The sequence below is a fragment of the Paenibacillus glycanilyticus NBRC 16618 genome (assembly GCF_004000805.1).
In the GTDB taxonomy this organism is placed as follows: Bacteria; Bacillota; Bacilli; order Paenibacillales; family Paenibacillaceae; genus Pristimantibacillus; species Pristimantibacillus glycanilyticus.
On the sequence record NZ_BILY01000008.1, the window covers coordinates 1 to 57,671 of the forward strand.

The following is a 57,671-nucleotide window of genomic DNA, read 5'->3' on the forward strand; positions in this document are numbered from 1 at the left end:
TGTTGGCGTTGGTGTTGGTGTTGGTGTTGGTGTTGGTGTTGGTGTTGGTGTTGGCGTTGGCGTTGGTGTTGGTGTTGGTGTTGGCGTTGGTGTCGGCGAGCTGGACGCTGTTACTGTGATCTCGTCGATGTTAATGTTCGCGGAGTCCCCGGCATCGTATTTGTAGGTTATCGTATTATTGCCTGCATTTAGCGTAAGCGTCTCTACCTTGGTTCCCCAAGTATCCCAATTCGCCAGATTTGGCAGCGTTGTTTGACGAATCTTTGTGCCATTGACGTAAATGCTGACGGTTCTCGAAGCTCCGTTGGCATTGGCGTATTTCAAAGCGACGTCATAACTACCGGCGGAAGCTACGTTTGCGGTAAAAGCAGCCGATGCCCCTTGCGTCCAGTATCCGTCAACGAAGCCGGTACCGGAGAAGCCCGTATGATCGGTATTTACCTTGGCCCCGCCCGACAAAACGGCGGATTCCGCTTGATATGTACCGGGTGCTGCCGGAGTGCTCGCTCCATAAATTTCGAACTCGGATAACTGGGCTGCCGGCCATCCGGTATTTGCCGTAACATTCAGACGGACGTAACGGGTGCTTGCCGCGGCAAAGTTGATCGTAACCGTGTTGTTCTGAACGGCCGGATCAAACGCGTAATTGGCGGAAGCAACAATGTTCGAAAACGTCGAGCCGTCCGCGCTTCCTTGGACTGCCAGGGTTTGCGTCCGCGCTCCCCAGCCAGCGGGCAGCTTCAGTACAATCTGATCGATGCTTGCAACGGCACCTAGATCAACCTGAATCCATTGCGGGAACGCGTTATTCGCGCTTTCCCAATAAGTAGCCTGATTACTGTCTTTCACGTTGCTTGGCGTGTACGTTTGCGATTGTCCGCTTGCCGTAATGGTCTTGCCAAGGGTTAGATTCGTTCCTCCCGCAGCGGATACGGGTTCTCCAATGGATGCTAACAGGCTTGTGATCAGCAGCGTAGCAATTAACAGCCACGCGATATGCTTGTTGCGCATTCTATTCCTCCTCGAATGATAACTCTGATTGGCCTTTCAATTGGAAGCGATTACAAGTTGTCCCTTAACGGTCCTCCTTTCATTGGCATATCACTAATTATAGGAAGGATAAGGCTATTGGAATAAGATGCAAATCTACGGAAAATGTATGTAATTCCAAGATAATCAAGCCGGATGTTCGGGAATGCGGAGCAACAAAAAAAGCAGTGCATCCATTCGGGACACACTGCTCTGCTTATCACAATGATTAAGCTAATACGATTTGATCGTGTCTAACGCTTACGTGCCAACGGCCGCCTACCAGCATCCCTCCGGAAAAGACTGCTTCGCGGGGAGGTACAGCCGCGATAGCATGCCGGGCATTTAAGGCATTAACCAAAGAAAAGCTTGCGCGGTCTCCAACCTTCGGAAGAAGCGAATCCGATGAGATAAGAGGATAGGTTTGCAGTAGCTGATCGTCCGTAATCCAGCCGAATTTTTCAGCCAGCCTTGAGCCGCGCGCAAGCAAATCTCCGTTGCCGAACGGACTCCACGCATCCAGAATATTGTCCGAACCGACATGAACCCGAACCCCTTCCTGAAGCAGCTGATCTACCCGCGGCATAGGACGGTCGATAGGAACGCTGGTCATAATCGCAACTTGGCTTGCGCTAAGCTTTTGCGCCAGCTCTCGGGATTCGGCTTCACTGACCTGCCCGAGACAATAGGCGTGGCTGACAGCCGTACGACCGCTTTGGCTTGCCTCCAAGGTCAAGTCAGCGAATCGGCTAATCGTATAGGTTCCCAGATGCCCGGGGTCATGCAGATGCAGATCTACGCCGGCATTAAACTCCGTGCCGAGCTCGAACATCGCTTCCAGGCTCGCGTCAACCTGTCCGTCCAGCCCGGCCGGATCAACTCCTCCTACGTAATCCGCTCCTGCCCGAAGCGCTTCTTTCATAATCGATATGGATTGGGACCGCAGCAGGCCCTGTTGCGGAAAAGCTACAATCTCGATAGCCATCCGCCCTCTAAAATGCTCTCTGACCTCCAGGAGATCCTCCAAATGAGAAAGTCCAAGCTTGGGATCAACATCCACATGCGTCCGAATCGCCGTTGTCCCATTCATCAGCAGAAGCTGCAGCAGCCGGTGCGCTCTTTCCGCAGCACGCGTTGGCAGTGCTTCCAGCATGCGAGTTTCGAACTCTAGCTGCCCGGGTAACGTAACAAAAGGCTGCAGCGGCTTCCACGGCTCTCCGAGAAAATGTTTGTCCAGATGGATATGCATATCGGACAAGGCCGGCAGGTAGAGCAGCCCGTCAGCATCCCAGACTCGCGCGAAGTCCGCTGCGGACGGCATCGTTTTACCGCTGGCTTCAATCTCTGCCACGCAGCCTGTCGTCAGGTCCAGAGTCAAGTCATACAACCGGTCTTCGATCTTTACGTTTCGCACTATCGTTTTATTCGCTTCCATCACTGATCACCTTCATCCCTCTCTGGTTGGCTAATGGGCTCCCAAATAAGCTTCAACCATCCGCTCATCCCGGAGCAGCTCGTCGGAATCCCCGTGCATCGCGACCGAGCCTTTATCGATCACGTATCCTCTGCTTGCTAGATTAAGAGCTTTGTGAGCCATCTGCTCGACAAGCAGAATCGATGTCCCTTCCTTCGATAAACCGTAGATCGCTTCAAAAATTTCGTTTACGATAATCGGAGCAAGACCAAGCGAAGGCTCGTCGAGCAGCAGCAGCTTGGGCCTGCTGATCATCGCTCTCGCCAGAACCAGCATCTGCTGCTCCCCGCCGCTTAAGGTGTAAGCAAGCTGCGTCCGCCGCTCATACAGCTTCGGGAACCGGTCAAATAATGGCTCCAGCTCCTTGTTGAACTGCTCCTTTCGGACTGAGCCAATCCGTCGCTTTAAGCCCATCCGCATATTTTCTAGCACCGATAACGTACCGAACACTTCCCTCCCCTCCGGGACAAGCGACACCCCAAGGTTTGCGGTCCGGTTGGCCGGCATCGCGGTAATGTCCTTCCCCTCCAGCAGCACCTTGCCGGAATGCGGCTTCACAAGCCCTAAAATGGTTTGCATAAGCGTTGTCTTGCCGGCGCCGTTCGAGCCGATAATGGCTACAATCTCGCCTTTCTCCACCTCGATATCCACGCCCTTTAACGCTTCAACCGGACCATACCTGACGGATAAGCCATTAACGCTCAGCATCCGCAGCAACCTCCTCTTTGCCTAAATACGCCTGTATGACCCGCGGATCGCTCAGCAGCTGGGCAGGGTTACCCGTCCCAATGACTTTGCCGAAATCCAGAACAGTGACGGTATCGGATACGCGCTGAACAAAATCCATATGATGCTCGATCAGCACGATCGTGAGGCCATAACCGACAAGCCTCTGAAGAAGCTCCTCCAGCTGCTTGATTTCGGCTGCCGTCATGCCGGCCGCCGGCTCGTCGAGCAGCAATACGCTTGGCTCCGTCGCAAGCGCCCTTGCAATCTCCACCATTCGCTGATGACCGTAAGGCAATTGGCTGGCGGACATATGCCGGTTCCCGTCGTAACCAATCAGATCAAGCAACCGATGCGCCTTCTCCTGCAATTCCGCTTCCCTGCGGCGTTGTCCCGGTGTTCGAAGGAAAGCCGCTCCAAGCCCTGTCCTCGCCTTTACGGTCATTCCGGTCATGACATTTTCAAGAACGGTCAGTTCTTTAAACAGCCTGGAATGCTGGAAGGTTCGGGCAATACCTAATCCGGATACCGACGACAGCGAACCGGAGAGAGAAGCTCCATGCAGCTCCATTGCCCCTTGTTCCGGCGTATACAAGCCGGAGATTACATTAAGGAGAGTCGTTTTCCCGGCACCGTTGGGTCCAACAAGGGAATGAATCGTGCCGGCTTTAATCTCAACCGAAACTTCTTTTAAGGCCTGTAGACCGCCGAACGACTTATTAATGCCCTCTAGGCGAAGTGCGGCAGCAGGAAATCCGCCCTTTTTCCTATCGTTCGCGAACAGTAAGCCATGATCAGCCTTACCGCCGCTGCGATCCGCTTCCTGTGAACGCAGCTTTAAGCCAAACCGCGCTTCCAGCCAATCATTCATCGTTCCCATAATCCCTTTCGGGAGAAAATAAAGAACCGCGAACATGATCGTCCCGTACAGCGCCATACGCAGCTTCTCCATCTCCAGCACTTCAGGCAGGAAGACCAGTATAACTGCGCCGATGATGGGCCCAAGCAATCGTCCGGAGCCGCCTAAGATTACGATAAGCACAAGCTGAACCGAGGCCTGGAAATGATACGTATCCGGACTGATAAAGCTGTTCGTATGGGCATACAGCGTACCGGCAAGACCCGCTAGAACGGCGCTGACCGCAAATCCGACGTATTGCGGCTTAAACTTTCGAATACCCAAGGAAGCAGCGGCTATCTCGTTTTCCTTCGTGGCGATCATGGATCTCCCCCAAGCCGATCGCCGTATATTGTAGGCAAGGACAAGAGCCCCAATAGCAACCGCCGCTACGAGCAGATACATGCTCTGCAGATCAAAGGCATAACCGCCAAGCTTTGGCTTAGGAATGCCCGATATGCCAAGCGGCCCGCCGGTAACCCCATCCCACCTGATCAACGCTTCATGCACAACTACCCCGAAGGCGATCGTAATCATGGAGAGATACACGCCGCCCGCTTTAATCGTAGGAATGGCTATCAGGCTGCCGATAATCAGAGAAACCGCAATGCCGGCAAGCGCGGACAGCCAGAAGTTCAATCCGTAATGCGTGCTGGCATATGCCGAGGTATACGCTCCCGCAGCCATCAATCCGGCATGGCCGATGGAGACAATCCCGCAATAGCCGACCAGAATATTCATGCCTACACATGCAATCACATAAATGCCGATTGTAAAAAGCAAGTTCAGCATATAGGCATCAGCCGTCCATGAAGCGGAAGCAATCGCCGCTGCGGCAAGCAGTCCGCCCCATAGAGCTGACCTGCGGAAGATTATATTTTTCCAGGTATCATTCATTTCCGCTTCCCCCTAAGCAAGTCTAACCCTATACCTTGACGACTGTTTTCCTGACGTTAAACAGCCCCATCGGCTTCCAATACAACACGAGAATAACAATGCCGTACACGAACATCTCCCGGAATGCGGTCGAGATATATTGACCGATAAACACCTCGGCGACGCCAAGCAGCAGCCCCGTGCCTACGATTCCCTTGGGATTATTAACGCCGGCCAGAATGGCCACGGAGATGGCTTTTAGACCTAGCGGCAAGCCTACATCGACGGATACGGCATAGTTCGTAGACATTAAAGCCCCGCCAATCCCCGCGAGCAATCCGCTTAATACGTAAGCAACGGCCACGACACGCCCGCTGCTAATGCCCATCATCTCAACGGCTGTCCGGTTATCCGCCGTTGCGCGCAGCCACAAGCCCCAATGCGATTTTTGATAAAACAGGATTAACAACGCGAGCAGCACGCCAACGATAGGGAAGAAAATAAATTCCTTCCAATAGATGCCGGCATCCATAATGCGAAGCATTCCGCTGCCTGCCGGAGAAGGGACAACCCCTTCATCCGGACCATTGAAATAGAGGGCAACGTCTTGGATAATAATGCCGACCGCGATTGTGCTGAGTACCCATTCAATCGAATTCGCACCCTTATCGAACTTGCGTATGGCCAGCCTCTCGATCACGAGATTGAGCAATGCTACCAGCAGGATTGAAGCAGCAAACGCGAGAGGAAACGGCAGCCCCGCATGCTCGGAGAAACCAAACAGCAGGACTCCTCCTACCATGACGAGCTGCCCTTGCGACATATTGAGAGTACCGTTTACGACATAGGTTAAGCTGTAGCCGAGAGCGATAACGGCATAGAGGCAGCCGACCGCAAGACCACTGATGATTAATTGCAAGATAAGCGACATGCTGATCCCTCTTTTCCGCTCTGTTACTGTTTGTCGGATACGACAAGCTTGCCGTCCTTCCACACGGACATCAAATACGAATGAACGTCAATTGCATCATGGTTGTCTTTCGTGAACGCCTGATCCCAATCCTTGATAACCCCGCTGTATTGACCAAGATTGGTTTCCAGCGTGTTTTTGACCGCCTCGCGGTCTTTCTTCAGATTGCCCGTCAGCTCCGTGCGTTCAATGGCCTGGAACAGCATCATCGCGCCGTCATAGCCTTGCGCCGCGGAAGCAAACGTCGTTGGAATATGGCCGAATTTCGCCGTAAAATCCTTCAGGAATGCCGCCGCAGGCTCCCGGGTCTGATCAACGTTAAAGTTGGCTGTCTGAATCGCGTAAGTTCCTTCCGCCAGCTGCTGGCCTACCTCCTGCACGCCTTTGTTGGCCATGCCGTTCTCGCCAACGATCGGAACCTTCCAGCCGAGCTTATCCATCGCTTGAAGCACATAGCCATTGCCGGCTCCTTGCCCGAACAGGTAGATCACTTCGGCTCCCGCTTCCTTCGCGTGATTGACCTGCGCGGTCATATCTTTATCCTTGGCATTGTCGAACGACTCCACGGCTACCGGCTTCAATCCCTTTTCCTCAAGCGCTTTTGTCATCGCCGCAGCGGCGCCTTTGCCGTAACCGCCATTCTCATGAAGAATCGCGATTTTGTCGGTAGCAAAATATTTATTAATGAATTGCAAAGCGTATTGCGCGGTAATGTTCGCGTTCATCCGTACGCCAAAGGTCCAAGGCATGCCGCTTTCTACCGATGCGGGAACATTGGAGGTGGCTACGACAAACGGAAATTTCTCCTCCATAATAATGGGGGATTGCGCCAGCATAACGGTGCTGTAGAAGCCCCCAACTGCTCCAAGCACGCCTTCCTTCTGCCCAAAATCCCTAATAATGCTGATGCCTCGCGTAGGATTCTGCTCGGTGTCGCGAACGACCAGCTCAACGGTTCGGCCATGCAAGCCGCCTTTGGCGTTAATCTGATCAACGGCGATTTGAACCCCCTGGTACAAATTAATCGAGTTCATGGCGTTATCGCCCGTCGCTTCCGTAGACATGCCGATCAGAATCGGTTTATCGCTTTTGTTGCCATCGCCCGAAGCCGCTTTGTTGCCGCCGCAGCCCGCGAGCACCAGTACCATAACCGCCATCCATGCCGCACACCATACTTTCAGGCTATAACGTTTACTCATCTATGTTCCTCTCCTCTATCTTTCATAAAATGGACAATCTCTCTCGATTCTTGTATCCGCGACCTTAACGCCTCTTTTCCATACCGTCCTGGTCTCGGACTTATGCAGCAGTACGTCTCTTTCCGTCCTCTCCCGGAACAACACCATGTCAGCCGGCGCCCCTTCCCGAATCCCGTAGCCCTCGAGGGCTAACACCCGGCTCGCACCTTCCGTAAGCATCCCTAGCAAGCGGCTCGCATCCCTTTCGCCTCCCAAATAAGCGGTAACCGCAAGCAGCCATGCCGTTTCAAGGGGATCCGCTTTGCCGAACGGAGTGAAGGGATTCTGCACGTTGTTCATGCCAATGGCTACATTAACCCCTTTTTCCTGAAGCAGCTTGACGGGCGTCAAACCTCTGCGCGGCTTCTCCTCATCACCCCGTCCATTAATATAAAGGTCGGTTGCCGGCAACGTGATGATATGAATGCCCGCTTCGCTCAGCAGCTCTGCTGCCGCTTCCGCCTCCACTCTCGCAAGAGAACCAAGAGAGGTGACATGCCCGGCGCTGACGCGGCCTTGAAGCCCGTATTGCATGGTCCGCTTGGCAATCTGAACGATCGCGAGATCCTCGGGCTTGTCGGAGAAATCCGCATGGAAATCCAGCGGCTTGTTATACTTGCCCGCGAGCTCAAACACAAACTTCAAATGTTCGTCCAAGTCCGGATCCTGATACGTAATTCCGCCCACAACGTCACAGCCAAGCCGAATAGCTTCTTCCATCAGCTCCGCGGTTCCCGGACTTTTGAATATTCCCTCTTGAGGGAATGCGACCACTTGCAAATCCAGCAGATGCCGTACGGATTGCTTCAGCTCGAGCGCCGATTCAATGGCCGACAATCCTAGAATGGGATCAACCTCCGCATGACAACGCATATGGGTTACGCCATTGCGTACGGCTTCCTTAATCACTTGCAGGGACCGCTCTCTCATATCGCTTCTCGTAAAAATCATTTTCATGTCGGCCGTCATCCTTATCGCTTCCTGAAGCGATTCGGCTTCCTTTTCCATCCGGGTCAACAGATACGCTTTTTCCAGATGGATATGCGGTTCTACCAAACCTGGCAGTAGTACGCCGCCTTCCCCATTTACAACGGCATTCGCCGTCCATTCCTTTGCAGCCCCGCTGTTCTCCACATAAACGACTTTGCCGTCTGCTACTCCTACATCCTTCAATGGATGATGACCCATTACTCTGACATTCGATATGATTTGTTCAAGCATTGCAGCCCCCTCCATGTCATGTTTCTTGACTTCATTTAAGCTAAATTCAGAATAGCCGTTCCTATACGGAAAGTCATTGGCTGCATCAACTAAAAAATTATAAGAAAATTGGATGAATGATCCAAATATTGATTTACACCCGCCCAATTACATGTTACATTTCATGACACAAAACTCTTTTTGAAAAGGAAGGGATCCCATTGCTGCTAAGCGAGCTGCTTGCCAACGACATTTACAAGTATGCACGAGTTATTGCCGGGTTTAACGGACTTACCCGCAAGGTTCAAACCGTCAATATTATGGATGCCCCCGATATTATCCGGTTTCTGCGCCCTGGCGAGCTTTTATTGACCAACGGTTTTTTCATGAAGCAGACACCCGGCATGTTTATGGAGCTGATGCGGGATATGCAGCGTATGGAATGCTCGGGCATGGCTGTCAAGACGGAACGCTTCAAGCTCCATGTCCCCGAGGAAGCGCTTCTCGAAGCCGAGCGGCTGCAGTTCCCGATTATCGAAATCTCGGCAGTAGAGCTGTCTTTAGGCGAGATTTTGCAAAGATCCACAAGTCTGATCATGAATAACAAGAATGAAGAGCTGCAATATGCCTTGCATATCCATAAGCAGTTCTCCGAAATGATCATGAAAGGCAAAGGCATTACAGGTATTGTTGATGCTTTGACCAAGCTGCTTTCCTCTCCCATTCTGCTTCTTAACGGAAAACTGCAGCCCATTGCGGAATCCAGGCTCGGTTACGCATCTCTTATGCCTGACTTGGCAGCGGCAGCGGATGCCATTCTCGATGGAGCAGCCATACCGTCGTCCCCAACTTCCTTCTGTCTCCTTGACGTTTCGCTTCGCAATCGCTGCAACGTGCTGCTGTATCCGGTTCACACCTACCGCCACGAAGGTTATTTACTCTCCTTCCATTCCGGAGAGAAAATGTCCAATTTGTACGGTTTAACCTTGGAACAAGCTTCCAATGTCATCGGCATGGAGCTGACAAAAGCACAAGCGGTGAAGGAACGCTCGCGCCGTTACAAAAACGAATTTTTCTCCGATCTGATTGACGGCTACATCACCTCCGAGCAGGAAGCTATTCATCGAGGAAAGAAATACGGAATAAAAGCAAACGGAGCTTGGGTCATGCTTGCGGCTCGCCGGGATGGGGCAGGTTGGGGAAACGGTCAGAGGGATAGTCAAACAGAGCGGCAGGATGAACGGAACGTATCCGAGCGTGATGAGCATTACGAGAGGATTAAGCGGCATTTTTCCGCTATCGGGCAGTCCTTTGTGATGTTTACAAAAAACGATTCATTTGGACTTCTGCTGCATCTTTCCGATTCAGGCTGGGATGAATCCTTCTTCCTCCAGCAACTGGCCCGCCTGTCCGACCGACTATACGAGGAGATCGGATTAAGCTTGTCCATAGGTATCGGCAAGCCTGCAACAAATGCGCTTGGAATCAAGCACTCCTATGAGGAAGCTATCAAGGCTCTCCAATACGGCTACCGCTTGAAGCGAACCAAGTTCGTGCAATCCTACCAGTCGAAGGATATCGGTTATTTGTTCCACATGCTGCCGCATGACGAACTGAAGCAATTTTACGAGGAGACTTTTTACGGTATCAGACATACGGAAGAGCAGGAGCGGAAAGAGCTGCTTCGGACGCTTAGCGCCTTCTACGACACGCAATGCCAGCTGATGGAGACCTCAAAGCTGCTATTCGTGCACCGCAATACCGTCGTGTACCGGCTGGATAAATGCGAGAAGCTGCTTGGGGTTAAGCTGAAGGATCCCATTGAAAGCTTAAGGCTGAGAATTGCTCTTTCCATAGAACCGCTTCTGAGTGGAGACGGCTCCGTTTCTTTGTCGAGGTAACAAAAAAAGCCAAAAAAAAATAAAGAGGGACGCATGTTGATCATGCGTCCCTCTCCTGTGGCAGAGCCCTAGTTAACCGTAATGCCATCCACCGTTATCGTTGCTTTATCCGCATACCAGACTCTATACTCGAGATTCTGGTTCAGCGTCTTGTTGAAGGACAACGTGAAATCCTGGTATTGATTCGCCGATGCGAACTGCTGCCGCGTAATCTTCGCTTGTTTCACGACGGTTTTTGTTGCCGCATCCCAAACATCGATAACAGCCACTACGTCTTTGTCGGTCGTGTTGTTATCGATTTTCATTCGATAAGCAATCGTATGCTTCCCCATTGGAACATTCGTATCATTCGGACCGTTCAGCATATATCCCGTTCCATCGAGCGATGGCGTAGCTTGCCAGCCATCTCCGCTGGCACGTCCGACTTCATGCCCGACCACAGCACCTTCTGCTTCATACTTGCCGATTCTTTTTGATACCGTCACCTTATCAATACTGATTGTCGCTTTATCCTTGTAATAAGCCTTGAATTCCAGGCTGCTTCCGGACGGATTGTTAAAGGAAAGGTTGAAGTCCTGATACGCATTGTTAGCTTTGAACTGATTGCGGGACACATCAACCGAAGCAAGGGTATGCCCGGTTGCGTTATCGCGAACTTCAAGCGTAACGACGTTATCGTTGGTGCCCGCGTTGGAATCGATCTTCATTTTGAAGGTCGCCGTATTGCTGCCTGCAGGAATGGTATTGTCGGCATTGCCGGACAGCATGTAGCCTGCATCATCCGCGCTTACGCTAGCCGACCAGTCGCTGCCGCTCGCTGATCCTGTTTCATGCGAGAAGGCGGTTTCCGCTTCGTATTGCTTAACGACCGCAGACGGATCGATAGGCAGCTGGTTGTTTTCGCGCATTAATTGGAAATAAGTATCCGGTCTGACAAAAACGATATTGCTATTGCTGCTAAAGTTATTTACCGCATTGACGATCATCTGGTAATTAACATCCCACGGATTGGATTGGATGCTGACAAAACGAGGTGCCGTTCCATCCCAGCCGGCAATCGCGTGATTAATCTCGGAAATAATCGTTGCTTCGGAGTAACAATAAGTCGCGCTTAGCCCCTGCGTTGGCAGCGAGTTACCGTAGATCGTAATCGGACTGCCGGCGTTTTGACCCGTTAAGCCTAACAAGGACGGCGCGTATTGGGCAAAGCTTTCCCCTACGTTTGGATTAATGCCGCCGGTAATGGTATTCCAGATTGTAGCTACCTTTAATCCCGCGCGATTCATGTAATCGTTCGATAAAGCAACAAATTTATTCAGATAGGTTTGATTCGCCCATGCATTCGGATAAGTATAGCCGAACCCGGACGGCCCTGCTATAAGCGCGTCATTTGGCGTAGCGGAATCATACAAATAATTCAACACGCCAGGCATCGCATCGAGCATAGCCGGCGATACCGTCCACCCAAGCGGTACGGCTCCGCGGTTAGGCGAATCCCAAATTTTCTTGAAGCGGTGTTCCATATACTGCAGGTTATCGCCGTCGCTCAAAATGAGCGAGACATAAATTTTGTTCTGAAGAGGCGGTTTATTCGGCACCGGCTTCACGTTAACCGTTCTTGAAGTACCGCCAAATACTGTCAGGTTGGAAGACCAGTCGCTGGCAATCGTTGAAATGCCATACTCGGAAGCGGCTTGAACGCCAATCGCTTCATCCGGCCACCAGCCCATGTACACCCCGCTGCCGGCAGGCATATCGGAGAAGAAGCTTTGCAGGAGGGTCTTCTCTGCCGGGACGGAAGGATTCAGCCAGATGACTGCCGCGCCGGTTGCCGTTGCATAATCGCGCAGCGCGCCTTTAATTCCGGGACTTAATCCGATAATGAGATTATGGGACAACGAGGACCAATAATGATCGTGCAAATATTGATAGACTTCAAGCTTTGTGCTGAAATCCCCGCGCAAATCATCTAGGATCGGCAGATTGTACGGCGCGGAAGTCAGCTTGCCGACCAAGCTTGGCGGCGCAACAATGGCTCCGGATTGCGCAGCGATTGTCGTAGCCAGGTTTAACGTATCGGGCAAGGCATCGTCATAAACGACGATTCCGTTAATCTCGCTGGCATATTTGGTAATTAAGGACCAGTTGTCCGCTACATCCGTATGTCCCAATCCCAAATCATTCAACCATTTATCTTTTCCGTCTTCGTTTCTCACGTTGTCATCATACGTATAGATTCTCGGCTGCGTTTTATTGACAAGCCCCTTGAGAGTTGTAAACAAGACCGTTTCATCCGATTTTCCTTGCTGTATGGAGCCTACGGCATCTACTTTGGTGTAAGCCCGGCCGTACCAATACACCCTGAATTCCAACTCATGTCCGGTGGTCGGGTTATTGTAGTTGAGCGTAAACCGCTCGTAAGTGCCTACCTTCGTCCATTGCTTCCGGGTAATGTCGCGGCTTGCCAATACCTGACCCGTCGTATTGTCTCTGACATCAACCGTAACAATGAGATCATCATTAGCCGTATTGTTATCAATAATCATATCGTAATAAGCCTGGTTATCTCCTGCCGGAATATCCTTAGCGTACGGTCCGTAAACCATATGCTTATTTGGAGCATCGATGGAGGTTTGCGCCAGCCAGCCATTGCTTTCCGGACGACCGGTGCCATGGCCGATTCCGTTCCCTTCCGCCTCGTATCTATACTCCGTTACCAAATTCATAACGTCGAGCGTAGAAGCCGGCGCCGAGAAAGACGGCAGGATCTGTTCGGAAGGCCAGCTTAATCCGGCTGCCTCCGCTTTGGGAAGCCCCACGAATGGAGAAGATGCAGCCATTATAACGGTTGCAAGCAAGACTGCACCAAATTTCTTATTCCATTTCATCTTTAGTCTCCTTTTTCCTCTTAAAATGATTGGGTTTAACTTTTATGCAAACCAGTTGCGATTTCTTCCCTCCTACCACCTGCCTTCACCCTGACGTGAGATGTACTGACCTAAAAACGCAAATAAGCACCCCACAATCATGCCAAATGTGCCTGAATATGTAAGCGCTTATCTCGTTGAAGATTATATCACCCATATTATATATATTCAATATATCTTATTGCGTAATTCTTTCACAACCTTTAGACATGGTTTATATTGAGAGACAAGACTAATTTCGATTTTAAGCAATCGCAATTGAAGGGGGTACAAGCTTGAAGCAGGCATCAACCATTATGGTGCAAGGCACGGCATCAGACGTAGGAAAAAGCGTGCTGACTACGGCATTATGCCGCATCTTCGTGCAAGACGGATGGAAAACAGCGCCTTTCAAATCGCAAAACATGGCGCTTAACTCCTATGTAACGCTTGACGGCAAGGAGATTGGCAGAGCGCAAGGCGTTCAAGCGGAAGCTTGCGGCATCGCGGCGACAACCGATATGAATCCGATCCTAATCAAGCCTACCGGAGAGATGAAGGCGCAGATCGTCGTACACGGCAAGCCGCTGGAAGAAATGAGCGCCTGGCGATACCGCGAGGAGTATATTCCTTTGGCCGAAGGTATTGTTAGAGACGCATTGGACCACCTACGCGGGGAACATGATATTATCGTGCTGGAAGGCGCGGGAAGCCCCGCCGAGATTAATCTGAAGGACCGGGATATCGTCAATATGCGCATGGCCAAATGGGCCGATGCCCCTGTCGTGCTGGTTGCGGATATTGATCGTGGCGGCGTCTTCGCTTCCATTGTCGGAACGATGGAGCTCTTGGAAGAAGACGAGCGAAGCCGGGTAAAAGGATTTATTATCAATAAATTTCGAGGCGACATCAGCCTGCTGCAATCCGGCTTGAATTGGCTCGAAGAACGTACGGGAATTCCCGTGTTAGGGGTTATCCCCTATATGCCAAGGCTCGATATTGAAGCGGAGGATTCGGTTGTGCTGGAGAAGCGGACGGAGCAAACCGGGACTGGAGACTTGGATGTCTCGGTCATTCGGCTGCCCCGCATTTCGAATTTCACCGACTTTGATCCGCTGGAGGCAGAGCCGGATGTCCTGGTCCGTTATGTTGAGAGCCTAGATCAATTAGGGCAACCTGACGTTATCCTTATTCCGGGCTCGAAGAACACGATGGAAGACCTTCTCTTTCTGAAGAAAACCGGACTCGCGGAAGCCATCGCCAATCATGCCGCAAGCGGATGTTACATTGGCGGGATATGCGGAGGCTATCAGATGCTTGGACAAAAGCTGTACGATCCGCATCAAGTCGAATCCTCAATCGGCGAATCGAAAGGATTAGGGTTTCTACCGCTCTCTACAACCTTTTATACCCATAAACGAACGGAACGAGTCAGCGGCAATGTTTCCTGCGGGCATTCCGCTTGGACTGACATGCAAGGTCTTGCCATTGAAGGTTACGAGATTCATATGGGGCAGACCACTCCCCTCGCGCCGGTTCTTCCCCTTTTGTCCATTAACGGACAGGATGAGGGCAGCATTTCGGAGGAAGGCCGAATTTTCGGCACGTATGTACACGGCATTTTTCATAACGACGCCTTCCGTCGGCAATATCTGAATAAAGTACGCGCACGAAAAAACCTAGCTCCAATCGAAGAGATACTCCCCTTCCGCAGCAAACAGCTTGAAGCCTTTGACCGGCTGGCCGGGCATGTCCGCGCTCATTTGGATATGGAGAAGGTTTATAGCATTTTGCACAAGCAGTAACCATAAGAAAAGCCTCAGCGCAATCCGTGCAGCGGATGTGCGTTTGAGGCTTTTGACTTCCGTACGATCGTATGATCAAGCCGACAGGTAATGCCCTGCCTGAAGCCGGAACAGCTTGGCATAGCTGCCATCCAGCTGCATCAGCTCTTCGTGGCTGCCGGATTCGATGATCTCCCCGCGCTCCATCATATAAATACGGTCGGCCAAGCGGGTTGTCGACAGCCGGTGAGAAATAAAGATCACCGTCTTATCCTCCGCGGCCTCCAGCATCGCCCGGTTCAAATTGTATTCGCTAATCGGATCAAGCGCGCTGGAAGGCTCATCGAGAATGAGGACCGAGCAAGGCTTGGCGAATGCCCTGGCGATTGCGATCTTTTGCGCTTCACCGCCGGAGAAGATTTGCCCTTTGTCCGAAAACTCCCTTGTCAGTTCCGTATTCAGGCCCTGATTCAGACTGCTCAAACGGCCGGCAAAATCCGCTTTCCGCAGCGCTTCAATGATGTCGCCCTGACGCTCCGTATCCTCTTCTCCCACCCGATCCATCCATACGTTCTCCGCGAGACTAGCCGCAAACAGCTGAAAATCTTGAAACGCTACCCCGAACTGGCCGCGATAGTCCTCCGAACGGTAATCCCGAATGCTACGCCCATCGTAACGGATATCGCCATCGCTCGCGTCGTACAGCCTTAACAGCAGCTTGATCAGCGTAGACTTGCCTGCGCCGTTATAACCAACGATTGCGATTTTCTCCTTCGGCTTAATGCACATATGTATGCCTCGAAGCGTCGGCGCATCGTTATTGCCGTAGGTGAAGCTGACGTTGGACAACCGTATTTCTTTCGGCGAACGCGGCATTTCGCATGGCTGCAGCGGCTCCTCCATTTGCGGCGTATCGTTAAGAAAAGAGCGCAGCTGCCGGATATAAAGGTTATTTTTCTGAAACTTCGTTACCGTATCAATCAGATTATTGAGACTCCACCCCAGCGTCCATACGCCGTTCGTTACAGCCGCAAACGTCCCGTAGGTAATCGAGTGCTGCACAATAACCTGATAAGCCGTAATGGCAAAATAAATGCCGTCCATAAGCAGCGTGCGGAATACAAATCCGTTCAATATCCGCAGCAGGATTAAACGGGGAGCGTATTTGCGGACAACCTGCTGCATCGCCGCATTCGCTTGGCGGTAATCATCCATGAGCGGCGCCGCGATTCGGCTCGTGCGAAGCTCCTTCGCATAATCGGGCAGATAGAATACCCTGCTGGTATAATTCTTTTTCCGTTCCAGCGGCTTTAATTCCAGCTCTCTTTTAAACTCTGCTTTATTGGATAGAATCGTAATCCCGAATCTCGCCGCAAGTCCGATAATAACAACCGCAACGCCTAAAGGATTCAAGACCAGCAAGGTCCCGGCGATTCCTGCTACGGTAATCGTGCTTTTAAGCAGCTCGGCAGTCTGATCAAGCACATCCGCCGCTTTGCCTTCCGTCTGCGATGCCGCCCACACGAATTGATTATAATATTCGGGGTCGTTGTACCTTGCGTAATCCATTCGGATGGCTTTCCCGTACAATTCCGTCTGCATCGCCTTGTTCAGCTTCTGAAGCTGGATGGGCGCAAACATTTCGTAAACGTAACCGGCCGCAGTCTGAATGGTTGCCCCATAGATCAAATAACCTCCCGCGGCAAGCAGAACAGGGACGACCGAATGATGAACCGTTACCGCGTCAACGACAAGCTTGATGAGCAGGACGCCCCACATGACATCAAACAATCCGAACAACGCCTGCATGATCAGATGGACGACTGCATACAGCGGTACGATCCGGAACACGTACCTCAGCATAAAAAGATTATTGCGAAGAACGTCTCCCCGCTTAGCCATACTGAGCCGCCTCCTCCCTGTAATGCTCCGCCTGCTTGCGGAACATATCCGCGTATTTCCCGTTTACAGCCATTAACTCCTTATGGGTGCCGGTTTCTACGATTCTGCCCTCTTCCAGCATGAAGATCCGGTCGGCAAGCGCGGCGGAAGATAGCCGGTGCGAGATAAAGATAATGGTCCGGTCCGCCGATGCTTGCAGCAGCAGCTCGAACATATAGGCTTCCGCCGCCGGATCAAGCGCGCTTGACGGTTCATCGAGAATAGCGATCCGGCTATTATCCGCGAATAATCGGCTGATCGCAATCTTTTGAATCTCGCCGCCGGAGAGAACTAGTCCCTTGTCATCAAATTCCCTCGTCATGACGGAAGTGACCGAGCCGCCCATGATTTCAATTTTTTGATAGACGCCTACCTTGTCCAATACCTCAGCCGCCTGCGCATACTCATGCTGGGATGCTCTGCGCATAAAAACATTGTCCGCAAGCGGCATCGCGATCACCTTGCAATCCTGGAATACGGTTCCGAACAGCTCCCGATATTCGCTAAGACGATAGGTTTTAATGTCCGCGCCGTTTAAGCGAACGACGCCTTCCGTTGGATCATAGAGCCGCATCATCAGCTTGATCAGCGTGGATTTGCCCGCTCCGTTATGGCCAACCAGCGCGATCTTCTCGCCGGGCTTCACCTGAAGATCAATGCCGCTCAGGATTGGCTGCGACTGTCCGTCATAAGCAAAGCCGACCTGCTGAAGCTCCAGGCTTGGCCTTCCGGCGTCCGGAGCCACACCGTCTTGGCTCTGCGGAATAACCGGTTCATAACGCAGAAATTCCTTCACATTCTCAATATAAATGCCGTTTTCCTGCAAATTGGTGAAGAAGCCGGACACGGTAGCCATCGAGTGGCTTAAATTATTAATCGCATTCAGCAGGACGATAAACTGAAACGCCTTGATTTTCTGAAGGACAAGCACGCTATATCCCGCATACAGCATCGCAAGGGGATACGGAGCAACTCTGCCCAGGACATCGTCAAGCGCCCTGTATTTAGCGACCTGCCTGCCCAAGGTCAGGAAGTTGCCGCGCATGATGCCAACAGCCTTCCCGTAGCGGTCCAGCATCACCCGAAATATATTCGAGAGTCTGAGTTCCTTCGCATAGCTCTCCAGATAAGCAATCCGGTTTACGTATTTGCCGACCCTGACGGACGGCGTGTTGGCTTTGTTCAGTTCATACAAAGCGCGGTTGCGGCGGACCGTGATCGTAAGCTTGGTTACGGCCGGAAGAATAATAAAGACAATGGCAATCGGATCCAGATAAATAACCGTGATTAACAGCATGATAAATGAAGCAAGCGCCCCCACGAAATTCGTCAGATTGTCCAGAACGCTGGCCATGCGGGTGTCCGCTTCCAGCCCCGCCCTCGTATATTTGTCGTAAAATTCCGTATTTTCATAGCAGGCTAGCTCAACCTCCGCGGCTTTTTCGAACAAGATCCGGTTGAGCTCTTGCGAGATCATGAGATCGCACACCGGCTTGTAACGCTTTTCGAACCATTCGGAGACGACTGACAGAACGAAATACGTTGCGATCATGGCGCATATAAAATCCAATACATAACGATATGGCGTCCCGTTCTCCACCGCACCAAACACATAACCGATAAATAATATGGCATACAGATAATCCATTCCGTAGTTTAGAACAGCGAGTATAAATTGCAGGATTACCCGGCGGGGCGCCGTGCGGTAAGCGATTCCCAGGAAATACATATTGTTGTTCCAGTACATTCGAAATTGCCGGTAAACCGATTCTTTACTAGACATCGATCAATCCCCCCTCTTTGCTTTCACTGCTCCAGATCCCAATATATTACAACTTATTTGCTATGTCAAAATAAAAATTCGTATGTCTTTTATAACAAATTATTTTATTTGTTTTATCCTAAGCTACTTTCTATTGCAGGCAAAATAAAACAAAAGGGACATCGGCTGATGTCCCTTTTGTATGCATTAATATAATTGATTAACGCTTTGGCGCAAGCTCTACCGCTTGGCGCAGCGCTTCCTTGATGCTTTGGTCATCCGCGATGCCTTTGCCCGCAATATCGAAAGCCGTTCCGTGATCGACGCTCGTGCGGATAATCGGCAGGCCGACGGTAATGTTAACGCCTGCTTCGAGGCCTAACACTTTTACCGGACCATGTCCCTGATCGTGGTACATGGCGACAACGATATCGAAGTCGCCGCGCGTCGTACGGAAGAATAACGTGTCCGCGGGGAGCGGACCTTGCACGTTAATGCCCTCCTTTTTCGCACGCTCGACGCCGGGAATAACCTTCTGCTCCTCTTCGCCGTAGCCGAACAGCCCATTCTCGCCCGCATGCGGATTAATGCCGCAAACCGCGATGCGAGGCTCCGCGTAGCCGGCTTTCCGAAGCGTTTCATGAGCCATTTGGATCACCTTGTAGACGCGTTCCGGCTCGATCATTCTTACGGCATCAATGATGCCTACGTGCGTGGTTACGTGAATGACCTTCAGCTTTGGAGCGGAGAGCATCATCGCAAAATCCTGCGTCCCCGTCAAATCGGCCAGAATCTCGGTATGACCCGGATAAATATGGCCGCCCTTGTGGAGCGCTTCTTTGTTCAGCGGCGCCGTGCAGATGCCGTCAATCTGCCCTTCGTTTGCCAGCTCAATGGCGGTCTTCAAGTACATAAACGCGGCATGCCCCGCTTCCGGAGACACTTGTCCAAACGGAAGGTCGGCGGGCAGCAGATTCAGATCAAGGCAATCCACCGTACCGTATTCGTATTGCGCTTCCGTGACGGAAGCAATAGGGCGAATCTTGAGCTCGCTGTTCACGACACCCGCCGCACGTTGCAATATTTTCGCGTCGCCAATGACAAACGGATTGCAGCTCTCATACAGAGCCGAATCGCCAAGAGCCTTCATAATAATCTCGGGGCCGACGCCTGCGCCGTCTCCCATTGTGATCCCAATAATCGCTTTCATTGTTATTCCCCTCTTCCTTCTCGTATATGCTGCATGGCATGCCATAACGAACCTTTACGGCCGAACGCCCCTGCTTTCGTAATAGCCGGCAAACGGGAACCGCCAACCAAGGTGCCGAACGGGATACCCGGCTCCACCTCATGATGAAGCTCAAAGCCGCTGACGCCTAAATATCTGCAGACGGCTTTGGCCGTATCGCCACCGGTGAGCACGAGACCTTGTACGGAGCTGCCCGCAGCAACCCGGCTTGTTATTCGGCCAAGCGTATCCGCGATCCGGTTGGAGACATCCGAGGAATCCAGTCCAAGCGCCGCTCCCTTTTCCTTGGCGGCGCTGACTTGCTCCGGAGAAGAACCGGCGTGAAGCGAAATGTCTTTCCCCGCTGCAATAGCAAGCTGCAGCTCTGCCGTACACCTTGCAATTTCTCGCTCTTGTTCCTCAGCGGGCCCGATGGCTGCCAGCGGATCCATCTCCAAAGCGGCAACATTGGCCTGCCGGTTAACCTCCGCAACCTGTTCCCGGGTAATGGCCGATATACTTCCCGCTACGAGAATGACGGCACCCGTCGCAGATTGTTTTTCGTATCGTCCAGTGATCTTGGGCGGATCGGGCGTAATCAGGAATTCCGCCAAGCCGGCCGAGCCTCCCCACAATACGCTTGCCTGAAATACCGGCATCAGCGCGGCAATAACGGCAAGATCGTCATCCGTCTCCGCGTCGAATACAAACAGCTTTACGGCTTGACGAAGTTGTTCTTCGATAAATTGACGAACCGCCTCCGGACCTTCGCGTAACAAAGCAAGCTCTACATTCGCGCTAGCAAGGCCGGATTGCTTTTGCAAAATATGAGCGACACGGGAATCCGGTACAGGAGTCTTCGGATCTCTCGCCATCTCGGTTTCGTGAATCGGCGTACCGTTCAAGTAATGGATTCCCCCTACGGTCGTCCGGCCGATTCTTGGAAAGGCAGGCGCAATAAATGCGGCTTGGAAGCTATAGCTGTCCATAACCCCGCGTATTTCCTGTCCCAGATTCCCTCTAAGCGTAGAGTCCATTTTTTTGTAAATAAAGCTAAACCCTTTTTCTTTGAGCGCCGCGGCTGCGCTAACCGCCCGCTCATAAGCAAGCTCTCCGGGTATCGAGCGGCTGTCCGTGTCGATGACGATCACATCCAGCTCCGAATGGTCATCGGGAATGGACGACCAATCGAACAGCACCTGCGTCTTTAGGCCATTCCGTGCAAATTGAACGCCGGAGTCCGATGCGCCGGTTAAATCATCTGCAATAATCGATATCTGTTTCACGTTGCATCCTCCGTCGTTTTATTTGCTTCTAGCTTCCAGACGCTTAGCCCACCATGCGGTCACAATCGGCGTAAGGATGGCCGTCACAATAACGCTCGAAGCAACAAGCGCGGTTGCCGAAGGAACGAGCGGTACATAAATCGAGTTTGCGGCGGCAACCGCCGCCGGTACGCCTGCGGCATTGCCCGCGGTAGTAGCTGCGGCCAAGCCGGCTACGCCATTACCGCCCGTAAGCCGGTCGGTCCCCATCAGCGCCAAGCCTGTAATGATAACAACCGCAACGCCTAGCAGCACGCCAAGCGCGCCTGCTTTCCACACATTGCCCAGATTCAGACCGGCACCAAGCGCAAAGGCAAAGAACGGAACGAGGACCGGCACCCCTTTAGAGAGGAACTCGCGGAGCTCTTTATCCAAATTGCCGAGAATCATGCCGACTACCAGCGGAAGGATTGCGCCTACAAGCGTTTGCCACGGGAACGCGGCGAGGCCGGCTGCGCCAAGCGTAATCATGGTCAGGAACGGGCCGGACTCGAGGCTCATGATCGAATATGCGCCTACATCTTCCTTGCGTCCGAACTGCCCCATCAGCGCCATGTACAGACCGCCGTTTGTATCATTCATGGCCGCGACGATAGCCAGAACGGAAAGCCCGGCGAAGAAACCGTTATCAATCATGCCATTGCCAAGAAATTTACCGGCGATAAAACCAACCAGCATCGCAATGCCGATTTTGGTGATTAATAAGGTACCGCCTTTTTTCACGATATAAGGCGTTGCTTTAAAGTCGATGGTCGATCCCATACAGACATAAAAGACAGCCAGCATGGGAAGCGAGCCGGTCATCAATGCGCCGGTAAAGGAACCAAAGTAAGTCGAAATCGTTGGAAAAGCCGTATTTATGATAGCTCCAATCAATAATGGGACGATCATCATACCGCCAGGGATTTTTTCAATGCTCGCTTTAATCTTCACAAGTAGTCCCCCTAAGATGCATTTTTGCTTTATATTGAAACAGTATCTTCAATTTGTAAGCGCTACATTGCTAATTATAAAGCGAGTCAATGGGATGGACAACCTTAATTACGTTTCATTATTAAACGTTTTGTTCATTTTTCTCCAAAAGGTTGTCCGGTTCATTCCGAGCCTCTTGCAAGTTCTGGATTGATTCATTCCTTCCTCTTGAAGGACGTAAGTAATGATCCGGCGCTCGATTTCCTCCAGCGTTCCCCGCAGGTCTATCGTGGTAGACACCGTATCCGCATCGGCAATCAAGGACTCTTTATATTGTTCAATAACAGTCGCCGCATCCTTCTTCTCTACATAATTACCTTGGGTCAGGACAAGCATTTCGTGAATGGCGCGCTCCAGCTCGCGTAAATTCCCCGGCCAATCGTATTGCAACAAATCATCGAGAGCGGCTTCGCGGAAACCGACGATCTGCTTGCCGGATTGAAAATTATAATTCGCAATCATGACCCTGATGATCTCATCAATGTCCTCCATCCGTTCCTTTAACGGAGGAACTGCTAATTGAAGCTCGCCTAAAGCGGCGATTAGCTCATGATTGTAGTCCGCTTTCCCCTTCAGGCGGGTTAAGCTTGTTGAGGAAGAGGCAATAAACCGGATTTCTGGGTACCGGCGTATGGCCTGCAGCCATTGATCCTGCGCTTCGCGGTCCAGCCTGTCCACATTGTTCAGATAGATCGTTCCGCCGAAACCGGTCTCGGGCAAGCCAAGCTCCTCCGCCGTTCCTTTCAGCAGAAGATCGGTTTCCTGCCCCGTCATCCCTTCGCACGGAATCATATAGAAGCCTTGCGCATGGCGCCTGCTCGCCGAATGGATCGCTTGGGCGAACAGCGATTTGCCGGTTCCCCTCTCTCCGGAAATCCAAAGATTACGGTCGCTTAGTGCATACTTTTGCGCCTTGGCAATCGTTTTATTCAACATTACGCTGGAGCCTACCATTTGATTAAACGTAGTGAGCCTTGGCGGAATATAAGCGGCGAATCTTCGCTCGTTGCGCCAATTCTCGATCGAGTCCAGGGAAACCAGATAACGGAAGCTCCCTTCCTTGCGGCCCTCGCTCACGCTGACCTTGTATTGCTGCTCATTCAAATAAAGAAACTGCTTGGACCATTTGGCAGTACTGTCCGCCTCCTCCACTCCGCTTATCAGCTTATAAAGCGCGGGTAACGAGTATTGGATGCTGCTTCCTGACAAAGCGTCCGCATCCCCACTGCCGCTGCTGGCGAGCAGTTCTCCCGCCGTCTCGTTCATGAACAGAATCCGATGACGATCGTCAAGCGCGATAATCGCTCTTGTATCCTGGTCCAGGATATCCCGGTAGAACATCGTCTGCTCCCGGCCTTGCCGGTACACATCGTATACGCGCCTAACCTCCCGGAACATATCGCCGACCGATTCTTTGCCGGAGGTAATAAGAATGCCGTGATAGCCCATCTCCTGCGCGGCCCGGACCGTAACGGCATCCCCCAGCACGATCTGAACCTTGTCGCCACATGCCTGCCGCAGAGCGCCGCGCACTTCGGTCTGGTCGCTGATCTGGATAATCGGAATTTCAAAATCCAGCAGGCTGGACACCTCCGCAACCGCCTTGCATATATTCGGGAAGCCGATTATGGCTACCTTGGAATTCGTTCGGCGGATAAGCGTCAGCACCCGCAAAATATCGTAGCCGGATACCGGAATGTCCACGACAGGCAGCGAGGAATGCTTGCGGATCAGGTTTGCCGTACCGCCGCGGCTGATAATAATGTCATAGCCCTTTTCCTCGGCTTGCTGAATAAGCGGGAGAGCTTCTTCCAAATCCGCTACTTCCACATCCATCCGAATCATTGTTTCTTCCTGCACCATTTCCAACAGCAAATCCCGCAAACCTACATACGGAGCTATAGCCAGCACTTTTATTTTCATGATGACACCTCGTTTTTCGTTTCAGTTTGAAACACCATGACAGCATTATAATATACGAGCGGCCAAAACGGAAAAACGGAGCCCGCTTGCCGCGCGGCTCCGTTTCTGTCGGTTATTTTTCCTAAATAGGATCCTCGAATTCCGCCCCGCCCGATGCTTTGCGAAGAGTCTTGATATCCTGAAGGGGAGGCTGGCCGAACAGTCTTCGGTATTCCCGGTTGAACTGTGACGGGCTTTCGTAGCCTACCGTCAGCGCGGCTGTAGTTGCCCCTACCGGACCGCTAAGCATCAGGCGCCTCGCTTCCTGCAGGCGCAGCTGCTTCTGATATTGCAAAGGCCCCATTGTAGTGATGGCTTTAAATTTATGATGAAGCCCGGACGTGCTCATATTGCATGATTTCGCCAGCTCCTCCACCGTAAAGGAGTGGGTGTAGTTCTCCTGGATCCAGTGAATCGCCTTCGCTACCCCATCCGCCCGTTGGTCGAACAGTACCTTCTGCATAAACAAATGTCCAAAATCGCCCGACAGCAGGTTGAATATCATTTCCTTCTTCAACAGCTCGGACAGAAACCGGACTTCCTTCGGCTTGTCGATTAACTTCAGCAGCCGGTAAAAGATGTCCAGCAGATTGGCATCCGATTTGCCGATAAAGGCCGCGGAAGTTAAATCTTTTTCTTTTGGCTCCGCAAGGATCTCAGCCTCCACGACGACGGAAGCAATCTCCTGCGTCGTGAAATCAATGCGCAGTCCGATATAAGGCTGCTCTTCGGTTGCTCCGACAACCTGGCCAAATGCAGGGATATCCAGCAGCGACGCAACGTAATCCCCCGCGCTGTAATGAAAGATATCCTGGCCGAGATACAGCTTCTTCTCCCCTTGGAGAATCAGACAAAAAGAAGGTGTCAGCACGCCTGGACACCTCACCGTATCATGACTGCGTTTGACGATGGACAGGAAAGGTACGATCGTTGTATTCCGCCCTTCTTCGAGCGTCATCCTCTCCGTCATTCCAATAAGCTGATCCAGCGTTTTCTTATAAATCGAAATGCTTTTCCCTCCCGCTGACCGGGAATCCATGGTTTGCTCCGGCATATCCGCTATCCCTCCCGCCTTGATCCTGATTATATAAGCATTCTTGACGATTGGAAAGCAAAAGAACGATCGAATTGCAGCTTTAGGCAACTTTTAAGCAGGAACGATCTACTTCGAATCGCCGATTCCATTCATAATAGCTTTCAGGAACACTAACACGGGAACAAGAAAGGAACGTGAACATGCATCAATCCAAATGGATTATTCTCACGATTATTATCGCGTGCCAGCTAATCGTTGTGCTTGACGCGTCCGTCATGGTAACGGCCATTCCGCAAATCGGAAGGACGCTTCACATGTCGACAACCAGCTTGACTTGGGTTCATAACAGCTACATTCTCGCCTTCGGCGGTTTCTTGCTGCTTGGTGCCCGGGCAGGAGATCTCCTGGGGCGAAGACGAATGCTAGGCATCGGAATCGGGTTGTTCTCTTTGACCTCATTCTTTGCAGGCATAGCGCCAACGGCTGAATTTCTGCTTATCTCGCGGGCTCTGCAAGGCTTTGCCGCCGCACTCGCCACGCCTGCCGCGCTTGCCTTGCTGTCGGCTACCTTTGTGGAAGCGAAGGAACGCTCCCGGGCGATTTCCATGTACAGCGCCGTATCCGCCGCAGGGGGAAGCATCGGCCTCATTCTTGGCGGATTCTTCACCGATTTTGTCTCCTGGCGCTTCGGTATGTTTATTAATGTACCCATCGGAATTGTTTTGCTGTACCTGGTTTACAAGTTTATTCAGCCAACAAGCATCAGATCCGGCCGCTTTGATATAGGCGGCGCCCTTACTTCCGTTATCGGCATGACCTCGTTGGTTTACGGTTTGGTTCAAGCGGCGGATTACGGCTGGGGTAACCCCGCAACTTGGATTCCGCTTGCGGCCGGAGTTGTCCTGCTGGCGGTATTTGTTCTTATTGAAACCCGGGCGGCTGAGCCGATTATCCCGCTGCGGTTATTTGCGAACCGCCAGCGTTCCGGGGCATACTTGGGAAGATTTCTGATGGTTGGCGGGAACTTCTCCCTCTTTTTCTTTATCCCGCAATATTTGCAAAATGCCCTGGGATTCAGCTCCTTTGAAGCAGGTCTGGCCTTCCTGCCGTTTACCGTTGCTCAGTTCGGAATGATGTACATTATCCCGGGACTGGTTCGGCGATATGGCAATATCAAAGTACTGTCTGCCGGGTTAATCATTGCGATTATCGGTACGCTTCTGTTAAGCCGGATGGTCTCCGCTCAGACGCCGTTCTTTCCGGATCTGTTTATTCTTCTCGCTATCATGGGCATCGGTGCCGGAATGGTCTTTCAGCCGCTTACGGCAATGGGACTGACCGGTGTGCAGCCGCAAGACAGCGGCGCGGCTTCGGGTCTGGTCAATGTCGCCCATCAAAGCGGTGCTTCCTTGGGCCTTGCGGTTCTCATTACGGTGTTTAATACCTCGATCCGCGCGGAACACCCTTCCGTATCGGAGTTTGCGCATGCGGTCTCGAACTCCATATTGGGATCCGTCTTCTTTATCGTATCGGCCTTGCTGGTGACGTTTATCTGCTTTGCATCCGTTCGGCAAATGACCCGCAAACGGGCTCTGCAAGCCAATAAATAAGAACAGCAAAAAGGCTGCCTATCAAGTAGGCAGCCTTTTTGGCTTCGTATTTACTAACGACGGAAGTTAGTGGATGCACCGCCGAGGCTTTGCTCAGCGATTTCAACCAAACGGCGAGTAATCGATCCACCGATTTTTCCGGCATTATAAGTAGTAATATCACCGTTGTAACCATCACGCGATAAGGAAATACCGAGCTCTGAAGCCACTTCGAATTTGATTTGATCCAAAGCTTGCGCTGCTTGTGGTACCACTAAAGTATTGCTGTTGCTTCTAGACATTGAAAAGCCCTCCTAATGTGTTGGTTTGTGATGTAATTTTTGGTGCTGAAATTAATTTCTCCAGCTACCACCACATTATGCAAGGTAACGAAAAACTTTTTAATAACGGAGCCATACGTTCATTTCGCCAGGCTCACGGTTGCCCCACAGATAGTAAGGAATCGCTTTGAAACGGACGGATTCCCTATGCTTGGTTAGCGGCTGATAAGGCTGACCTTCCACCCAGCCGGAATTGTCAATAACAACTCCGTTGCCTTCCACTACGACGCAGCCTCCAAGCAGTTCCGAAGCTTTGCTTGCCGATAGTTCCGGCACTTCCGCAAGCGATAGAGATGCCAGCGGCTTGCCGTTGTCCGCTTCCTCTACGCAGTAGACAAGCGGCCCGCGTTGAATGGCGGCTTTACCGGCATCCGCGCGGATTAACGGATTCGCGGCAATCAACAACGTCTCGATTGGCAGCAGCCATTCCACCTGATCACCGTCCTGCCATACGCGGTATACGGTGGCGTAGCCTTTATCCACATGGTAACGGACTGATTCTCCGTTTATTTTCAATACCGGCTCTTTCGAAGAGAACCAGTTCGGAATACGAAGCGCAAGCATAAACGGAACATCGTCTTTATCTTCTTGCAGCGATATCTTAAATTCAACCTGGCCGTTCCAAGGGAGCTCCGATTTCTAGTTCATTACGATTTTCCGGCCTCCCGTCTCGAATGCTACTTCGCTTCCGATAAACAGATGGACACGGACGGTTGAGCCGTCCTCCGACACATCATAAATGTAGTCGTCGAGCGAGCCTAACAAACGGGCTACGTTAGGCGGGCAGCAGGAGCACCCGAACCATTTTTGCCTAACCGGCTTCACATGGAATTTATCCGGGCTCATGGCGCTTGCTTCCGGCCATACCTCAAGCGGATTCACATAGAAGAAATGCTTGCCATCCTTCGCCATGCTTCCGAGCACGTTATTGTACAAGGCCCGCTCCATCACGTCCGCGTACTCGCTCTTGGCCTCCAGCTGAAGCATCCGCCGTGCCCAGAAGATAAGGCCGATCGACGCGCAGGTCTCCGCGTAGACAATATCGTTCGGAAGATCGTGGTCGAAGGTAAAAGCTTCTCCTAGATGCGTCGCGCCAATCCCCCCGGTGATGTACATTTGCTTGCCGGTCGTATTCGCCCACAGCCGCTCGCATGCTTCGCGGAGCTTGACGTCACCGGTTAAGCGGGCAAGATCCGCCATGGCTGTATACAGGTATACCGCCCGAACGGCATGTCCGACGGCAACCGGCTGCTCCCGAACCGGAATATGGCTTTGGTACACCTCGAGATTAGGCTCCCCTTGCGCCCAGATCGTTGTCCGGCCGCGTCGTTCCCATTCCTCCAGGAAATAATTCGGCTTGCTGCCGCGTTCGTCGATAAAGTACAAGCTCAGGTTCAGATACCGTTCTTCTCCCGTAACCTGATACAGCTTCACTAAGGCCAGTTCAACCTCCGGATGGCCGCAATAAGCCTGCATTTGTCCCGGTTCCTTACCAAACAAGCTTGCGATAAGGTCGGCAAAGCGGCAGGAAATGTCGAGCAGCTTGCGCTTGCCCGTTGCCCGGTAATAAGCAACAGCCGCTTCGAACAAATGACCCGCGCAGTACAGCTCATGCGCTTCATACAGGTTGGACCACTCTTTGCCGGGCTCTTGAATCGTAAAATACGTATTTAGATATCCGTTCTCATGCTGGGCTTGTCCAATCAACTCGATCGCTTCATCCGCAATCTTTTCCAGCTCCGGATCGGGTTGACGTTCTAGCGAATAAGCAACGGCCTCCAGCCATTTGTAGAGATCGCTGTCCTGAAAAATCCATCCGCCGAATTCGCCCTTCTCTAGGCCCGCCGCAATCCTGAAATTGCGGATAGAATAGCTGGGCTCCGCGTCTTGAATGCGGTCATTCAAAGCCTCCCATTGATATGGGATGACCGTTGTTCGTACTAGCTCTGTATATTCATTCCAAAAATCATCCTTGATGCTGATCTGCGTGTCCTTCATTATAATCCTCCTTCAGATGACTGCCTAGTCGTTAAAAACGATAAAAATTGACTCCATGTAAGTTCGAGTATATGCTTTATTCGTCTGCATCAATAGGAATGGATTGAACTTTTTCTTATACAAAATGACACAGTAAGGAGGTGAATCGCATTTGAGCTTCGTAGAACTGCAAACCCCGCCCCTCCCTTATTACTGGGAGTCCGGCTGCTCCGAGTTCCGAGCCGGAGACCGGCATCCCAATCGAAGAAACTTCGGCCTATTCGACTTGATTGTTGTGGCTGAAGGGAAGTTGTTTATCGGGGAGAACGGTCAGGAATGGTCGCTAGGCAAAGGGGATACCTTGCTTTTGCTGCCTGACGGAGAACACTATTCGGTGAAGCCATGCGAGCAGCATACCGTTTTTTACTGGGTGCATTTCGAGCATCTGATCTGGCAATCGCATGCCAAAGAAGGAGCCTCGGCGCAATCTTTCTTGAATCCCCACCTCATTCGGATTCCGAAGCATATTGCCCTGAATGATTCCGGGAATGCCTTCAAGCTGATGCGTCAGCTGTTGAATCTGACCGTCGGAGACTCCTTCTGGGAGGAACAAAGCTTGCTAGCCCGGCTGCTCTCGCTGCTCGAGAGCGAAAGCTTAAACAAAACCATTACGCCGGCTACGCGTCTCGCGGAAAAAGCCGCCTTTTATCTGCAGCAGAATTTCCAAAAAGACATTACATACGAGCTGCTTGCCGAAGAACTGCACTTTCATCCTAATTACATCGTCCGCTGCATGAAGAAGCGATACGGCATGACGCCTAGCCACTACTTGCTTGAATTCCGGCTGGACCGGGCGAAGAAGCTGCTCGTTTCCTCCGAGTGGTCGATTGAACGAATTGCCGAAGAGGTTGGCTTCCGGTATGCCCCTTATTTCACGGCCTGCTTCAAGCGTAGGGAAGGCATCTCTCCGCTTCGCTACCGTAAATCGGTTCAGCAATGAAAAAGCGGAACAAAAAAAGCCGATAAGTTATCGGCTTTCTCTGTGCTTGAGCAAATTGATTATTCGTTCATAGTCATAAATGTTATAGGTTTTAAAAGCTAATTTATGTATTCCGCCGCTCTCCGTAAATGAAAAGATAACATAATCTTCATCCCTCTCGAAATCTGCCGAAAGACTATTCTTGCTGATCTCCTTAATGAGCACGGCTTCAGACTCCGCCTGGAACAACGATTTTTTCATGACTCTAACTTCGGTATCCGTAAAAACAAAGAATCCTTTAAAACGCACATCGTCTATTAGAATCGTCAGATCCTTAATTTTGGTGTCGGATGCTTCAGCGATCTTCTCCTGTATGCTGCTGGAGGAAGTTGGCTGGAACAGCGATAAGATTCCGGATTGAACCGGTTGATTTGCATCAAATTTATTCACTAGCTTTTGCAGCAGATTAACGATTTCCGATAAGCCTATAAAGATAAAGCCTGCCGTAACACCCGACAACCACCAATATAGAGCAATGGTCATATGAAAGCCATCAGGAGCATCCCCGAAAACTAAGCCTTCAATAAACCCAATGACAAGCAGCAGTATTCCGATTCCCATCAAGCATGTAGAAATATTGTTTCTCATTTGTCTATGACTCCTTGTTAGGTAAAAATTTTCCTATTGAAATCATAGCAAAATTTAGTAGATTGGACTAGTTATTTCTTCCTCAGCCTTCTAATCGACGATATTTCTTGCCTTTTTAATACACTCTTTTAACTTCTTTATTAAACCAATGAATATAACCGCAACGATCACAGATTAATATATTTGCTGAACGGTTAGCAAAATCGAGATTAAGGAAACTCATAAAAGCCGTGTTTAATTGCGCGTAACTTTTTTCGAATTTATTATAATGGCAATGTACGCAAAGGACTGTGATCCCATTAGCGCTATATTCGCCTGGACCCTTGACTTCCTTCAGATTTTTGGCAAACAACTTAAGAAAACTCTTCGCCCCAGCTATAATCGTTCATCCTCTCATGTGATCTTCAATTCTTCCGAGCTATTAATGCTCCTACAGTTCCAACTACTAACGTCACGACTATAAGGACGATATGGAATAACGTTTCTTCGAATTCATGGACACTATGTATTGTGTTTGAAAAACTAATCATTTCGATAATCAGAACCATAATCCATATCGCAAAAACAAGAAAACGAATCACACTATGTCACCTCAGCTTTCGTACTGAAAGATTGAATTTTAACAGGGATAAGTTGAACCATCTATCTTTCCTCCTGTTTTTTTAAAAATAGAATAGGTCGCCATAAGGTTAAAAAAATTGTACCACATAATGAAATCTCCTCCCCATTTCGAGGTAATTATTTACATCGAATCTTGCTTGCAACAATTTTGAATGTACATGCGTCAAAGCTAATGCAACTTGAACGGGGAACTTATCCCGACATCCCGAGGAGGTAAATCAAATGAAATTTTATAAATCCATGAAAAATATCGCAGTGGCTTCAGTGCTCGCTGGAACGTTAGCATTGTCTGCCACAGGAGCTGTCCCATCGCATGCTGCCGCTGCTCAAAGTACCGCTGCTGTCGACGATCACGCAAAAGCTTATGAGACGCTGATGAGTTTCTATAAGCCGGCTCTTAGTGGTCAATTCCCTAATTTCCACGGTTTTACGATTGGTTCGACTACGCACCAGTCGGTTATCAAAGCTATTGGTGAAGCTGAATCTCCGGCTAAGGATTCCGACGACTTTGATGTATATCATGCCGAGATGGGCCATCCTGGATATGCGATCAGCTATAAGCTGGGCAAAATCAGAGAAATGCGTTACTTCGGAACAAATGTGGAACGGCAGACTAACCTGGGAGGAATCTCCGTTAAAATGCTGGTACAACACTGGGGCACTCCAAATGAGTCCGTCCTGATTAAGTCGGGCAAAACCGTACAAAAGAAAATAACCTATGTTCGCGGTAAATACCAGCTCGAATTCATCTTTGACGGCACAAGCGGAACGGGCTTAAACCATATTAATCTTGTGAACAAAACGATTAAGTAAACAGCACTCTATTAAGAAATAAAGGCAGATGGTCCGCTTGAGACCATCTGCCCTTTTACAACTGCCCTATTTGCGTTTTCCCAAAAAAAGTTGACTCACCCGTTTAGAGAAATCTTCTATCCCGAAACTTGCCGTATCAATCCGGTTATACCAATTCGTTATCGTTTCCAATATCCATAAAGGGATCTGCACTCCGCTAATCATAGGATAAAAATGTTTGTATGACCATACTAAGTGTTCCCACCGGTTATCGTTTCCGTCTTTGCTATATTCCGATACATCGAGAACTTTTCCTCTTCCGCCCTGCAAAAGTACATTTTTAAGATGAATATCTCTTGGGTTCATCCCTTGGCTGCGTATAAACTCCCGGGCATTTTCGACGTCCTCTATCACCTGCTCTGAAACAGGGATCCCCTGTAAAAGACAATCATATAGAGTAACTCCTTGTTCAAAACTTAAGACCAGATAGTTGGAGCCGGCACCATAACAATGGGGAAAATAGGGGGAGCCTTGCAAGCGTTCATAGATGCCTGCTTCCACGTTTTTTTTCTCTAATGACTGAGCGGTATATACTTTATATGCGTAATTAGGGGTGTCAGAATGATAAAAGACCGCGGCATCCGTTCCTATGCCGATGCAACGCAAATCTTCCGAGAAGCCGATGACGGAAACCGGCTTGTTATTCTCATGTCCTACGACTTCAATGCTCTTTAATGCTTCCTCAACTTGGTTCCAGTCTTCACTCACAACGATCTTCTCCTTCTTGATTTGGCATTACATAAATCGTGACTGCTTACAATTCGGAGGAATGAATAATAGCGGGCTTCGATCTGGTTAGGTTATCGAATAATAGTTTTACGGTTACCATGCGATAACTGTTTCAACTATTCTTCCACAACAAAAAACCGACTGTGCAACATGCACGGCCGGCTCTCTAAAAAATCTCCTCCATCCATCCACCAACTATAAAAACGTTCACTCCGTTATTAGCTTTCCTCTAAAGATAAACTTGTTCTCGGAAGATATTTCGATACCGGTACTTCCCAGCTTCGTACGTCCGTTGTATGCCGTAAGCTTGATTATCGTTTTATATTGCAATTTATTCTCTTCCGTTAAAGGTGACCAGTATATTGTTTCACCAGGTTTAACTTCGGCCTTTTTCCCTTGGGAAATCACTTTTCCGTCTGAAGATTTCCATAATAGCAAATCCCCGTCTGAGGAGCGAACGATAATGCGCGTTGCTTCCTTATTTGCAATGGTTAACGGGAAACCCGGCACATTGCTCTTAAACATCGTGTACGCAGAGAGCGGAAACTCAACCTCTGGCGGATGAATCTCTTTACCTTGAGACCCGCTTTGATTGATTAGCGTATTCCCCATAAAAAAGATAAAGCCAAGCACACAAACCGCAATAACCAGAGCTATCTTCCGAATAGATTTGTTACCTCTCGTTGATTGTAAAGCATCCATGTTATTTATATCTTCCATTTCCGTTCATACTCCTAATCGTTTCTTGCCTTATTAATTTATAACGCCTATGATGCTAAAACCAATAAACAATAAAAGCATCCCTGCGCTGAAAAACAGCGGGTGGAAGCTCCTTTCGTCCGTAACCCTAAAAGCCCTCTTAATACTGCCACCGCCTAAAGTAACGATTACGGCAGTCAGCAGGACAGCAGCTAAATGGGATAAGTGAATCCTTCCTACTACGATAAATACAACTGCGCTGCTGCATACTCCGGCTAAAAACCAATATATATTCTGCCTGTTTGGTCTCAATTAATCAACGCTCCTTACACGAAAAAATTTCTTAGACTATTAGCTAAAATATATACGCTTCCAGCGATTGGAATGTTACGTTGAACAGCTTTAAAAGAAAAAAAGACAGCTGGTCATCATGACCAACTGTCTCATAATGAGATTATAGATCCGATGATCGTCCGCTTTTCACCGGCTTCGTCTGCTCTTCCAACGAATCAGCCTGCTCCACCTTTAACACGTCCAGCATAAACATAAAGATTGGAATACCAATCAACAGCCCCCAGATGCCCATGTAATGCTCGGACAAAATAAGAATAAAGAACGTGTAAAACATCGGCAGGTTTGTTTTGTGCGAATATAACCTTGGGTTCAAGAAGTACGTTTCAAGAGCATGAATGAGCAGTACCAGAACGATAACCCAAATGACGGTTTTAACTCCGCCAATCTGGTAGCCGATAATCCCGATCGGGACAAAGGAAACAACGACACCCGCAACCGGAATGAGGCTTAGCAAAAATACCATAATGGTCAGCGCGAACAGGTACGGGAAGCCCATGATCCATAGACCGGCAATCGTAAGGGCGGTATTAAATAAGGCAATCATCAGCTGGACTTCAAGCACCTTGCCGAAGGAAGCAATAAACTTGCCGCCAAAATAACGGAATTCAAGATACAGCCAGCCAATCGAGCTTTTGCTGAATTTTTCGGTAAAATTAACGATTTTACGCCTCTCCAGAAGGAAGAAATAGCTTAGCAGAATAACCAGCAAAATAATCTCGAGCCAGCCGCCAATCATCTTGGCATAAGCAAGCGCACTGTTCAGAAACGTTTTGTATTCGATTTTGTCGAGCGTATCCGCGACGACCTGAGCGATTTGATCGTTTTGCGCTGAACCTAGAAACTTTTGCACGTTGTTGACGATATCCACGATCTCGTTAATCAGCTTCGGCACGTAATTGACCAGACCGTAAACGAGGCCAAACACAAGCGCGACATACAAGACAGAGGTTACTACAACGGGCGACACCGGGATCACCCTGCGAATTTGCTTGGTTATAAAGCTCTGCAGCCGCATCATCACAAACGTGACCATAAACAGCAGCAGCAACAAATTCAACATATCGCGGAGACTGTAGAGCAGAACTACGACCAGTAAAACAAACACAATTCTTTTGATAATCGGATGAGTGAAAAAGGTTCTGAGTGTTTCCAAAGATTTCCCCCGCAAAATTTGATTGATTTAATAAACGTTTATAATTAATAATACCTGTTTTATATATAAAACGCATCTTTTCTAATCTATATAAGGTGAAACGGTTATCTCCGTCATTGGCGAAACGAGTAAAAAAATAAAGCTGCCGCAGCCGGCAGCTTTATTCATATAAACGAAACAGGTTGCTATTATAAAGCTTTACACAAAGCACAAGCCCGCCGTATACGGAAACGGAACCGGGAATAATTCCCGGTAGGCATCGGCTTCAGCAGGCAGCTGTATATCATTCGTTCCGACACGATCGAATAGCAATCGAATCAGTTCTTCATCGCTTAACGAGGCGGAGGGCCGGCCTGTAGAGTCGGACAATTGCCAGCTGCCGATGTCCTTCCGGTTCAAATGAAGGCCATTCGCGGTTTCTTGTTTCTCCAGCCATGGCGATAACTGGTCCATTAATGCCTCGCCGCTCAGAATTTGGACGGTACCCGGTTGACCTTCCTCCGCAGAAGGAATCGCCGACAACCGTTCATGAATGGCTTTTTCATGCCACGGAATAGGAATCTCCAAGGATTGCAGGCCAATTCGGTTTACGGCTTCGGCGAATAATCTGACAACCTGCGCCGAATCTCCGGCATAATCGAGAACCGACCCGTTTAATTGCGTATCCGACGTAACGCCAATCACCGCAAAACCGACAACCTTCCCATCCAACTCCTGCACAAATACCCGTTGACTCATCCGCATCACGCTTGCAATGGCTTCCGCCTTGAGCAGCGTGCCGAATTCATTAATGCCCAGCTGATAACGTATCTGCCGAGTTTCAGCAGCCTCCTGCACGGCAAACAAATCTTCCGGCCGCATCTCCCGGATCTCGCCTTTTTCTTCCGATCCACCGAGCAAGGATTCTGCTTGCAGCGCATTCATGCGATATTTGCTAATTCTCCCGAACAGCTTGCAGCCCGCCCGCGTGTATAAAGAACGGTCACCGGATACGAGCAGCAAGGAAGCCCCTGCATCCCGCGTGAATTGCTGAACTTGCTCCAATAGCTGACTCGCGTACCCTTTGCCTCTTGCCGACGGTTCCGTACAGACCGAACCAAGCGAGGCTACGCGCAGCGCTGCCTCGCCAATCCGGATCGTCCATAGGACAACGCCCATAAACGATACCAATTTGCCGTCTTCTTCAAATGCGCCGTAGGATAAGTGCAACGCCGCATCGGAGAAGAGGAACGGGAACAATTGGCCCATGGACGTCTGATTGCCGTCCCGGAATGTCGCATCCGACAAGCGCACAGCTTCTTGTATTTCAGCGCCTGTCAATCTTCGGATCTGCACCATTTCCATTCCTCCGATTTCTTCAACATCCTGTTTGTTTGCCTTGCTTCTTTCTTAAATTCTCTGTAACTTTGGAAAGAACTTCCGCGTCAAACTTCTTCGCCGTTGCATCCAGCAATTCCTTCACTCGCAAAATCACAAATACGAGTAATTTCGATTGATCACCAGCAAATTTATCCGCCAAGGCAGACCTTCGCATGAACGGAAATGCAGCTGTACGAAGCCATCCTTTTTTTGCGTAACCGGGATGGTATTCGTTGCGTATTCCCCCGCTTTGAGAGACTTCTCCGGTCTCCAGTGAAGCTGTCCAAGGATTATAAGCTCTGTGCAGGAGGGTGCTGCTTCGTCTCCCGAAACGATTAGGAGGTCATATCGGCCTTTGGGAAGCTCGATCCTAAAAACCGCATCGCCTGCTCCACCAATAAAGTCTCGTCGAAGCAAGTCGGGCGATCCGCGGTCGATAGCTGTTAATTGTTCCGTCCGCTCCCAGCCAATCCCGCTATATGGCGTAAAGATCAGATCCGGGGTTACTTTTCGGAATGCCTGACCAAGCACACCTGTAATATGAATCTGACGGGGAAGAGCTTCCGCATAATTTTTGCCCGGCAGTTCTTCCTTAACGCCAAAGTCCAGCCGGTATGCCGCAAGCCTCGACACTCTGTTGTTTCCCGCGTAATAATCGAAGGTAAAATGATCGAGCAGCCGATAATGCTCCGTGTCCCGGTTCTTCCCCAGAAATACGCGCCGACTTGTGTGCGCTTCATGAACATGCGGGCTGCTGATGGCATTGTTATCCCTTATCCCCCTTGCATGAACCGGCGGCCAATCCGACAATATAGTACCTTCCGCAAGATGAACATAGACGAGGTAATCACTGCCTTGAACCGTATCAAAAACCAGACAGCCTTGATCACGCGCATCGTCCTCCAGCGTCAAGGCACATCCGGACAAATTCACAACCTTGACGTTCTCCTTATCGTCAAACGGATTCCTCAACACAACTCTTCCGCCGGCAAGGCTTCGTATATGTACCCATTTCGTAAGTCCTGCCTGACGTCTGGCGCTGACTTCAAAGCCGCCAACCGCAAGCAATCCCCTGAAATCGCATGCTTCCCACTTGCCATAAGCCCGCTCCTCTAACTGATGGTTATACATGCCATTTGTCCGTTTCCGCTCCAAGGTTCCTTCCGGAACGGCAGGAAACACCTCGATTACGCCGTCATAGCTTTGCAGCAGCATCTCGTTAACGGCAGCGACAAGCTCGCCGGAAGCTTCCATCATAAACGGATGGTACAAGGGTTCATTGGTTATGTTACAGTAATTCATCCATCTTTCCGTCTCCTCCGCGAACAAACCGTTGCAACGAAGCGACAGGTCGATGCCCTGCTCATACAGCAGCCGCAGCGCATCGTCTCCCCTGCCTAACCGCGAAGCCGCGCAGGACAGCCAGCCGAATTGGAACATGCCGAATTCCGTATTTTCCGCCGCGTAACGAAGCGTATTTTCTGCCTGCTGTCGCAGTGGCAACTCCGCATTCCTATCGATCTCGCCAATCGGATAAATGGGCATTAATAATGACGGATGCCGCAGAGGAATATCCGGCGGCGCCCATTCGGAATCGAGCCATATTTTCCCGTAACGCGTAGAATCCGCTTCAGGATAAGGAGCCAGCTTCCCCGCAATGTCCTCCCATTTACTCCGCTCTTCCTCCGGCTCGCCGAGCAATCTGCTGGCTTCTATCGCCATGCGGAATAAATAGTTGACGGATGCCAGCGTACAAGTCGAGTTACGCGTAAGCGGTCCTTGCTCCGGCGAAATATCCGGGAAGACGTAATACAAACCGCTCTCGGCTTCAAATTGCAATAACCCTTCAAAAAAATGGGCGATCTTTCGAATCACCGGATAAGCCTTCTCCCGCAGAAACGTCTCGTCCATACCGTACCTGTAATAATCCCATAAAAACTGCGCGCACCACGGCCAAATGCTGTAATACAAAGCATGCGGGTAATCCCCGGCAATTCCGTCCAATCCGTAGAACTGTTTAGCCATTCGTTCGGCGGTGCCGGCATAGGAGAGTAAGCCTTCATTAAACAAGCTGGCCAGCTCCAGGTGATTGGACGTATACAGCGGCCAAAAGGCGGCTTGAATGTTCACATCCCAGTACCACATGCTGCCCCACTTGGTCGGCTGCTTAATATCCCATAGACCGTTTAGTCCACAAGCCTGTTCAGGCATGGTACCTCCGCGTCCGCTGCTGCAGGACAAAGCATAAAGGTTGATCCGGTATAAATCCTCGAGCAGCTTATCCGGAAGCGTAACGGACGAACGCCTCCAGAAGCTCTGCCAATAGGATTGATGGCGTTTTCTCGCCGCGGCTAGTCCGGGAATAAATTGACGCAGACGCTCGAATGCAGTCTGCAACGGGTCCTTCGCCTGCACTTCCGTAACGACCGACGTAAGCAAAGTTAGACTATTTTCTGCTTCATCTAACCGAATTCGAATAGCTCCGTCGCTATTCACGGCTGTTCCTTTCGCGCCAAGCAGCTTTGTTATCGCAACAAAGGAAAAGGGACGATGGCGTTCCTTGTCTTCCCCGTCCGGGTAGAAGGAGCCTGTATAATAAATGGTTGTATCATCATGCCAATGGTAGGAAGCTTGACTATCGGCATATCTTCTTAACGGCAGCGCAAGCTCGATTTCGCTTAGCAGAGTGCCTTCCGTTTGTTTAATATCCATGACAATGAAATCCCCGTCTTCGGCTGCCATCGTTGCAACCTCGAGCTTCTTGCCCTCTTTCTCGATCCGCAGCCGGACTTCCGCCTGGATTACGTCAAGCTGCAGCTCGTAATGATCCGGATCCTTCAGCTCCGCAGACGGATAGAGCTTTATCTCTCCGGTCGGATAATGGGAGCTTCCCCCGGGCGACTTGCCGTATTGCCGGTACATGCTGCTGTCGCTCAGGGCATCTCCGTATAGAAATAACGGTTCTTCTGCAGGGCTGCGGTACATCGCCTGGGCATGCTTCCGAAGCTCGGCATAGGTCCGGCCATACTGCAAACCGAAGTGCTGTCCCTCTCCTTGCCGAAAGGCTGTACTGTAACGGTGCAGCTTGCGATAGTACACCTCGTAGTGGTTAAGCGCCATGGTCATCGTCTCATCTTCGTAATAGACCATCCCGCCGAAATGCCCATTGCCAAGCGGCAAGGCTTCGTTCCAGCTGCTTGGCGCATTGTCGTACGTCACCGTTGTCATGGCCATCCTCCTACCCTTTGATCGCCCCGATCATAACGCCTTTAACGAAATACTTCTGCAAGAACGGATACAAGCAAATAATCGGCAAAGTCGACACGATAATGGTCGAGTATTTGATCGTTTCGCCAATGGCGTATTTATCATCGCTGGCCGCACCGGTCATCATCGAATCCGTGCTGTTGGCGATCAGAATGTCGCGGAGCACGAGCTGAAGCGGATACTTCTCCGTGTCGCGCAAATAGACAAGCGCGCTGAAATACGAGTTCCAATGGCCTACCGCATACCATAGAATCATGACGGCGATAACGGGCATCGACAGCGGAAGCACGATCCGGAATAAAATCGTCCATTCCCCCGCTCCATCCATCCTTGCCGATTCCTCCAGGCTCGCCGGAATGGTCTGGAACGAGGTACGCATAATAATCAGGTTATACGTATTGATAGCGACTGGAATAAGCAGCGCCCACATCGTATTCATCATGCCAAGCTTGTTAACGAGCAGGTAGCTTGGAATCAATCCGCCGTGAAAGACCATCGTGAGCACAATGAGGAACATCAGAAAATGCTGGAAATACAAATTCGGCCGGGAAAGCACGTAAGCGCCGATAGCGGTCATGACGAGGTTAATGGCTGTTCCGAGCAGCACATAGAGCAGTGTGTTCTCATACCCTTTCATGATCATCGGGTTTCGGAATACCGCCTTATAAGCGCTTAGATCAAATCCGGCTGGCGCCAGCAGCAGCCCGCGGTTCTGCAGGAAAGCCGTTGCATCGCTAAACGACGCGAATAGTACATACAGGAACGGATAGAGCGTCACCACGCATAGGCCAATCATTAGAATGACGTTTATCCCGCCGAATACCCTCTCTCCCATCGTTCTTTTCATAGCAAGTCTCCTCTATCACCACAATTTGGTCTCGCTGAACCGCTTGCTGATTTTATTGGCTGCCACAATCAGGATAAAGCTGATTATCGAGTTAAATAAACCAACTGCGGCGGTAAAGCTGTAACTGGCCTCCAATACCCCTTTACGGTACACGTAGGTTGAAATAACATCTGCCGTTGAATAGGTAAGCGGGTTGTAGAGCAAGAGTACTTTTTCGCTGCCAACGGACATCATATTGCCCATTTGCAGGATCAGCAAAATGATAATCGTCGGCATAATCCCGGGCAGCGTCACGTTTAGCGTTTGTCTCCACCGCCCCGCTCCGTCTATTCGCGCAGCTTCATACAACGTTGGATCAATCCCTGATATCGCGGCCAGGTAAATAATCGATCCCCAGCCCACGCCTTGCCAGACTCCCGAGGAGACGTACAAGAACCGGAACCAGCCCTCCTCCATCAGAAAATCGATTGGCTGGATGCCGAAGGAGCCAAGAAGCTGGTTCACTAGACCGGTGCGGCTAAGAAAATCGACCATCATCCCCGCCACTACGACAATGGAGATGAAATGAGGCAAATACGAGATGGACTGCACAATGCGTTTGAATGAGCTCTTCAGGATCTCATTCAGCAGAAGCGCCAGAATAATCGCAGCCGGAAAGCCAAACAGCAGCTCGTAAAGATTGAGCAGGACCGTATTCGTAATTAAGCGCCAGAAATAGATACCGTTAAAAAAGCTTTCAAAATGCTTGAAACCCACCCATGTACTTCCCCATATGCCATCGGACGGCTGAAAGTCCTTAAACGCAATCTGCAAGCCGTACATGGGACCGTAATGGAAAATAATATAGTAAGCAAGAACGGGAAGCGCCATTAAATAAACGCCCCAATGCCGCTTCATATCCGTTTTTATCGTGTGCCGCAAAGCTGGATTCCCGACGTTTTTGGACATCGATCCTTCCTTCCTCTCTGTTCAAGGTGACGCACTCGCGCCGGTGGAGACGAGCCCGCTCGCCCCCACCAAGCCGATTCCGGGGTTAACGCTTGGAGAAGCGTTCGAGCGCAGCCTGCTGGATTTGGACAGCATCGTCGATTCCCATGCTCTTAATCTTCTTCACATAGTTGTCGAATTGGTCGATAGGCTCAACGCCCATAATGAATTTCAACAGCATTTCGTCTTTGTAGGTATTGATATCCGTCATAATCGAAGCGAATTTGCTGCTCTCGTCCTGCGTTGGCGTCACAAGCGGCATCTTGCGCTCAACCGTTGGCTTGGACCAGATTTCGAGAGCTTCCTTCTGCTGCGGGAGAGCAAGATATTGCAATTGGAAGTTGTCGCTGAGCACGAACGGCGCGCTCCATGTGGCACGGTTATACTTGGCAATGGCTTGCTGGCTGCTGATTCCGTTGGACGGAGTCAATAATTCCGGCTTCAGGACCGCTTTTCCGTCCTGCATGGTATAGCTTTCGCCCTCAATGCCGTAGTTGAACAGCAGCTCGCCTTGCTCGCCGTACGCGTAATCGAGCCATTTAACGGTTTCGATCGGATTTTTATCGCTTGTCGTAATGGCCGCCCCAATCCCGTTAAAGGCAAAATCCTTTTGCCCCCAAATCGGCGTATCGCCGGCGTTTAACACCGGATAAGGAGCCGCAACAAGCTTGAAGCCAGGATCTTTATCCTTCATAAGACCGGCGTATTTGCCGATTCCGCCGCCGTTATAGGTAGCCGTTGCGCCCAGCAGGTTCGTTGTCATTTTATTGTCCAGCAGCTTGGCATTAGGCGCGGCGAAATCTTTGTCCAGCAGTCCTTCCTTATACCACTTGTTCATCGTCTCCAGGAAAGACTTGAATTCCGGCTGAATCGGGCCATACTTCACTGTACCGTTATCCTGGTAGAAGCTGTTGTTAATTCCCCATGCCCCAAGGAATGGAGCGTCTACATTTAACAGGTCTTTGTCCAAATAAAGAGGAATTTCATCCGCCTGACCATTGCCGTTGGGATCCTTTTCCTTAAACGCTTTCAATACGTTGTACCAGTCATCAATGGTTTCCGGCTTGCTTAAGCCCAGCTTGTCGAGCCAATCCTGGCGAATCGCAGGTCCGAAGAATACCCTTACTTTATCGTCGCCGCGGAGGAACGGGAAGGCATAGATACTGCCGTTGTCCGTCGTGATTTGCTTCTTCCAGTCCGGATGCTCGTCGAGCAGCTTCTTCAGATTAGGCGCGTACTGATCAATGAGATCGTTAAGCTTGATGATTTTGTTATCCTGAATCGCTTTCTCGGGACCGCCCAAGTAATCATTCCAGTTGTATTCAATGACATCCGGAAGCTTGCTGGACACGATCATCAGGTTAAACTGCTCCTTCGCTTGCGCCGGGTCAAGCGGCGGATGCTGGAATTCAACCTTGACGCCCGATTCCTTCTCCCTCTCTTGATACATGCCCATTTCCGCATAGGTTTTCATTTGCGCTGCGGCTGCGGCGTGATTCGCCACCCAATAAGAAAGCTGGCTAAGCTTTGGCGGCTGCGTTTCCTTGCTTCCTGCCGATTCGGTTCCGCTTGTCTGCTGCTCGGCGTTTCCCTTGCTCCCGTTATTCCCGCTGCTGCATGCCGCAAGCGACACAGCAAGAGCCGATACGGTCAAAATACTGCCGGACCATTTTAAAGTTTTGTTCATACGCGTGAACACTCCCCCTGAATTAGTGGCCATCGTCTTACAAGCGCTTACGATTCCAAGTTTACGTTCGGAGGCCGAGGTGCGCCTATGCTCTACTTTTCATCTGCGTTGTATTTTCATAAGATTTCGGCGCAAGCAAAAAACAAATCAGTTGGATCTTAAAACCGATCAGTACTCGATTTATAAAGGAAAAGACAGTCTCATGGAGACTGTCTTGCTATTCATTCAAGCTAATGGCATCCGGTACAATGGTCTCCCGGTACTTCCCCGGCGTAATTCCCTCAAGCTTCTTGAATCCCCGGATAAAAACAACATCATTGTTATAGCCGACCAGCTGCGCGATTTGCGCAATCGTCAGATCTTTATTGTCCATCAGCTGCTTTGCGGCTTTCATCCGCTTCTGGGTAATGTAGTCGATCAGGTTTTGCCCCTGATTTTTCTTAAAGAATGTAGAAATATACGGCGGGGTCATTCGGAAATGCTCGGCAATCATCGCAAGCCCCAGATTGGAATCGCCCAGCATCTGCTCCACATAAGCCAGTATGTCATGAAGCAGCTGGGTGCGATGATCGGAGCGCTCCACGTTGAAGGATCTCGTAAGCGTATCGTACAGCTCCTTTGTCTTCCGCTGCATCCCCTCTGCCGTTGTATAAGTAAACACGGCTTTTATCGGATCAAAGTCCTCGCCAAGCTCTTCCAGCTGATTCATATTCGTCGAATTCATGATTTTCAGGAAGGTACTGATAATATTGAAGAACAGACATTTCCCCATCTCCGGCGTGAAGTGGCTGGACGAGAAATTCATCTCGTAGATTTTGTCCAGCAGCTTGCCGGCATTGTCGGTATCGCCGCTTCTTACGAAGTTCGTCAGCTGAATCTCGATTTCAAGCGGATAGTAGTAATGCTGTTTCGTGCTGGCAAGGTCCTGAAAATAAATAATCGCGTTTTTGCCCAAAATCAGCCTGTATTCCAACGCGGCCAGCGCTTCCGGATAAGAGTTCCGGATCGCTTTCGGACCTTCGTGGACGCCTCCGGCCGCGATCGTGATTCCAATATTAAATTTCTTCGATAGAATCTCGTAGAGGGACTGCACGATATCGTGGATGACGGCTTCCTCGTTCCTCCGCTCCTTATCCAGATTAATTAGGAACGCAAGCCGGTCCCGTTCGAGCTCCACGACATATCCCTTCTGTGGAGGGCCGATCAGATCAATGCCAATGTTGGATACCACAAACCTGGCTCTTGCCCACTTCTCTTCATCCTCGTCGGAGAAGAGATGCACATCCTCGATTTTCACCAGAAATACGGCAAACCGGTCACTAATAAAGTTCAAATTCATGAAATGCAGCGATTCTTCACTCTCGGAGGACAGATCCACATCCATATAGCCGTGCAGCAGGCGGGATAAATAGTTCGCGCGTATGAACGGTGTCTGCCTGGTCAGCGTGTTCCGCAAATGCTTTTCTTCATGAATAGAGCCCTCAAACGTCTGCCTTATGAACTCGTATTCATTGTAGAAGGAGCGCCCGTGAATGGCTTTGCCGCGCATAATCGCGTGTATGGTGGCGTGCAGCGGCTTATAGCTGCGGTATACCCCCGCTACAACCGCAAGCAGACCGGCAATTAGGCATAAAAGAAATAATCCGAGCGACCAGCTTTGAATCTGGTTCACCTGCTTCATGAACACGTTATTCGGGGTAATCGATACATAGCGGAAGCCCGCTTTCTGAGAGCTTACGAACGATACCATCTGATCCACTCCGCCCATCTTGTAAGCAAAAGGGGCATTGGTCTGATCCATTCGCTTCAGCAGATCCGCCGGGAACAACGCGGAGCCGGTGCTCATAATCGTCTGTCCGTTGTTATCCAGAATATAAATGTCGCTGTTGCTTGCCGATTCGAGCTGGGCGAACATCGCCTTGATCTCATTTACGTCGATCAGAACGATAAAATTCCCCAGATGATCCGACGGTGAGCTGACGGGCAGCGTTTGCTCGTACACGATGACGTCGCCCGGAATAACCTCAAGGCTTGCGAGCGGATTTAGTCCTCGGGAGAGGGAAGTAACCGGCAGATACGCCGATTGATGCGTGCTTTCCAGCATACCGGTTTTCCACTGCTCGTAGGACTGATCTTTAAAGGTATAATTTGTTTCGTAAAACGTATGGGAATCGGTCAGCTGATCGGATTTGATAATCGTATCGCTTCGCGAGAAATAGACGAAATAATCAAAAATGAAGCTGCTGGTCATATTCCGGTAACGAGCCAGCTTGTCCCTCATAAATTCGACGAACTGATACCGGTCCGTGCTGCTTGGATGTCCTTGTATCTTCAGCATGTAATCCAGCTTGGGATCAAATACAACCTGACGGGCCAATAGATCGACCTCCGACAGTTTATTGTCGAGCGTCAGCCTAAGCTGCTCCAGCATCGCTTCATTGGACCGGTTCGTGCTTTTTTCCAGGCTGTTCTCAACCTTGGCATACAGAAATACACCCATGGCAAGGGGGATTAGAAGAATAAATAGATTGGAAATAATCATCGTTTGGAGCGCATGGCTTCGGTTGCGGAATAATCTCTTATGAATCGGCAGATGCAAGCTAATCACGTCCCATCCTGAAGTGATCTTACGGATGCTATACTTCCGAAGCTGATATGCGTGAGGAATAATTATTTACATATTCGCCTAATTTCCAAAAAGCTCCTTTAAGCCGGGCAAGAAATTAGCCAGCTCGCACAAAAGAAGCCGGCCCCTAAAGAGGGGACCGGCTTCTTTTGGCTTTAATAGACGGATTTTTTGTTACAGCTCGAATGTTGACGTATGGACGTCTGCCGCGTATGCGCTCTTTTGCATCCGTTATGCTGCACGCCATCACCATATCAAAATATGTTACTCCGAACCGGTCTTCATGTTCCACGGTATACTCATGCCTTACATACGGAATAAGGGTCATATCTTCAACTCCGATCAGCAATTTTCAACCATCTACCCGATACTTCTGCTCCAGAAAAGAATATTCGTTATTTAAAGTCAACCTTTTAGGACGGATTCCGATTACCTCAAACTCATCTAATTCATTAGAGGCTTGTTTAATGGCCAGTTGCGTAACGCGATTAACAACCTCATCATCAATCTCTACGGTTTCCATTTCATCTGCCAATACTACCCTTATAGGAATAGAAACAGATTGCATGCAGCGATGTTTTTGCCAATCCATAAATACGATATCAACGGTTATTGCATGATCAACGCAAGCGATTTGGTTCGTCGTATAGATTTCCAACATAAGATCATCCGTTTTTGCAAGTACGATTGTACCTGCCTCATCTTCGTTGTGATGATTTAGGTTTGGCAAACGAAATATACCTTCTGGCATACCAACATTTATTTGAATATCTGTGATCTCTGACTGATCAACTTCAGCCAATCGAATCCAAAGATGATTCAGTCCCTCCTCATTCTCCATCATCGATTTTGCAAGTCTATATTCGATATTCAATCGCGATCTCCCCTTAAAAGCATGGAAACGGATTCAATGACTTTTTGTTTTACCTCCTCCGATAAACGCGGACTCAAGGTAATCGCAACATCTTCCGTGATTTGATGCGTTTCGCTTTCCAAAACACGTTCAGGATTAAAAAGATTAATCTGGTCACCGATTTTTTCAATTTCCTCCATGGAGAGATTTCTTAACTTTTCTTGAATGGCCGCTAGTGTTTCACCCGTTCTACTTAAGGTGATGATCGCTCTAAGGTATTGTACATGCTTTTTCGTGTATACTCTTTTATTCCCCACTAACTCAAGAGGCGGGAGTATCCCGATTTGCGTGTAATAACGCACCGTTCTAAGATTCATTTTTGCATCGTCCAGCTGAATGATCTCAGTAACTTGTTTCGCGGTAAAGGTATCCATCGTCCCCTCCTGCACATGAAAGTGTTATATTGTCACTAAAGTGTGTTAGTTACAGCTTACTGTAACTAACAACTTACTGTCAAAGGGCAATTCGCACAAAAAAAATCCGCTATGGTAGAGGATTTAAAATGGACAATTTAAATTCCTTGTTATGAACGCAAGCTGCTATTTAAAGTTGCGAAGCTTATTCATATGCACGATGCAAAGCAGTTCTTATTTGTTGCCCGCAAAAAAACATGACTTTAGCCCTATATTATTCGTATATTATACTTACATTTAGAAAGTACTCATGCTATACTACCACTATTAACTATAAAAATTTACCAATATAGGAGGATATTTTTGAATAATAACAGCATCATGTTAAACTACACAAGGTATACGTTACATCTGGATAACGAACTGACCAACACGGCCGCAGGCATTTTATACTCCATTAAAGGTTGCGAGGTTCTGCAAGTCAGCTACGAAGCAATTGAGGTGGGGCAGACCCCTGAGGACAACGCAAAAACGTTTTTTGGTTTAATCGATTTCCGTATCGTAGATAACAAAATAAGTTTAGAAAGGATTCTGAACATTTTAAACCAAGAGCTCTTAACCTCATTTGAATTAAAGGATCAATAAAATAAAAGATGCCGTTCGCCTTCCCTAGGGAAAGTCAACGGCATTTTTAATATTATCCCTCTTATCACGTTCACTCATGTCATTTAATTGTAAGTCATCCACACCGTGCTTCCTACCACTTCAAACTGCTGTTTGTACCAAAAATTCTGTGATTTATCGAGCGAATAGACATACATCTTTTTATTCGGATATTTCGCTTTCAGCCAATTCACGAAATATGCCGCATACCCATTTCCCTCATGTTCCTTCAGCACATCCAACGCTTCAATAAAAATAAAGTTCGTCTCGTTCTTGATATCAATATAGAAATCCTTCTCCAGGTACCTTTCATCCGGGTGAAAATAATCCTTTTCGGCATTCTGAATGAGCTGGTTGCCCTGCGCGTATTCCCGCACGACTCCGTATCCAACCATTTCGTCATTATGCTCAATCGTGTAAATCACTTCCGGCAATTCCGAAGGATCCTTCCGGCTCAATTCCCCGGCATGGTAACCAGAGCTTAACTCGCCTAACAGGCTTTGCATTTCTTTGTCGAACGGCTTAGTTATAATCGAAGGCATTTGTATCTCCCTTTTACTGTTTCATCGTTATATCAGAGTATAGCACGAGACGGCTGTAGTCAAATCCTATCTGATCTTCATGACAAAAATCCCGATCAACCATGATCGGGATTTTGTCGGGCTCTTATACGGCTTTTTGCCCTACCGTGTTTAATTTAGGCGCACTCGTGCCTCTTCTTACGAGCAGGAAGTAGGCGAGCATGGCCGCAATACTTGTAATTAAAATAATGATTCCAAGCGGAACAGCCGTATCTTCCCCGGCAATGCCAACGAGCGGAGCCACAACCGCGCCAAGCAGGAACGGAATAACGCCAAGCAGTGCAGCCGCGCTGCCCGCCTGATTAGCCTGGCTTTCCATCGCAAGCGGGAATGCTGCCGTTGAGGTTATGCCAATCGAGGCTACAAAGACAAAGAGCGGAATAACAAGCGTAAATAACGGTCCTTGAACAAGCGTTACCACTACAACGATGATGCTTGCCAATAAGGCAAGGCAAAGTCCAAATAGCAACAAGCTTCGTTCAGAAACGCGATGCGCCAGCCGTCCAACGATCTGGGAGCCGATGATCAGGCTGACTCCGTTCGAACCGAACAGAAGAGCAAATACGGTTGGCGATACTCCGTAAATATTTTGATAAATAAACGGTGTTCCCGATACGTAAGCAAATACCCCGGCGATCATAATGCCTTGTGCCAGCATGTAGCCGACAAACTGGCGATCACGTAACAGCGAACCGTAATTGCGCAGCTGCTGACCGAAGTTCGAAGGGCTGCGGCGGTCGACCGGCAGCGTTTCCTTGAGGCTCCATTTCGTCACGGAGAGCAGGTAGATGCCAAGCACCGCCAGGAAGATAAAGACGCCAATCCAGGAGGTAACCGACAACACCCCGCTGCCGGCAACAGGCGCCACGAGAGGTCCCAAATTACCTACGAGCAGAAGCAGCGAGAAGAATCGGGTAAGCTCGTGACCGCTGTACAAATCGCGTACGATCGCGCGGGAAATAACAATACCGGCCGAAGCGGCAACGCCTTGAATAAAGCGGAACAGGATCAAGAGAACGATATTCGGCGAGAATGCGCATGCCAATGAGGACGCCACATAAAAGGCCATCGAGATAAGCAGCGGAATACGTCGGCCATAGACATCGCTGAGCGAGCCCATCACAAGCTGGCCGATGCCAAGTCCGAGCAAGCAGGCTGTGAGACTGAATTGAACAAGCGAAGCTGACGAGCCAAGCTGTTCCACGATTTCCGGGAACGCCGGCAGATACATATCAATCGTAAACGGGCCTAGCGTCGAAAATAATCCGAGCAGCAAGGCTTGGCGAATAAAATTCGATTTTTTGTTTGCATTCATTGCGAATAAGAATCTCCTATCTCCCTAGTCTGTTTTCTCTATCTGTATCAAATGTGATTATACAACCCGGAGTTCACTCCAAGTCAAGAAAAATAAAAAGTAAAGTAATCAGCTTGCACGCAAAGAAACTCCCCGCCTGAGGAGTTTCTCCACTGAAATGTCCTATGCCTGATAAGTTATGTGGTAAGGCTTACCTGCTTTTACGGCTACTTCATAGGTGTTACTCCCGATGCTTCTAACTTCGGCGTCCGGGCATTTGGGAAGACTACTGCTCACAAAGATCAGCACTCCAGAGCCGCTTGTGCTTTTCACTTGAATGCTGGACAGATCCATCTTGACCGTGATCTGCCCTTCGCCAATTGGAACGGTCCCTTGCATATGCTGCAGCCCGCCCAAGTTTGGCCGAATGATGTAGGTTTCATAACCAGGTGAAGCCGGGGTGATGCCCAGATAATATTTTCCAATCAAGTAGATCGGACCTGCCCCCCAGGCATGGCATAGGCTTTTGCCAAATGGCATGCCATACATGCCGTAATGCTGATCGTCGGCAAGCGAAGGGTCGTACTCCTCCCAAAAAGACGTTGCTCCCAGATCCATCATGCCGCCCCAATAGGACAGCATTTCCTTGCGCACGACATCATGCTCGCCGCTGTCGCATAACACGGCTAGTTCATGGAATCGCATATAAGGAGTCCGAATCTGCGGAACCTCGGGATTCAGCATCACCTGACGAATGACGCTCGAACGTTGTTCTTCCGACAAATAACCGTAGGTCATCGCAAACATATTGGCATGCTTCGTGAGTATCGGCTTGGTCTCCCCATCCACCCGGTGATGCAGCAGTCCGCCTCTTTCGTTATCCCAGAATAAGGCCATCGTCTTTTCTTTAAGCTCCGCCGCCAAGCGACCGTAATTAGAGGATGCCTTTTCATCGCCAATCTGACCGGAGAACGCGCTCATCGCTTCCAGACTCCGGGCTAACAAAATTTGCAGGGTACTTACCGCGCCCGTATTGGTCAAATCCGCCCAATCCACAAATACCCAATCCTGCGGACGCCCTTCAATAAATCCTTCTTCATTACGCTGGTTTAGGCAAAATTCCATCAAGGTTACGGCACGATCGTAGTTTTGGCGGATGAAGGAGAAATCTCCAGTATACAAATAATAGTCGTAAAGAGAAATGAACCAATAGAGCGAGTAATCCACGATGGTATTAAGGTGCATGGCAAGAGGATCTTTCCCTCTCAAAGCCACAAGCGTCCTGCGCGTGACATCCAGATCAAAAAAGCTGTAGTAGTTCATCAGGAATGCTTGATAAGCATCTCCGGACCAAACCCAGCGATCCCGCTTGATTCCGTCCAGGAAAAATTCGCGCGTATTCAAATGCAGCGTATACAGCGACATTTTATAAATGTCGTTCAGTTTAGGTTCCGAGCATTCGAACGAGCTTCTGTACTGAACCGGCACATACTCGTAGAGCATCGATACCCGTTCCCACGTTACACCGGGATCGGCGTGAATCCACGCATACCGGAATGCTTTTGGCTCCTCCAGCGTGAATACGCCATTCACTTCCTTCCCTCTCGCTTCTTCCGCCTCGAAAGCATCCAAGGTCACGCATTCTTCCGGCGAAAGCGCCTCGGCGATTGATTCTCCGAAATAGACGTTTACGGAACCGTTGCCCCTCAAGTTATGAAAACGAAGATAGCCGAAGGTTTCTTTGCCAAAATCAAGAAGCGGATAGCCTTCTTTGTCCATAACCGAGACGGGGTCTTGAGGCGTAACCGCCAGTCGGAAGGCGGACGGTCTATTCTCCGGGGTATCAAACTTCCAGAAGCCCGCCGGCAGCCAGTCATTCTGATAGGAAGTCACTTCCCAGGAGGAATCAGATTGAATGGAGTGTCCCTTAACATAAAGTGCCGGCATTTCCGTATCGTTAAACACGCTTACCAAAATTTCATGGCGCCCTGCAGGAAGCGTTATCGTTGTATGGTTGGAGCGGTAATTATCTTTGCCATCCAAATAGAGAGAAAAGACGCCCTCTGCCGCAATCGTAATTTCTTCTTCATGCTCCAGCTCATAGGTGTAACGGAATTTGATATTGGAATAATGCCGGTCAAGCCGCCAATAAGCGGGATAAGCAACCCCTCGCGCGGTACGCTTTGCTGACATTTTCTCATGCAGCCTTATCTCGAAATCTCCGGGATACCAGATCCAGGTAGCCTTCTTCTTATCTTGTACAACCATCGGTAAGCTTGCCCCTTTCGATTCGTTTACGTAAATTGTATAATAAGCAAAACATCCGCGAAGCAGGAACAAATGACATGATGCATAGGGGAAAATGACATGTATTTAAACGACCCAAAAAAGGCGGGGAAAGCTCCCGCCTACCACTCTTCCATCGAGGAGCATTTCCATAATAAATTCCCTGTTTTTATTAACCGCTGGGAAGAGGGCTTTGAGCTTAGAGAGCATGATCATGCCTATCTTGAAATTGTGTATGTCATTTCTGGTGAGGGCTATCATTATGTTGCAGACAAAGTGAACAAAACGAGCAAAGGCAGCCTGTATGTCATTCCGATAGGCACTTCCCATATTTTCCGGCCTAATGGTACGTCTAACCGTCTCCAAGTCTATAACCTGTGCATTCGCCCCGATTGGATCGGAGAGCTCAGCGTATGGTTATCCCAATACTGCAGGGACACCGATGTATTTCATATTCTTGATGGTAAACCCGGGTCGTATCTGTTGCTCCAGGATACCCCGTTGGAGCTTGCACCATGGTTCGAACAAATGCACAGGGAATTTACAGAGGAGTTGTGGGGCTTCGAAACGACTATACTTGCCGGCTTGCTTCAACTGCTGACACGCATTTCCAGGAAACTGAAGATGCTGGATTCCACCGGCAACCAAACAACCGGCAGCACGAGACAAAGCGAGTTAGCTAGCATACTGGACCATATGAACAGACACATCGCAGAACCATTAAAGGTGGAGCATTTAGCGGAACAAGCCGGCATTAGCCAACGGCACTTCATCCGATTGTTCCAGCAGCAAACGGGAATGGGGTTTTCCGAATACATGCAGCACAAGCGTGTAGAGCTGGCTTGTCAATTGTTGACCGGTACCTCTCAATCGGTTGCCGATATAGCCAAGCAGGTTGGTTATCAGGATCCTGCGCATTTCCGCGAGGTATTTCGCAAGGTTATGGGAACTACTCCAAGCCAACATAGGCAATCCAATTAAGCTTCCTGCTGAAATAGGAATCGCCACTCTTTCGAGTGGCGATCTTTTTACTTTTGTCCGTAATCGGCCATCCGCAAAATAAGGGTTACGGCTTCGGCACGACTGGTTGATGCGTCCGGAGCAAAACGATTATTCCCTTGTCCTTGAATGATTCCGGCCTGCACAGCTGCCGCAATATACGGCTTGGCCCAAGCCTGAATACTCTCTGTGTCCTTAAACGGAATTGCTCCGGACTCGTTAGTCTTTAATTTCAATACGCGTGTTGCGATAACGGTCATTTCTGTCCGCGTAATCGGCTGATCCGGCCGGAATGTACCGTCATTAAAGCCTGTAACCCATCCTTCGGCTGCTGCTGTTGCGATATACGGCTTAGCCCATACCCCAATAGAACCGTTATCCGCAAAATTAAGCTCGGATTGAACAGCACCGGCATTCCCCTTCAGGGCGCGAACCAGCATCGCAACAAATTCCGCGCGGGTCACGGCGAGATTCGGTTTAAAGCTGCCATCCGGATAACCGGTCACAATCCCCATTGAGGCAGCGCGTTCGATAGCGGATTTGGCCCAAAAGCCTTCCGGCACATCCATGAAAGAAAGGGAAGACGGCTGAATGGATACGGTGGCGTTAGGCGTATATTCATTGGCCTTCAGATTTTTATCCACGGTCTTGATCCGCGTGAGCTTGATATCCGAACTCCCTGCTTCCATCGATTTGAATTTGATGGTCGCCAGATTGAAGGATCCGCTGACTCCCTCCGTTGTACTGCCTGTCTTCGTGTAGGCAAAGGTCAAGGTACCGTCTTTGACAATGGGGGGCACCGCAAATCCACCCTCCAGAGCGCTAGCCGCACTAACGAACTGCCACTTCTTCGAAGAATAAGAGAGATTGATTTCATATCCATAAAGAGCTTGCAAATAATCGCCATGAACGGTGACAACCACTTCACCGCCTGCTTGCGGGGTTGTCGTATCCGCCGTAATCGTAAAGCTTGGCGAATCGGCAGCATAAGCACCGCAAATCGGGAAGCAAACAAAAAGCATCAGTACGGCCAGTAGGCCGGTTATCATCCGTGACAACATGATGGACACTCATCCTTTCGGGAAACAGGAAGAAGACAGCAAGCTGCCTTCTCCCCTATTTGAGCTAAATTAAGCGTTCAGGATTTTTACTGCGAGCCATACCAGATCTTCAATATCGATTTTTCCGTCGTTGTTACGGTCATAAGATTTCACGGAGTTCCAGTTCGCGTCAGTCGACTTGGCGCCATATGCTTTAGCTACGATCGCAAGGTCGCCAACCGTGAGATTGTTATCTCCGTTCGAATCGCCATCTAGGGATGTAATCTTCGCATCCTTAAACGCCTGCAGCGCCGAGTTAAGCGCAGTAACCGCAGCTTGCATGTCCACAGTGCCCGCATTATCGTCAATCAGCACGTTAAGCGCCGAATCGATGGCTGCTTGCAGAGCTGCTTTGGAACCAACCGGATATTGACCAACCTTCGTGCCTTCTACCGCAGCTCCATGAACGTTTTGCGCTTCATTAATCAGCGTCTCCAGAGCTGTCCGGTCAATGACATTGATTTGCACGCCAAGCGTCGATCCGTCGAGTGACGTTTCATGCGCCTCTTCATCCGCAATCACGAGATTCGAAATGGAGATATTCGCGATTCCCGCGCCGGCATTTCTCTTCGCCTTAAATTTCAAGGTAACCAGATCACCGTTTGGATTTGTCTGGGCATCGCCTAAACGGACTCCCAGGAAACGGAGTTTTCCGGCTGCCGCATCCGGCTGTTGTCCCACGACCAGATATTTTTCTTCATCCAATGATGCCACCGATACAAAATCCATCTTGGAAGCATCATAGGTTACGGTAACATCCTCTGCCAGAACATTACCCGTATTTACGCCTGCGAGCCCATACTTCACGTCAAAAGCCGCACCCGAATTTACCTGGTTAGGCCCGCTTAATACTCCGGATGCCGCGGAACTGCGAACGGCAAGCGTATTCGTAACCGATACCGCAGCACCATTCGCATCGGTCGCCGTGATCGTCAGCGTATATGGACTAGCTTCCGATGCATTCTCATCCACGGTTCCTGTAATTTTCTTGGTATCCGCGTCAAAGCTCAGACCCTCAGGGAGACCCGTCACCGTCCAAGTATACGGAGCCTTGCCTCCGGTTGCTTCCAATTCAAGAGCTTGATCGTAAGCAACGCCTGGCACAGCGGAAGGTAAAGCAGCATTGGCCAAAGGCTTGGTAATGGCAAATGCGGTCTCCGTAACCGACAACGAATCAATGCGCAGATCCGGAGCGTCAAAAACGACGTAAACCGTGTGTAACCCTGCTGGCGCATCCGTGACGTTCACCTCTTGCTCCACATAGCCCAGCTCATTAACCGTTTGATCGGCTGCCCCTTGCATTGTGTAGGTTACTTTATCCGTAACTGGTACCGGAATAGTAGCAAACGGCTCGGCTGTTGGGGAATCCGCCCGCAGCGTGATGTTGCCGCCGGCAACATTTGTCGCAACCTTCGCGGAGATTTTCATGGCCCCTGTAAAGTCCGCATTCGGAATAGCCGTCCAAGAACCGTTTCCTTTGGACATTACGGCATAATAGCCGCCTACAAGCTCCTGTGCTTTCAGGTTATCAGCCGTACGCTGCTTGGAAGCTTCGCGGTAGACAACCCCATTTGAAGCAAAAGAATGATCAAATACGTTTAATCCGTCCGTTCCCTTCACGGATGCAACGGTGTCGCCGGCAATTTGAATAGTTGCCGTCTGGCGAATATCCGCGGAAGAATGACCTGCCATAAACGAATAAGAGCCTTTTTCCAATACATAATCGCCTTTATTTACGTCCCAGATGGCCAGATCTTTTGGATCAACCGTCAGATTCACAATTTTGTGCTCTCCAGCGGTAAGATCAACCTTCTCGTAAGCAACCAGCTTCTTGGATGGAGCATACCCGTCATAGCTGGAGTTATTGTGCTTGGCATACAACTGAACAACTTCGGAAGTAGCGACGCTGCCTTCGTTCGTAATCTCTACCGCTACGTTAAATTTGTTGCTGCCTGCAGCGCTTGGCGCCGAGAAATTGCTGTACGTGAATTCCGAGTAACCAAGTCCGTAACCAAACGGATAAGTAACAGGTGCCGACGTATACATATAAGTCAGCTTCGTTTGAACCGGATCGGCATCAAACATATCTTTGGTGTAACGAGGATCCAGTTGGTCCAGCGACGTAATAGTCGTATTGCCTTCCGGAATATCATACTTGTCGATATTAGGAAGAGCGGACATGTCCGCGTACCAGGTCGATGTCAATCGGCCGGTTGGCGCATAGTCGCCGTACAGCACGTCAACCAATCCTTGCGAATCGAATTCGCCGGAATAAGGCTGCGTGATGATAGCCGAGACATTCGGATCCTTCTGAATTTCATCAACAATAACCGGCGAATTAGCCAGAACGACTACAATCGTCTTTTTGTTCTTCGCCGCAAAAGCTGCAGCGACATTCTTAACAAGCTTATAATCGTTGGCGCCAAGATAAAGGCTGGCACGGTCATTGCCTTCTGAAGCACTGTTGCGCGGGTCAGCGCCCACAAACAACAAGGCGTAATCCTGTGTATTAGCCATAGCGGCAATATCGGCACCCGTTTCTTTGACAACCGTCTTCTCGTACTTCACGTCATCAGCGCGGGTATTAAAAGCTGCCATGTTGCCAATCGTTGCAGAATCCGTGGCAATCTTCCCGTCTGAAGCTGTTTTAATATATCTGCCACTGAATACTCCCGTTTGGAAGCCAAGTCCGTTTGCGATCATCGAAATCGATTGATCACTATTGGTCTCGATACGCAGCTTCGGCGGAATTGTGCTTGTTCTTGCCTTAGCCGTCAGCGTTGCCCAGTTCGAATCCGTCAAATACAAGGTTGTATTGGATGTATTGCTTACGCTGGAGCTGTTCGCCGATGGGGAAATCGCCCAGTAGCCGTTTGCTTTCGATTGCAGGCTGGTTGCATTTTGGCCCCAGTCCGCTACATCGAACAGCTGCGCATCCGTAAATTGATTGTCTGCCGGCGTATAATTGGCCACGAGCTGGCTGCCCACTCCGGTACCTGCGCTCAGGTATTGTCCGTTCAGCTTCGATTTTAATGCAATAACTTCATTACCGGTCGCGTACTGTACATGATCCGCTCCAATCTCATTCAAGACGGAATACAGCGGAGATTTGCTTGCTTCCGCAATATTAGGCGTGTTCAGGCCATTTTGCGCCACAATGCGGGTATCGGCATAAAGACCGCCGACAGCTGCTTTTTCCGTCTTGGAGAGAGGCAGGGTTACGTCCGTATTTTTCAACAACACAACGGTTTCCCGTGCTTCCTGCTTTGCAATTTCCTGATGCGCGGCAGTATTATAATCCGTCAGTGTCGATGCTACGTCTTTCGCCTGATTGGCAAAAGGATAATTTTTCGGTACTCCGTTTGCATCCACTTCGTTAAATACGCCGATGCGGACAAGCTGATTGATCAGCGGCCTGCCGGCATCCTGCACGTCCTGCAGCGTAATTCCGTACAAACCTTCTTTAACGGCATTGGCTAATGTCACCACATCCGTCTTATCTGTGCCCGAAGCCCTTGTCGACTCCGAACGGGCCAATA

40 protein-coding genes and 1 pseudogene (1 of these 41 running past the window's edge) are annotated in these 57,671 nt (G+C 49.9%); 7 read left to right on the forward strand and 34 right to left on the reverse strand.

The features are described 5' to 3' along the window. The 7 genes from PGL01S_RS07865 to PGL01S_RS07895 form a co-directional block, all read right to left on the reverse strand. Nucleotides 1-1,011, reverse strand: a 1,011-nt coding sequence (locus tag PGL01S_RS07865) for a discoidin domain-containing protein (protein WP_127493203.1), incomplete at its 3' end; no start/stop codon positions are given. 247 nt (nucleotides 1,012-1,258) lie between these two features. Next, entirely contained in the window at nucleotides 1,259-2,464 is a 1,206-nt protein-coding gene (locus PGL01S_RS07870) for an amidohydrolase family protein (protein WP_127493205.1), read from the reverse strand. A 30-nt stretch (nucleotides 2,465-2,494) separates the two neighbouring features. Beyond that, entirely contained in the window at nucleotides 2,495-3,211 is a 717-nt protein-coding gene (locus tag PGL01S_RS07875) for an ABC transporter ATP-binding protein (protein ID WP_218032360.1), read from the reverse strand. Then, nucleotides 3,198-5,024: a branched-chain amino acid ABC transporter ATP-binding protein/permease gene (locus PGL01S_RS07880; protein WP_127493208.1), complete on the reverse strand. Its 1,827-nt coding sequence runs from the start codon at nucleotides 5,022-5,024 to the stop codon at nucleotides 3,198-3,200. The genes PGL01S_RS07875 and PGL01S_RS07880 overlap by 14 nt, the downstream gene beginning before the upstream one ends. A 28-nt stretch (nucleotides 5,025-5,052) precedes the next feature. After that, the gene (locus tag PGL01S_RS07885) at nucleotides 5,053-5,934 is read right to left on the reverse strand and encodes a branched-chain amino acid ABC transporter permease (RefSeq protein WP_127493211.1); all 882 of its coding nucleotides are present in this window, start codon (nucleotides 5,932-5,934) and stop codon (nucleotides 5,053-5,055) included. Nucleotides 5,935-5,957: 23 nt separating this feature from the next. After that, nucleotides 5,958-7,172: an ABC transporter substrate-binding protein gene (locus tag PGL01S_RS07890; protein WP_127493213.1), complete on the reverse strand. Its 1,215-nt coding sequence runs from the start codon at nucleotides 7,170-7,172 to the stop codon at nucleotides 5,958-5,960. Between the two features lie 15 nt (nucleotides 7,173-7,187). Continuing rightward, nucleotides 7,188-8,432: an amidohydrolase family protein gene (locus PGL01S_RS07895; RefSeq protein WP_127493215.1), complete on the reverse strand. Its 1,245-nt coding sequence runs from the start codon at nucleotides 8,430-8,432 to the stop codon at nucleotides 7,188-7,190. 200 nt (nucleotides 8,433-8,632) lie between these two features. Between PGL01S_RS07895 and PGL01S_RS07900 the strand changes: the two genes are divergently transcribed. After that, nucleotides 8,633-10,312 (forward strand): PucR family transcriptional regulator, encoded by a 1,680-nt coding sequence (locus PGL01S_RS07900; protein WP_127493217.1) that lies wholly within the window; start codon nucleotides 8,633-8,635, stop codon nucleotides 10,310-10,312. Nucleotides 10,313-10,380: 68 nt separating this feature from the next. On the opposite strand, the gene PGL01S_RS07905 is transcribed toward PGL01S_RS07900, so the two are convergent. Beyond that, a complete protein-coding gene (locus PGL01S_RS07905; protein ID WP_127493219.1) occupies nucleotides 10,381-13,200 on the reverse strand; it encodes a GxGYxYP domain-containing protein in 2,820 nt (939 codons plus the stop codon). A 314-nt stretch (nucleotides 13,201-13,514) separates the two neighbouring features. Between PGL01S_RS07905 and PGL01S_RS07910 the strand changes: the two genes are divergently transcribed. Beyond that, nucleotides 13,515-15,023, forward strand: coding sequence for a cobyric acid synthase (locus PGL01S_RS07910; RefSeq protein ID WP_127493221.1), 1,509 nt, complete (start codon nucleotides 13,515-13,517; stop codon nucleotides 15,021-15,023). Between the two features lie 75 nt (nucleotides 15,024-15,098). Here the strand turns inward: PGL01S_RS07910 and PGL01S_RS07915 are convergent, their stop codons facing one another. The 7 genes from PGL01S_RS07915 to PGL01S_RS07945 form a co-directional block, all read right to left on the reverse strand. Further along, on the reverse strand, nucleotides 15,099-16,904 hold the full coding sequence (locus tag PGL01S_RS07915; protein ID WP_127493223.1) for an ABC transporter ATP-binding protein: 1,806 nt from the start codon (nucleotides 16,902-16,904) through the stop codon (nucleotides 15,099-15,101). Beyond that, nucleotides 16,897-18,726 (reverse strand): ABC transporter ATP-binding protein, encoded by a 1,830-nt coding sequence (locus tag PGL01S_RS07920; protein WP_127493225.1) that lies wholly within the window; start codon nucleotides 18,724-18,726, stop codon nucleotides 16,897-16,899. The genes PGL01S_RS07915 and PGL01S_RS07920 overlap by 8 nt, the downstream gene beginning before the upstream one ends. A gap of 199 nt (nucleotides 18,727-18,925) precedes the next feature. Next, on the reverse strand, nucleotides 18,926-19,915 hold the full coding sequence (gene pdxA, locus PGL01S_RS07925; protein ID WP_127493227.1) for a 4-hydroxythreonine-4-phosphate dehydrogenase PdxA: 990 nt from the start codon (nucleotides 19,913-19,915) through the stop codon (nucleotides 18,926-18,928). Between the two features lie 2 nt (nucleotides 19,916-19,917). Next, nucleotides 19,918-21,219 (reverse strand): four-carbon acid sugar kinase family protein, encoded by a 1,302-nt coding sequence (locus PGL01S_RS07930; protein ID WP_127493229.1) that lies wholly within the window; start codon nucleotides 21,217-21,219, stop codon nucleotides 19,918-19,920. A gap of 18 nt (nucleotides 21,220-21,237) precedes the next feature. Next, complete coding sequence (locus PGL01S_RS07935) at nucleotides 21,238-22,191, reverse strand: 2-keto-3-deoxygluconate permease (RefSeq protein WP_127493232.1); 954 nt, start codon at nucleotides 22,189-22,191, stop codon at nucleotides 21,238-21,240. Nucleotides 22,192-22,299: 108 nt separating this feature from the next. Continuing rightward, nucleotides 22,300-24,153 (reverse strand): sigma-54-dependent Fis family transcriptional regulator, encoded by a 1,854-nt coding sequence (locus tag PGL01S_RS07940; protein ID WP_127493234.1) that lies wholly within the window; start codon nucleotides 24,151-24,153, stop codon nucleotides 22,300-22,302. Nucleotides 24,154-24,274: 121 nt separating this feature from the next. Next, nucleotides 24,275-25,246, reverse strand: coding sequence for an AraC family transcriptional regulator (locus PGL01S_RS07945; protein WP_127493236.1), 972 nt, complete (start codon nucleotides 25,244-25,246; stop codon nucleotides 24,275-24,277). Nucleotides 25,247-25,428: 182 nt separating this feature from the next. Here PGL01S_RS07945 and PGL01S_RS07950 point away from each other — a divergent pair, with 182 nt between their 5' ends. Next, on the forward strand, nucleotides 25,429-26,838 hold the full coding sequence (locus PGL01S_RS07950) for an MFS transporter (protein ID WP_127493238.1): 1,410 nt from the start codon (nucleotides 25,429-25,431) through the stop codon (nucleotides 26,836-26,838). Between the two features lie 53 nt (nucleotides 26,839-26,891). Here PGL01S_RS07950 and PGL01S_RS07955 read toward each other — a convergent pair whose 3' ends face one another. Together PGL01S_RS07955 and PGL01S_RS07960 are read right to left on the reverse strand one after the other, a co-directional pair. Next, nucleotides 26,892-27,119 (reverse strand): alpha/beta-type small acid-soluble spore protein, encoded by a 228-nt coding sequence (locus tag PGL01S_RS07955; protein WP_127493240.1) that lies wholly within the window; start codon nucleotides 27,117-27,119, stop codon nucleotides 26,892-26,894. Nucleotides 27,120-27,218: 99 nt separating this feature from the next. Beyond that, nucleotides 27,219-29,156: pseudogene (locus PGL01S_RS07960) on the reverse strand (glycoside hydrolase family 127 protein). A 151-nt stretch (nucleotides 29,157-29,307) separates the two neighbouring features. On the opposite strand from PGL01S_RS07960, the gene PGL01S_RS07965 reads away from it, so the two are divergent. Then, entirely contained in the window at nucleotides 29,308-30,135 is an 828-nt protein-coding gene (locus PGL01S_RS07965) for an AraC family transcriptional regulator (protein WP_127493242.1), read from the forward strand. Nucleotides 30,136-30,162: 27 nt separating this feature from the next. Here PGL01S_RS07965 and PGL01S_RS07970 read toward each other — a convergent pair whose 3' ends face one another. Continuing rightward, nucleotides 30,163-30,762: a hypothetical protein gene (locus PGL01S_RS07970; protein ID WP_127493244.1), complete on the reverse strand. Its 600-nt coding sequence runs from the start codon at nucleotides 30,760-30,762 to the stop codon at nucleotides 30,163-30,165. Between the two features lie 843 nt (nucleotides 30,763-31,605). Here PGL01S_RS07970 and PGL01S_RS07980 point away from each other — a divergent pair. Continuing rightward, the gene (locus tag PGL01S_RS07980) at nucleotides 31,606-32,196 is read left to right on the forward strand and encodes a YjgB family protein (RefSeq protein ID WP_127493246.1); all 591 of its coding nucleotides are present in this window, start codon (nucleotides 31,606-31,608) and stop codon (nucleotides 32,194-32,196) included. Between the two features lie 66 nt (nucleotides 32,197-32,262). Here the strand turns inward: PGL01S_RS07980 and PGL01S_RS07985 are convergent, their stop codons facing one another. From PGL01S_RS07985 to PGL01S_RS08035, 11 genes are all read right to left on the reverse strand, one after another. Then, complete coding sequence (locus PGL01S_RS07985) at nucleotides 32,263-32,943, reverse strand: protein kinase family protein (RefSeq protein ID WP_127493248.1); 681 nt, start codon at nucleotides 32,941-32,943, stop codon at nucleotides 32,263-32,265. A gap of 228 nt (nucleotides 32,944-33,171) precedes the next feature. Then, complete coding sequence (locus PGL01S_RS07990; protein ID WP_127493250.1) at nucleotides 33,172-33,684, reverse strand: hypothetical protein; 513 nt, start codon at nucleotides 33,682-33,684, stop codon at nucleotides 33,172-33,174. 433 nt (nucleotides 33,685-34,117) lie between these two features. After that, nucleotides 34,118-35,170: an AI-2E family transporter gene (locus PGL01S_RS07995; RefSeq protein ID WP_127493252.1), complete on the reverse strand. Its 1,053-nt coding sequence runs from the start codon at nucleotides 35,168-35,170 to the stop codon at nucleotides 34,118-34,120. Between the two features lie 198 nt (nucleotides 35,171-35,368). Next, nucleotides 35,369-36,508 carry a GNAT family N-acetyltransferase gene (locus PGL01S_RS08000; protein ID WP_164775408.1) on the reverse strand — a complete coding sequence of 380 codons (1,140 nt, stop codon included), beginning with the start codon at nucleotides 36,506-36,508 and terminating at the stop codon, nucleotides 35,369-35,371. A gap of 132 nt (nucleotides 36,509-36,640) precedes the next feature. After that, nucleotides 36,641-39,757 (reverse strand): glycosyl hydrolase family 95 catalytic domain-containing protein, encoded by a 3,117-nt coding sequence (locus PGL01S_RS08005; RefSeq protein WP_127493256.1) that lies wholly within the window; start codon nucleotides 39,755-39,757, stop codon nucleotides 36,641-36,643. Nucleotides 39,758-39,767: 10 nt separating this feature from the next. Continuing rightward, nucleotides 39,768-40,643: a carbohydrate ABC transporter permease gene (locus PGL01S_RS08010; RefSeq protein WP_127493258.1), complete on the reverse strand. Its 876-nt coding sequence runs from the start codon at nucleotides 40,641-40,643 to the stop codon at nucleotides 39,768-39,770. 15 nt (nucleotides 40,644-40,658) lie between these two features. Next, a complete protein-coding gene (locus PGL01S_RS08015) occupies nucleotides 40,659-41,591 on the reverse strand; it encodes an ABC transporter permease (RefSeq protein WP_127493260.1) in 933 nt (310 codons plus the stop codon). Between the two features lie 85 nt (nucleotides 41,592-41,676). Then, nucleotides 41,677-43,317 carry a type 2 periplasmic-binding domain-containing protein gene (locus PGL01S_RS08020; RefSeq protein ID WP_127493262.1) on the reverse strand — a complete coding sequence of 547 codons (1,641 nt, stop codon included), beginning with the start codon at nucleotides 43,315-43,317 and terminating at the stop codon, nucleotides 41,677-41,679. A gap of 217 nt (nucleotides 43,318-43,534) precedes the next feature. Beyond that, the gene (locus PGL01S_RS08025) at nucleotides 43,535-45,925 is read right to left on the reverse strand and encodes a helix-turn-helix domain-containing protein (RefSeq protein ID WP_127493264.1); all 2,391 of its coding nucleotides are present in this window, start codon (nucleotides 45,923-45,925) and stop codon (nucleotides 43,535-43,537) included. Nucleotides 45,926-46,295: 370 nt separating this feature from the next. Next, nucleotides 46,296-46,817 (reverse strand): hypothetical protein, encoded by a 522-nt coding sequence (locus PGL01S_RS08030; protein WP_127493267.1) that lies wholly within the window; start codon nucleotides 46,815-46,817, stop codon nucleotides 46,296-46,298. Beyond that, a complete protein-coding gene (locus PGL01S_RS08035) occupies nucleotides 46,814-47,230 on the reverse strand; it encodes a MerR family transcriptional regulator (protein WP_127493269.1) in 417 nt (138 codons plus the stop codon). The genes PGL01S_RS08030 and PGL01S_RS08035 overlap by 4 nt, the downstream gene beginning before the upstream one ends. Before the next feature lie 342 nt (nucleotides 47,231-47,572). Between PGL01S_RS08035 and PGL01S_RS08040 the strand changes: the two genes are divergently transcribed. Next, a complete protein-coding gene (locus PGL01S_RS08040; RefSeq protein ID WP_127493271.1) occupies nucleotides 47,573-47,854 on the forward strand; it encodes a hypothetical protein in 282 nt (93 codons plus the stop codon). An 83-nt stretch (nucleotides 47,855-47,937) separates the two neighbouring features. Here PGL01S_RS08040 and PGL01S_RS08045 read toward each other — a convergent pair whose 3' ends face one another. From PGL01S_RS08045 to PGL01S_RS08055, 3 genes are all read right to left on the reverse strand, one after another. Then, the gene (locus tag PGL01S_RS08045; RefSeq protein ID WP_127493273.1) at nucleotides 47,938-48,414 is read right to left on the reverse strand and encodes a GNAT family N-acetyltransferase; all 477 of its coding nucleotides are present in this window, start codon (nucleotides 48,412-48,414) and stop codon (nucleotides 47,938-47,940) included. 124 nt (nucleotides 48,415-48,538) lie between these two features. Beyond that, nucleotides 48,539-49,768: a multidrug effflux MFS transporter gene (locus PGL01S_RS08050; RefSeq protein WP_127493275.1), complete on the reverse strand. Its 1,230-nt coding sequence runs from the start codon at nucleotides 49,766-49,768 to the stop codon at nucleotides 48,539-48,541. Between the two features lie 162 nt (nucleotides 49,769-49,930). Continuing rightward, nucleotides 49,931-52,015 carry an alpha-L-rhamnosidase-related protein gene (locus PGL01S_RS08055; RefSeq protein ID WP_127493277.1) on the reverse strand — a complete coding sequence of 695 codons (2,085 nt, stop codon included), beginning with the start codon at nucleotides 52,013-52,015 and terminating at the stop codon, nucleotides 49,931-49,933. Nucleotides 52,016-52,114: 99 nt separating this feature from the next. Here PGL01S_RS08055 and PGL01S_RS08060 point away from each other — a divergent pair, with 99 nt between their 5' ends. After that, nucleotides 52,115-53,014, forward strand: coding sequence for an AraC family transcriptional regulator (locus PGL01S_RS08060; RefSeq protein WP_127493279.1), 900 nt, complete (start codon nucleotides 52,115-52,117; stop codon nucleotides 53,012-53,014). A 47-nt stretch (nucleotides 53,015-53,061) separates the two neighbouring features. Here PGL01S_RS08060 and PGL01S_RS08065 read toward each other — a convergent pair whose 3' ends face one another. Together PGL01S_RS08065 and PGL01S_RS08070 are read right to left on the reverse strand one after the other, a co-directional pair. Continuing rightward, entirely contained in the window at nucleotides 53,062-54,093 is a 1,032-nt protein-coding gene (locus tag PGL01S_RS08065) for an S-layer homology domain-containing protein (protein WP_127493281.1), read from the reverse strand. Between the two features lie 69 nt (nucleotides 54,094-54,162). Beyond that, nucleotides 54,163-57,671: the 3' portion of a glycoside hydrolase family 3 C-terminal domain-containing protein gene (locus PGL01S_RS08070; protein ID WP_127493284.1), read on the reverse strand. 1,024 nt of this gene lie beyond the right edge of the window; the window shows 3,509 of its 4,533 coding nt (coding positions 1,025-4,533); its start codon lies beyond the right edge, outside the window — the gene reads right to left on this strand; the stop codon is at nucleotides 54,163-54,165.

What these genes read in the sequence shown, in the direction of transcription:
- PGL01S_RS08005 (WP_127493256.1), bottom strand. Translation starts at nt 39,757, where the DNA reads ATGACAACGGTGACGTACGACAATGCGCCAAGCAGCTGGAACGAAGCC.
- PGL01S_RS08045 (WP_127493273.1), bottom strand. Translation starts at nt 48,414, where the DNA reads ATGCCTTCGATTATAACTAAGCCGTTCGACAAAGAAATGCAAAGCCTG.
- PGL01S_RS08035 (WP_127493269.1), bottom strand. Translation starts at nt 47,230, where the DNA reads ATGGATACCTTTACCGCGAAACAAGTTACTGAGATCATTCAGCTGGAC.
- PGL01S_RS08060 (WP_127493279.1), top strand. Translation starts at nt 52,115, where the DNA reads ATGTATTTAAACGACCCAAAAAAGGCGGGGAAAGCTCCCGCCTACCAC.
- PGL01S_RS07955 (WP_127493240.1), bottom strand. Translation starts at nt 27,119, where the DNA reads ATGTCTAGAAGCAACAGCAATACTTTAGTGGTACCACAAGCAGCGCAA.
- PGL01S_RS08055 (WP_127493277.1), bottom strand. Translation starts at nt 52,015, where the DNA reads ATGGTTGTACAAGATAAGAAGAAGGCTACCTGGATCTGGTATCCCGGA.
- PGL01S_RS07870 (WP_127493205.1), bottom strand. Translation starts at nt 2,464, where the DNA reads ATGGAAGCGAATAAAACGATAGTGCGAAACGTAAAGATCGAAGACCGG.
- PGL01S_RS07980 (WP_127493246.1), top strand. Translation starts at nt 31,606, where the DNA reads ATGAAATTTTATAAATCCATGAAAAATATCGCAGTGGCTTCAGTGCTC.
- PGL01S_RS07905 (WP_127493219.1), bottom strand. Translation starts at nt 13,200, where the DNA reads ATGAAATGGAATAAGAAATTTGGTGCAGTCTTGCTTGCAACCGTTATA.
- PGL01S_RS07875 (WP_218032360.1), bottom strand. Translation starts at nt 3,211, where the DNA reads ATGCTGAGCGTTAATGGCTTATCCGTCAGGTATGGTCCGGTTGAAGCG.
- PGL01S_RS07950 (WP_127493238.1), top strand. Translation starts at nt 25,429, where the DNA reads ATGCATCAATCCAAATGGATTATTCTCACGATTATTATCGCGTGCCAG.
- PGL01S_RS07940 (WP_127493234.1), bottom strand. Translation starts at nt 24,153, where the DNA reads ATGAAAATAAAAGTGCTGGCTATAGCTCCGTATGTAGGTTTGCGGGAT.
- PGL01S_RS07885 (WP_127493211.1), bottom strand. Translation starts at nt 5,934, where the DNA reads ATGTCGCTTATCTTGCAATTAATCATCAGTGGTCTTGCGGTCGGCTGC.
- PGL01S_RS08010 (WP_127493258.1), bottom strand. Translation starts at nt 40,643, where the DNA reads ATGAAAAGAACGATGGGAGAGAGGGTATTCGGCGGGATAAACGTCATT.
- PGL01S_RS07890 (WP_127493213.1), bottom strand. Translation starts at nt 7,172, where the DNA reads ATGAGTAAACGTTATAGCCTGAAAGTATGGTGTGCGGCATGGATGGCG.
- PGL01S_RS07915 (WP_127493223.1), bottom strand. Translation starts at nt 16,904, where the DNA reads ATGGCTAAGCGGGGAGACGTTCTTCGCAATAATCTTTTTATGCTGAGG.
- PGL01S_RS07970 (WP_127493244.1), bottom strand. Translation starts at nt 30,762, where the DNA reads ATGAGAAACAATATTTCTACATGCTTGATGGGAATCGGAATACTGCTG.
- PGL01S_RS08050 (WP_127493275.1), bottom strand. Translation starts at nt 49,768, where the DNA reads ATGAATGCAAACAAAAAATCGAATTTTATTCGCCAAGCCTTGCTGCTC.
- PGL01S_RS07945 (WP_127493236.1), bottom strand. Translation starts at nt 25,246, where the DNA reads ATGCCGGAGCAAACCATGGATTCCCGGTCAGCGGGAGGGAAAAGCATT.
- PGL01S_RS08000 (WP_164775408.1), bottom strand. Translation starts at nt 36,508, where the DNA reads ATGGTGCAGATCCGAAGATTGACAGGCGCTGAAATACAAGAAGCTGTG.
- pdxA (WP_127493227.1), bottom strand. Translation starts at nt 19,915, where the DNA reads ATGAAAGCGATTATTGGGATCACAATGGGAGACGGCGCAGGCGTCGGC.
- PGL01S_RS07990 (WP_127493250.1), bottom strand. Translation starts at nt 33,684, where the DNA reads ATGGAAGATATAAATAACATGGATGCTTTACAATCAACGAGAGGTAAC.
- PGL01S_RS07895 (WP_127493215.1), bottom strand. Translation starts at nt 8,432, where the DNA reads ATGCTTGAACAAATCATATCGAATGTCAGAGTAATGGGTCATCATCCA.
- PGL01S_RS08015 (WP_127493260.1), bottom strand. Translation starts at nt 41,591, where the DNA reads ATGTCCAAAAACGTCGGGAATCCAGCTTTGCGGCACACGATAAAAACG.
- PGL01S_RS08065 (WP_127493281.1), bottom strand. Translation starts at nt 54,093, where the DNA reads ATGTTGTCACGGATGATAACCGGCCTACTGGCCGTACTGATGCTTTTT.
- PGL01S_RS07920 (WP_127493225.1), bottom strand. Translation starts at nt 18,726, where the DNA reads ATGTCTAGTAAAGAATCGGTTTACCGGCAATTTCGAATGTACTGGAAC.
- PGL01S_RS08020 (WP_127493262.1), bottom strand. Translation starts at nt 43,317, where the DNA reads ATGAACAAAACTTTAAAATGGTCCGGCAGTATTTTGACCGTATCGGCT.
- PGL01S_RS07880 (WP_127493208.1), bottom strand. Translation starts at nt 5,024, where the DNA reads ATGAATGATACCTGGAAAAATATAATCTTCCGCAGGTCAGCTCTATGG.